33 protein-coding genes, 2 tRNA genes and 6 pseudogenes (1 of these 41 running past the window's edge) are annotated in these 57671 nt (G+C 64.2%); 26 read left to right on the forward strand and 15 right to left on the reverse strand.

Going from position 1 to position 57671, the window contains the following annotated elements; all coding sequences use genetic code 11:
• Positions 1-1110 precede the first annotated feature (1110 nt).
• Positions 1111-2175 (forward strand): type III polyketide synthase, encoded by a 1065-nt coding sequence (locus ACFWZH_RS30700; protein WP_384438495.1) that lies wholly within the window; start codon positions 1111-1113, stop codon positions 2173-2175.
• Between the two features lie 288 nt (positions 2176-2463).
• Here the strand turns inward: ACFWZH_RS30700 and ACFWZH_RS30705 are convergent, their stop codons facing one another.
• A complete protein-coding gene (locus ACFWZH_RS30705; RefSeq protein ID WP_384438498.1) occupies positions 2464-2898 on the reverse strand; it encodes an ImmA/IrrE family metallo-endopeptidase in 435 nt (144 codons plus the stop codon).
• 209 nt (positions 2899-3107) lie between these two features.
• Positions 3108-3611 carry a hypothetical protein gene (locus ACFWZH_RS30710; RefSeq protein WP_384438500.1) on the reverse strand — a complete coding sequence of 168 codons (504 nt, stop codon included), beginning with the start codon at positions 3609-3611 and terminating at the stop codon, positions 3108-3110.
• Positions 3612-3851: 240 nt separating this feature from the next.
• Between ACFWZH_RS30710 and ACFWZH_RS30715 the strand changes: the two genes are divergently transcribed.
• The 7 genes and pseudogenes from ACFWZH_RS30715 to ACFWZH_RS30745 all read left to right on the forward strand — a co-directional run bounded on the left by ACFWZH_RS30715 (position 3852) and on the right by ACFWZH_RS30745 (position 12220).
• Entirely contained in the window at positions 3852-4085 is a 234-nt protein-coding gene (locus ACFWZH_RS30715) for a hypothetical protein (protein ID WP_384438503.1), read from the forward strand.
• A gap of 1193 nt (positions 4086-5278) precedes the next feature.
• Positions 5279-5352, forward strand: a tRNA-Ile gene (locus tag ACFWZH_RS30720).
• 38 nt (positions 5353-5390) lie between these two features.
• Positions 5391-6353 carry an aldo/keto reductase gene (locus tag ACFWZH_RS30725; protein ID WP_384438506.1) on the forward strand — a complete coding sequence of 321 codons (963 nt, stop codon included), beginning with the start codon at positions 5391-5393 and terminating at the stop codon, positions 6351-6353.
• Between the two features lie 1077 nt (positions 6354-7430).
• Positions 7431-9863 carry a phosphoribosyltransferase gene (locus ACFWZH_RS30730; protein WP_384438606.1) on the forward strand — a complete coding sequence of 811 codons (2433 nt, stop codon included), beginning with the start codon at positions 7431-7433 and terminating at the stop codon, positions 9861-9863.
• A complete protein-coding gene (locus tag ACFWZH_RS30735) occupies positions 9863-10009 on the forward strand; it encodes a hypothetical protein (protein WP_384438509.1) in 147 nt (48 codons plus the stop codon). The genes ACFWZH_RS30730 and ACFWZH_RS30735 overlap by 1 nt, the downstream gene beginning before the upstream one ends.
• A gap of 232 nt (positions 10010-10241) precedes the next feature.
• Positions 10242-11387, forward strand: a pseudogene (locus ACFWZH_RS30740) (cysteine protease StiP family protein); the annotation flags it as partial.
• Positions 11387-12220: an HAD family hydrolase gene (locus tag ACFWZH_RS30745; protein WP_384438512.1), complete on the forward strand. Its 834-nt coding sequence runs from the start codon at positions 11387-11389 to the stop codon at positions 12218-12220. The pseudogene ACFWZH_RS30740 and the gene ACFWZH_RS30745, both read left to right, overlap by 1 nt.
• A gap of 789 nt (positions 12221-13009) precedes the next feature.
• Here the strand turns inward: ACFWZH_RS30745 and ACFWZH_RS30750 are convergent.
• Positions 13010-13342, reverse strand: a complete 333-nt coding sequence (locus tag ACFWZH_RS30750) for a helix-turn-helix domain-containing protein (protein WP_384438515.1) — start codon at positions 13340-13342, stop codon at positions 13010-13012.
• A 1364-nt stretch (positions 13343-14706) separates the two neighbouring features.
• Positions 14707-14792, reverse strand: a tRNA-Leu gene (locus tag ACFWZH_RS30755).
• Positions 14793-17523: 2731 nt separating this feature from the next.
• Here ACFWZH_RS30755 and ACFWZH_RS30760 point away from each other — a divergent pair.
• The 3 genes from ACFWZH_RS30760 to ACFWZH_RS30770 all read left to right on the forward strand — a co-directional run bounded on the left by ACFWZH_RS30760 (position 17524) and on the right by ACFWZH_RS30770 (position 21419).
• On the forward strand, positions 17524-17823 hold the full coding sequence (locus ACFWZH_RS30760) for an SSI family serine proteinase inhibitor (protein ID WP_384438609.1): 300 nt from the start codon (positions 17524-17526) through the stop codon (positions 17821-17823).
• Between the two features lie 1137 nt (positions 17824-18960).
• Positions 18961-20340, forward strand: a complete 1380-nt coding sequence (locus ACFWZH_RS30765; RefSeq protein WP_384438518.1) for an LCP family protein — start codon at positions 18961-18963, stop codon at positions 20338-20340.
• 656 nt (positions 20341-20996) lie between these two features.
• Entirely contained in the window at positions 20997-21419 is a 423-nt protein-coding gene (locus ACFWZH_RS30770; RefSeq protein WP_384438521.1) for a DoxX family protein, read from the forward strand.
• A gap of 913 nt (positions 21420-22332) precedes the next feature.
• Here the strand turns inward: ACFWZH_RS30770 and ACFWZH_RS30775 are convergent.
• Positions 22333-22761: a transposase family protein gene (locus ACFWZH_RS30775; RefSeq protein WP_384438524.1), complete on the reverse strand. Its 429-nt coding sequence runs from the start codon at positions 22759-22761 to the stop codon at positions 22333-22335.
• 1263 nt (positions 22762-24024) lie between these two features.
• Between ACFWZH_RS30775 and ACFWZH_RS30780 the strand changes: the two genes are divergently transcribed.
• Together ACFWZH_RS30780 and ACFWZH_RS30785 are read left to right on the forward strand one after the other, a co-directional pair.
• On the forward strand, positions 24025-24978 hold the full coding sequence (locus ACFWZH_RS30780) for a hypothetical protein (protein WP_384438527.1): 954 nt from the start codon (positions 24025-24027) through the stop codon (positions 24976-24978).
• 151 nt (positions 24979-25129) lie between these two features.
• Positions 25130-25252, forward strand: a complete 123-nt coding sequence (locus ACFWZH_RS30785) for a hypothetical protein (protein WP_384438530.1) — start codon at positions 25130-25132, stop codon at positions 25250-25252.
• Between the two features lie 751 nt (positions 25253-26003).
• Here ACFWZH_RS30785 and ACFWZH_RS30790 read toward each other — a convergent pair.
• Together ACFWZH_RS30790 and ACFWZH_RS30795 are read right to left on the reverse strand one after the other, a co-directional pair.
• Entirely contained in the window at positions 26004-26273 is a 270-nt protein-coding gene (locus ACFWZH_RS30790) for a WhiB family transcriptional regulator (RefSeq protein WP_384438612.1), read from the reverse strand.
• Between the two features lie 2184 nt (positions 26274-28457).
• Complete coding sequence (locus tag ACFWZH_RS30795) at positions 28458-28685, reverse strand: hypothetical protein (RefSeq protein WP_384438533.1); 228 nt, start codon at positions 28683-28685, stop codon at positions 28458-28460.
• A 435-nt stretch (positions 28686-29120) separates the two neighbouring features.
• Here ACFWZH_RS30795 and ACFWZH_RS30800 point away from each other — a divergent pair, with 435 nt between their 5' ends.
• The gene (locus tag ACFWZH_RS30800) at positions 29121-29555 is read left to right on the forward strand and encodes an ImmA/IrrE family metallo-endopeptidase (protein WP_384438537.1); all 435 of its coding nucleotides are present in this window, start codon (positions 29121-29123) and stop codon (positions 29553-29555) included.
• A gap of 674 nt (positions 29556-30229) precedes the next feature.
• Here ACFWZH_RS30800 and ACFWZH_RS30805 read toward each other — a convergent pair.
• A pseudogene (locus ACFWZH_RS30805) lies at positions 30230-30355 on the reverse strand (transposase); the annotation flags it as partial.
• On the opposite strand from ACFWZH_RS30805, the pseudogene ACFWZH_RS30810 reads away from it, so the two are divergent.
• Both ACFWZH_RS30810 and ACFWZH_RS30815 read left to right on the forward strand, forming a co-directional pair.
• Positions 30336-31046, forward strand: a pseudogene (locus ACFWZH_RS30810) (transposase family protein); the annotation flags it as partial. The pseudogenes ACFWZH_RS30805 and ACFWZH_RS30810 sit on opposite strands and share 20 nt — an antisense overlap.
• Before the next feature lie 352 nt (positions 31047-31398).
• Complete coding sequence (locus tag ACFWZH_RS30815; RefSeq protein WP_384438541.1) at positions 31399-32331, forward strand: hypothetical protein; 933 nt, start codon at positions 31399-31401, stop codon at positions 32329-32331.
• On the opposite strand, the pseudogene ACFWZH_RS30820 reads toward ACFWZH_RS30815, so the two are convergent.
• Positions 32248-33161, reverse strand: a pseudogene (locus tag ACFWZH_RS30820) (transposase). The gene ACFWZH_RS30815 and the pseudogene ACFWZH_RS30820 overlap by 84 nt on opposite strands.
• 179 nt (positions 33162-33340) lie before the next feature.
• Between ACFWZH_RS30820 and ACFWZH_RS30825 the strand changes: the two are divergent.
• Positions 33341-34570 carry a hypothetical protein gene (locus ACFWZH_RS30825; protein ID WP_384438544.1) on the forward strand — a complete coding sequence of 410 codons (1230 nt, stop codon included), beginning with the start codon at positions 33341-33343 and terminating at the stop codon, positions 34568-34570.
• A 1538-nt stretch (positions 34571-36108) separates the two neighbouring features.
• Here ACFWZH_RS30825 and ACFWZH_RS30830 read toward each other — a convergent pair.
• Entirely contained in the window at positions 36109-36582 is a 474-nt protein-coding gene (locus ACFWZH_RS30830) for a hypothetical protein (RefSeq protein ID WP_384438547.1), read from the reverse strand.
• Positions 36583-37301: 719 nt separating this feature from the next.
• Here ACFWZH_RS30830 and ACFWZH_RS30835 point away from each other — a divergent pair.
• Complete coding sequence (locus ACFWZH_RS30835; RefSeq protein ID WP_384438549.1) at positions 37302-37982, forward strand: transglycosylase family protein; 681 nt, start codon at positions 37302-37304, stop codon at positions 37980-37982.
• A 537-nt stretch (positions 37983-38519) separates the two neighbouring features.
• Here ACFWZH_RS30835 and ACFWZH_RS30840 read toward each other — a convergent pair.
• A complete protein-coding gene (locus tag ACFWZH_RS30840; RefSeq protein ID WP_384438552.1) occupies positions 38520-40559 on the reverse strand; it encodes an enterotoxin A family protein in 2040 nt (679 codons plus the stop codon).
• A gap of 966 nt (positions 40560-41525) precedes the next feature.
• Between ACFWZH_RS30840 and ACFWZH_RS30845 the strand changes: the two genes are divergently transcribed.
• Positions 41526-43079, forward strand: a complete 1554-nt coding sequence (locus ACFWZH_RS30845) for an AMP-binding protein (RefSeq protein WP_384438555.1) — start codon at positions 41526-41528, stop codon at positions 43077-43079.
• 540 nt (positions 43080-43619) lie between these two features.
• Here ACFWZH_RS30845 and ACFWZH_RS30850 read toward each other — a convergent pair.
• The 3 genes from ACFWZH_RS30850 to ACFWZH_RS30860 form a co-directional block, all read right to left on the reverse strand.
• On the reverse strand, positions 43620-44489 hold the full coding sequence (locus tag ACFWZH_RS30850) for a geranyl diphosphate 2-C-methyltransferase (protein WP_384438558.1): 870 nt from the start codon (positions 44487-44489) through the stop codon (positions 43620-43622).
• A gap of 16 nt (positions 44490-44505) precedes the next feature.
• Positions 44506-45528, reverse strand: coding sequence for a family 2 encapsulin nanocompartment cargo protein terpene cyclase (locus ACFWZH_RS30855; protein ID WP_384438615.1), 1023 nt, complete (start codon positions 45526-45528; stop codon positions 44506-44508).
• 252 nt (positions 45529-45780) lie between these two features.
• Positions 45781-47208, reverse strand: a complete 1428-nt coding sequence (locus ACFWZH_RS30860) for a family 2B encapsulin nanocompartment shell protein (RefSeq protein WP_384438561.1) — start codon at positions 47206-47208, stop codon at positions 45781-45783.
• 1218 nt (positions 47209-48426) lie between these two features.
• On the opposite strand from ACFWZH_RS30860, the gene ACFWZH_RS30865 reads away from it, so the two are divergent.
• From ACFWZH_RS30865 to ACFWZH_RS30890, 6 genes and pseudogenes are all read left to right on the forward strand, one after another.
• Positions 48427-49752, forward strand: coding sequence for an IS701 family transposase (locus ACFWZH_RS30865; protein ID WP_384438618.1), 1326 nt, complete (start codon positions 48427-48429; stop codon positions 49750-49752).
• A gap of 553 nt (positions 49753-50305) precedes the next feature.
• Positions 50306-52465: a telomere-associated protein Tap gene (tap, locus tag ACFWZH_RS30870; protein WP_384438564.1), complete on the forward strand. Its 2160-nt coding sequence runs from the start codon at positions 50306-50308 to the stop codon at positions 52463-52465.
• 9 nt (positions 52466-52474) lie between these two features.
• Entirely contained in the window at positions 52475-53035 is a 561-nt protein-coding gene (gene tpg / locus ACFWZH_RS30875; protein ID WP_384438567.1) for a telomere-protecting terminal protein Tpg, read from the forward strand.
• A gap of 163 nt (positions 53036-53198) precedes the next feature.
• Positions 53199-53423 (forward strand): annotated as a pseudogene (locus ACFWZH_RS30880) (IS630 family transposase); the annotation flags it as partial.
• A gap of 532 nt (positions 53424-53955) precedes the next feature.
• Positions 53956-54849 (forward strand): DUF3472 domain-containing protein, encoded by an 894-nt coding sequence (locus ACFWZH_RS30885; RefSeq protein ID WP_384438570.1) that lies wholly within the window; start codon positions 53956-53958, stop codon positions 54847-54849.
• Between the two features lie 579 nt (positions 54850-55428).
• Positions 55429-55974, forward strand: a complete 546-nt coding sequence (locus ACFWZH_RS30890) for a Mu transposase C-terminal domain-containing protein (RefSeq protein WP_384438621.1) — start codon at positions 55429-55431, stop codon at positions 55972-55974.
• Here ACFWZH_RS30890 and ACFWZH_RS30895 read toward each other — a convergent pair.
• Positions 55899-56073: pseudogene (locus tag ACFWZH_RS30895) on the reverse strand (alkaline phosphatase D family protein); the annotation flags it as partial. The gene ACFWZH_RS30890 and the pseudogene ACFWZH_RS30895 overlap by 76 nt on opposite strands.
• Before the next feature lie 345 nt (positions 56074-56418).
• On the opposite strand from ACFWZH_RS30895, the gene ACFWZH_RS30900 reads away from it, so the two are divergent.
• Positions 56419-57671, forward strand: the 5' portion of a protein-coding gene (locus ACFWZH_RS30900; protein WP_384438573.1) for an extracellular solute-binding protein. The gene runs 82 nt beyond the window's last position; the window shows 1253 of its 1335 coding nt (coding positions 1-1253); its start codon is at positions 56419-56421; its stop codon lies off the right edge, out of view.

The raw sequence follows: 57671 nt of genomic DNA on the forward strand, positions 1-57671 counted from the left end.
GAGCGGGTGGTGCGCCGGGTCTTCCTCGACCAGGGAACGCTCCCGGAGCCGCTGCCGCAGCAGGAGCGCACCGTCGCCCCGTCCCCGCGCGCCGCAGCAGCCATGATTCTGCCAGGTTGGCGCGGGGCCTGTGATGATCTCGGCTGGGATCGCCGTCGAAGGGTCCGTTCGTGGACGCTGTCTCAGCACCTCCGTACAAGGGCTACTGCTTCCACCTGAGACGATCGCGCACGCGGTGTGGCTCAGTCGCCGGTTCCTGCTTTCCGTTGCGAAGTGGAGAAGTTCCTGCTGGAGTGCGGCATCGTATGTGATGTACGAGGCCATCCGGGCCGGGTGCCCCGGCACAGTCGTCCCCAGGACCGTGCGCCCATGTCGGATTTAACGGCCATGATCCCATCCCTCGACGCGTGACGGCTCCTGAGCCATGCTCGATGGCCAGCCTTGCTGGCGCCTCCATGGAAGACGCCAGTGTGGAGATCTGTAGGTGTGTAAGTCTGGCGATTCAGTAAGTCGTACATGATCCCGTCGTTTCGCGGGTGCTAATTAGGCACTGTCCGTAATGGCTGGCACGTTGAGTCGGTCTTTCACTGTCCGATGTGTCTATGTCGTTCGAGGGGGCCTGGATATCCTTCGCAGCAGTGAGCGTCGTGCAGTTCGGCAAGTGAGCACCACCCTTGCGCTACGAGGGTGCCGACCGGTTTCGCCAGTCCTGGCCGGCCATGGAGTCTGCATTCGAGACTGAGCCCTGCTGGTCGCCGCGTACGGGTCGAACGGTGTTCATTTGACCTGCTGTCTGATATCTCCAGGTTCGGCTGTGGATCGCATCGTCGTTCATCTCGGGCTATAGCTCGCCCTGCGGTCGTTTCAAGCGACTGTGCCAGGATGCGACGCAGTGCTGTCGTGGACAGCATCCTTTGTCCCACGTGTGACTTCTAGGCCGCCGAGCAGTCGAAGAACGACCGCTACCCGACCCTTCACCAGGTCCCCGATCGACGCCTACACCAGCCTGATCGTGGTCGTCGACCGCCCAGCGCCCGGCAACCGCAACGACGGTAGGGCTTTTTGCTGCTTAAAACTGGGCGAACCATGGTCTGCAAGGAGTGGAATCCCATGGCAGTTCTGTGCAAACCAGCGATAGCCGTCCCCGAATACGTCATCACCCAGGAAGACACCCTCGAACTGGCCCGGCGGCTGCACAAGGACCATACGCAGCTGAAACTGGTGCTCCGACTGATCGAGCACACCGGCGTCCTCACCCGGCATCTGATCCAGCCGATCGACAAGGTCCTCAAGCACCTGGGTCTCGACGCCCGCAGCGAGGTCTACGAAGAGGAGTCCAAGGCCCGCGTCCCCGCCGTGGTGCGCCAGGCACTGGACCAGGCCGAGCTGGAGGCACGGCAGATCGACCTGATCGTCTACGTCTCCTGCACCGGCTTCATGATGCCGGCGCTGACCGCCTGGCTCATCAACACGCTGGGCTTCAGGTCGGAGACCCGCCAGATGCCGATCGCGCAGCTCGGCTGCGCGGCGGGCGGCGCGGCGATCAACCGGGCGCACGACTTCTGCACGGCGTACCCGGACGCCAACGTGCTCATCGTGGCCTGCGAGTTCTGCTCGCTGTGCTATCAGCCCACCGACCTGGGCGTGGGGTCGCTGCTGTCGAACGGCCTCTTCGGTGACGCGGTGGCCGCCACCGTGGTCCGCGGCAAGGGCGGCAAGGGCGTCCGCCTGGAGCGCAACGGCTCGTACCTCATCCCGCACACCGAGGACTGGATCTCCTACGCGGTGCGGTCCACCGGCTTCCACTTCCTGCTGGACAAGCGGGTGCCGGGCACCATGGAGCCGCTCGCCCCGGCCCTGCGCGCGGTCGCGAAGGAGCAGCAGTGGGACGCGGGCAACCTGGACTTCTACCTCGTCCACGCCGGCGGCCCGCGCATCCTGGACGACCTCAGTCGCTTCCTGGAGGTGCCGCCTGAGGCGTTCCGCTTCAGCCGGGCGACGTTGACCGAGTACGGCAACATCGCCAGCGCGGTGATCCTCGACGCGCTGGGCAGGATGTTCGACGAGGAGTCCTCCCGTGAGGGCCACCGCGGCCTGCTGGCCGGCTTCGGTCCCGGTATCACCGCGGAGATGTCGCTGGGCACCTGGACCTCGACTCCGGAAGCATCGGAGTGACCGTCACGGCCGGTCACCGCGCACACCGCGAAATCCGCCGTCGGCCGCGTGTCCAGATTCCGCAAACCAGGACATCTTGACACGCGGCACGGCGCGATCTATCCAGAGGGTGGAGGCGGCGCTCTCTCCATAAAGTGGCATCCGGCAAGGTGATCGGGTCACTGCACTGCTGGGGCCGCGCCGGCAAGGTGCCAAGGGGCTCCTTGGGCCCGAGGTGCTGGGCGCACGACGGCATTGCTGGCTTCGCGTCCCTCGCGGCCTGTCCTGTCACGATCTTGGTGGAGTTTTTCAGTGGAAGGTTTCCCGGGGGCTGAGCCAGCGTTGTTCGTCCTCTTCTTCGGCCAGGATGCGGGCGCGGAATATGCGGGGGGTGACGCCGAGTTCGCGGGCGAGGACGCTCTTGGGTAGGTCGGAGTCGTACGCGATGGCGAGTTGGACGACTGTGATCAGGCGGCGGGCGGCCCATAGTTCGGCGGCGCGTTCCTGGGCGAGAGTGGCGACGTTGGTGGCCCCGCCATAGGTGCAGCGGTGATGGCCAAGGGCGATGTGCGCGAGCTCGTGAGTGAGTGCGCAGCGCTTCTGGATGGGACCTAGGCCTTGGGTGCAGTAGACCTTGCGTCGTTCTGCGTCCCAGGCGGCAAGCATGTCGCGCAGGGGGAGGTAGTGGACAGGGACACCGAGGTCGTCAAGCTCGGTCTGGGGGTCGTAGGTGTAGGTGTTCAAGCAGGCGTCTTTCTCCCGGACAGCCTTTACGTGCCGTTGATCATGTGCTGGCAGAATTAGGGCACAAATGGCTGCGACCTGCGGGAGAGACGCGGCGGACCGTCCTGGCTTCAACCAATCTGCCTACTGATGAGCCCGTTCGTGGGAGCGTGGGCGGGGCCGGAGGCGTAGCGGCGTCGAGCGCGCTGAGGGCTGTGCCGGCGGGCTGGTCAGCGGTGGCGTTCCTGTTCGTGGCGGCGGATAGTCTCCAGGTCGGCGGCGGAGACGGCGCCACTACCATCGGAGGTATAGGCCACCAGGTCGAAGTGCTCCTGCGCGGGGGCGGGCGATGCGGAGCGGCGGGGCGTCGAGTGCGCCTTGCCCCGGTCGGCAGCGGTGAGGAGGGCGTCGACGACGCTGAGGACGACCTCGCGCTCACGCCGGGTGAGTCGGCTGGCGCGGGGGGGCAGAGTGAAGGGCTCGGCAGGCCGCTCCCGGTATAGACCAGCGGCGCGTTCGATGTGGGCGCGGGGCAGAGCCAGGGCCAGGGCGAGACCGTCGAGGGTCTGGTCTTCGAGGATGCCGGTGTGCTCGCCCCGAGCAAGGCGGCCAATGGTGCCATGGCTGATGAGGCCGTGGCTGCGGGCGGCTGCTGCCCGGTAGCTCATGGGGCGATGGGGGGCGCCGAGCTCTGTCAGCCGCGTCATGACAAGTTGCTGCAGGTCGTTGTCCATCTTGGTCTCTCCTGGCGGGGTGCGCGGCGGTCAGGGCACGGGATGCCACGCCTGCTGTCACCGTATCGAGGTCCTGGCACACGGGCGACCCATGTGCCGCGATCCGCTTGCCAGCCTATGTTCATCGACTTACGTTACATGTATCAGATATCGGCCTATATGTAGAGCAGGCTGTCGTGTCGCTTTGTAGAGGCTGCCCGCTTCTCTGTTCAGGCCCGCCCAGCACAAGAGAGGACCCCCGTGGCTGAGGTGACGCAATACATCAACGTAACGCCCGCTGCCCGGGTCCGGGTGCTCGAGACCGCCATCGAGCCTCCGGCCCTGGAAATCGGGAACGAGACGATCATCCTCCCTCCCGCGGACTCGGCTCAGGCGGCGGCTTTTTTCGAGGAACTGAAGAATGCTGCCGAAGAGGCTCAGCGGCGCGCACGGCGCCGGTTCATAGGGTCGATGGGATGGGAGGCTGTGCTGTGACGCCTGACCGTTCCACTGATTCCCCCCGCCGCGTGCCGCGGCGTCGGAGGCCTGTAGGCCGCTTTCTGAACGCAGCCCCCAAGCCTAGGTATGCCGTCGGTCTGTATCCTCCGGACCATACCCTCCACCCAGGTGCGCGCCAGGCATACATCGCCTGTTTGCGCCGAATACTGATGAGCCGCAGGGCGAGCCACTACCTGTCGTCCGGCTGTCCCGATACGTGGTCGCAGGAACAAGTCCAGGGCCGCCCCGAGTCCGTGACCTGGTACAACCTGGTAGGAGGGGGTCGGAGCGTCCCTCCCATACCCCAGCCAAGTCACGTCATATCTGTCGCCCGACGCCGCCATCCCAGCATCAACTCACCCTGCGTGCACACGGCGTATGTCCCCGACTTCCCCGGGCGGGAGCACTTCGGGCCCGGCCAGAGCAACGGCTGGATCCTCCTGCTCCGCCTACGGTTGATTGTCGGGGGGTGGGCTGGGGAGGCCCATCGAAGGGCGCTGCAATGGGATCCTGGCCTTGTGGTCGCCAGCGCTTGGGATGACACGCTCCGGCAAGCCTGCACCCGATTTCAGCTCGCCCAAGGGGGGCGCGGGGCCGCTGCGGACGGCTACCCGACCGAGGACACTTGGCCATTGCTATGGAGCGATTCCGCAGTCAGTGACGCCCCGTGGTGATGCCGTGCAACGGGCCGACGCGAGCGCGGCACGAACCGGCCCTCAGCCGGCGTTCATACGCCTTGCCCTGCAGCCCATACCGACGGGGATCCGACCGGTGAACCGGCACTGTCGCTGGCATGATGCCTGCCCCGGGGAAACGAGGACCTTGTTCTTAGCCATCCCCAACTCCGCCTGCCTTAACACCGCAGGCGCTTCTGCGGACATGTGGATCGATTCTCCGACCTCGCCCCACCTCCGGAAGGAGACGCATGACCCGCTTCCCGGACCAGACCGCGCAGCAGTCAGTACGGTCTACCGAACGGACACCTCCGGCACCGATTTACTGGCACGCCACCCTCCACACTGATGCGGTGTTGCCGCGGCGCCCCGTCTCACCGCAATGGCGGTTGTCGCTCGGGTCTATTGGCTCGCCCTGCCCCTAGCTGCAAGCGGACCTGGTCGCCGGCTTCATCAGTGCCCCGGCCATACGACTCGTACCGGCCTCACCGCCCTACACCCGACGTCACCCCGCCCAGGGCGTTAGCTCAGCCGGTCAGAGCAGGGGACTCATAATCCTCCGGTCGCGGGTTCAAGTCCCGCACGCCCTATCCCAACCTCCCCACACGCTTGGCATAGGAGACCGACCATGCATCCGCCCCCGTTTCCTCTTCCTGCGCTGGCTGACTTCGACAACGGTCAGTTGCCGCGACGCCGCAGCGGCCGCAGCGGGCTGCGCTTGCCTCTCCTCACCCTCGCACTCGGCCCCACCCGAGAACTCCCCGCTACCGAGCCCGGAGCCTTGCTCCACCATGCCATCGAGCAGGGCTACACCGCCTTCGACGTCACCCCCAGCTGCCCGATGCCCGGCAGCCTGTTGCACCCTGGGCCCGGCCGGCACCTTGGCAGGCTCCAGGCCCGCCACCCCCACTTGATCTTCACGGCTCGCATCGGCTTGGCTACCGGCCCCGGCTCGCTCGACGGCTTCGGCTCCCGTAAATACCTCCTTTCCACGCTCGACGCCCTACTGCGTCGAACTGGCCTGGACCACCTTGACGTCCTTTACGCCCACCGGCACGACGCCGCCACGCCCTTGGAAGAGACCGTGGGCGCCCTGATCGCGGCTGTCTACCAGGGAAAGGCTCTCTACACCGGCCTGTCTGGCTACGCTCCCGCCCCCACCCGCCACGCCGTGCAGCTCCTGGCCGAATCCGGTAACCCCGCAGCCGCCTGCCAGAGCGCCTACTCGCTGTCCAACCGATGGATCGAAGGCGGGCTCCTCGACGTCCTTGCCAACCACGGCATTGGTACCGTCGCCTGCGCACCCCTCCACCACGGCAACCTTGCCCTTCGCGCAGCTCACTCCGACTCTTCCCCCTCGCCCGCTACCCGGACCATCCTGGCCCGGACGGTTCTGTCTCGAATCGCCCGCGAGCGCGACCAGACCCCTGCCCAGCTCGCTCTCGCCTGGGTTCTCCGCGATCCCCGCATCACCTCCGCCCTCATAACTGCCACTCATCCCGTCCACCTCGCCGAGAATCTCCAGACTGTGCACAACCTGAACTTCGACCCCGTCCACCTCACCGCCCTTGACGCTGTCGGCGCTCTGTGACGTGGATTCGGTGGGCGGCTCTGCAGATGCTGAGGAGAGCGGGGCCTGGTTTCGGATGCTGACAGCTCACCGCGTACGCAGGTGACCGCAGGCCGGGCTCACGGCATCTCTTGAACGGCGCCCTGGGGCATTCACCTTGTCCGTGGTTGCGCGAAGCACTACGTCGCTGAGCGGCACTGCTGATGGGAGCCCTGAAATTGAGGTGCTGCGTCCCGGGATCGAGGTGCGGTTGGGGCGGATTGCGTTGACTGTGGACGCGTAGTGAGTCGGTCGCGGCACGCGGTTCGGCGGCTCCCTGGTTCGAGGTGCTGAGCAACACGTCGTATGTGAGGTCCGCCCCCCAACGCCCTCTTGCTAGGCGCAAGTTACAGGTCAGACGTTGGGTGTGGCGCATAACCTCCGTGCCTACTGGCGCGAACATCTAATCGGGCCACCCGATCCATCCGACATGCACCGGATGGATCGCTCGTTATCTGTTATCACGTAGATCCTCAGAGGTGGCGACCTAAGTGACCTTCCATCATGCCGGGCAACTTTCTCGCGGCTGCCTACCTGGTCTTCTGTCTGGCCCTTTCCGAGGGGGATCTAAAAGCGTGAAACGCAGGTCGTAGCGGGCGTAATTGGCTCGACGTGGTCATCCGAACCTCTGGTGAGCACCAGCCATCGGGATACATGCCATGGCAGACCCACGCAGACTAGCTCTACACCCCCACTCCCTGGCCCGCCTTCGACCGCGAAAGCTTCGAAATCATCCTTCAGTGGTGCTGCGGACGCGACAGGCGGCAAGGACTGTAGTCGATGCTTTGGGAGTGCATGCCCGAGCTGACGCTACGCCCCGCTAACCGGAATCCGACAAGCGGGCGGCAGGAGAATCCCTTTAACCACCCCCGCCATTCGGAGATGGCACCGCCAAGAATGACCGCTCTATTGAGATTGAGCTTCCCGTCATTTAATTCACCTTCGTGAAAAATACTTGCCAGCGAGCCTGCAGCTGGCATCAACGACAACGCCAACGATGGCAAAGCAACCAAATGATATTGCGATATGACCCATCAGGAGGACAGTGACATGGACGGCATGACGGAGGAGCCACGGCACGGGGTGTGGACGGGAGAGTGGGTCACTGGACGGCTTGGGATCGCGTTGAATGGCGGGGAGGAGCTGTCGGAATTGCTCGGGCTGGCGCTGCGGCGCAATCCCAAGCGTGCTCACCTGCTGGTCTCCAATGTGCTCGGCAAGCACGTACCACAGAGTCCGGACGTGGCCCATGGCGTCGGCGTCAGGCTGGGCCGTCGGGTGCGCACGATCCTTGGTGAGGACGACGCTGCCCGTGCGGTAGTCCTCGGCTACGCTGAGGACGGCACCGGGTTGGGGCACTCCGTCGCTGACGGGCTGGCATTAGCCCCGTATTTCCACTCCACCCGTCGATCAGTGCCAAGTGTGCCGCATGCGGCGGGCTTCGAGGAGGAGCACTGCCACGCCACCTCGCACTTCCTGCTTCCCGAGGACCCGACCCTGCTGGCAGGGGATGGCCCCCTGGTCCTTGTTGACGATGAGATTTCCACCGGGCGCACGGTCCTGAACACCATCCGGGTACTCCATGCTCGTTACTCGCGCGAGCGATATGTCATCGTCGCACTGGCTGACCTGCGCAACGAGGAAGACCGCACGCGGTTGGACGAGTTCGTTGCTGGCTTGGGCGCCCGGCTCGAGCTAATCACCCTTGCTGCTGGTGGTATCCACCTCCCCGACGACGTCCTGGACCGCGGCCAGCAACTGGTCGCGGTCCACGAGGAGCCGCCGACGGCCTCCGAAGGCGGCGGGGCGATACGTCCGGAGACGGAGCGTATTGACCTCGGCTGGCCCGCTGGGCTACCCGATGGCGGACGGCACGGTTTCACCCCTGCCCACCGCGCGCTTCTGGAGGAACACTTACCCGCCATGGCTGAGCGGATCGCCGTGCGCCTCAACGGTGCCCGCCGCACTCTCGTCCTCGGCAACGAGGAGCTGATGTACGTCCCGCTGCGCCTGGCCGGAGCCCTGCGCACGCACGTCGTCGGCACCGGCGCGACCGTCCACTTCTCGACCACCACCCGCTCGCCAGTGCTCGCCGTGGACGACCCGGGCTATGCCATCCGCACCCGGCTGGCGTTCCCCGCCCACGACCGTCCCACGGACGGCCCGGGGGAGCGCTATGCCTACAACGTTGCCCCCGGCAGCGACCTGAATCGTCGCTTCGACGCCATCGTCGCGGTCGTCGACTCCGCTGGCGACCGACCCGAACTGCACGCCCCTGGCGGCCTTCTGGACCGGCTTGCCGGCCACACCGACCGGCTGCTGCTAGCCGTCGTCCCCACTCACACCCCGCGTGGCGCGCTTCCCTGCCCGCTGCGCGGTCCCGCCTTCTCCTCCTACGCCCCCGACGAGGTCGGCTGGCTGCTCCAGGACCTGTCCGACATCACTCTGGAGGCATCCATCGAAGAGTTTGAGGAGGCTGTCCAGGGCGGCGCCCATGACGCGGAGTTGCTGCCGGTCGAGTACCAGCCCAACGAGGAGTACCAAGAGCTGGTCCACACCGCGCTACGCACCTCCGCCGGCCGGATCGCCCGCGCCGTCGGCACGGTCACCGAGACCGTCCTCGCCGAGCGGGGCCCCCGCCCCGTCCTGGTCTCCATCGCTCGAGCCGGCACCCCCGCCGGCATCCTGATGCGCCGCTGGGCCCAGCACGCCCACGGTCTGGACCTGCCGCACTACGCCGTCTCCATCGTCCACGACCGGGGCATCGACACCACCGCCCTACGCTGGCTCGCCGCCCACCACGACCCGGCGGATGTGGTCTTCGTCGACAATTGGACGGGCAAGGGTCTCATTGCCCGCGAACTCACCCGTGCCCTGGCCGACTACCCTGCATTCGATCCGCGGCTCGTGGTGCTCGCCGACCCCGGCGGCTGCGTTGACACCTACGGAACCCGCGACGAATTCCTCATCCCGACCGCCTGCCTCGACTCCACCATCTCCGGACTGGTCTCACGCACAGTCCTGCGCGCCGACCTGGTCGGGCCGAACGACTTCCACGGCGCCAAGTTCTATCGCGAACTGGTCGGCAGCGACCTGACCGCGGAGTTCCTGGACACCGTTACTGCCCGCTTCGACGAGGTCGCCGACGAGGTCGCCGCCGACGCGCGGGAACTGGCCACCGCCGACCGCACCCCGACCTGGGCGGGCTGGGCGGCCGTCGAGAGGATCCGCACGGAATACGGCATGCGGGACATCAACCTCGTCAAGCCCGGCGTCAACGAGACCACCCGCACCCTGCTCCGACGTGTCCCCTGGCGGATCCTTGTCCGGCGCGAGGCCGGCAGCGACCTCGACCACGTCCGCCTGCTGGCCGAACAGCGCGGCGTACCCTTCGAGGAGGTCGACGAACTCCCCTACACCTGTGTCGGATTGATCCACCCCCACTTCACCCGCAGCGCCTCCGGCGCGGACAGCAAGGCGCCGGCCCGCTGATGACCACGTCCGCAACACCGGTCGCCGGCGACCTCGACCACACCCTGGACTACTCCGCCGCCGAGCTCCGCCTCACCGACTCCGATGCCGCAGCCGCTCCCGGCTGCTGTGCGTCGAGATCTATGCGGGCCGGCCGCACTCGATGAACCATGTTGTTCCGGTCCAGTTGTCTGCTAATTCCGTGAGCGCCGTGTGGCACCCCCGGCGGGGATGGAAGGGATCCCGGGCCAAGACCCCACAGGTCCCGAGTCTGCCGCCGGCACGAACGATGACGGTCAACTATGGCAAGAACAATCAATGGGTAGCGGTATCAAATACCAGAAGGACATAGCCATGGATCGTACGGAAGAAGAAACTCGGCATCTGGCACGCGGCGCGCTTCCCAGCCCATTGCGCGGCCCCGCCTTCTCCTCCTACGCCTCCGACGAGGTCGGCTGGCTCTTTAAAGACCTGTCCGACGCCATGCCGGAGGTATCCATCGAGGAAAACGAGGAGGCGATCCGGCGCGGCGCTGACCACGCGGGGTTACTGCCAGTGGAGTACCTGCCCACTGGTGAGGAGTACATGCAGCTGGTCCATGACGCGCTGCGTGCTTCGGCCGACCGCGTCGCCAGGGCCGTCGGGACGGTCACCGAGATCATCCTTGCCGAGCGGGGACCTCGCCCGGTCCTGGTCTCCCTCGCCCAGGCTGGTATCCCCGTCGGCATCCTGATGCGTCGCTGGGCCGCGCATACCCGCGGCCTGGGCCTGCCACACTACGCCGTCTCCATCGTCCGCGGCCGGGGCGTCGACACCACCGCCTTGCGCTGGCTGACCGCCCACCACGAACCGGCGGACGTGGTCTTCGTCGACGGCTGGACGGGCAAGGGCGCCGCCACCTGCGAACTCGCCGGCACGCTGGCCGACTTCACGGAGTGCCGTGGCTTCGACCCTCGGATCGCGGTGCTCGCCGACCCCGGCGGTTGTGTGACGACCTACGGTACCCGGGACGACTTCCTCATCCCGTCCGCCTGCCTGAATTCCGCCGTCTCCGGCTTGGTCTCCCGTACAGTCCTGCGCGCCGACCTGGTCGGGCCGGACGACTTTCACGGCGCCAAGTTCTACCGCGAACTGGCCAACGACAACCTGTCGGCGGAGTTCCTGGACACCATCACTGCCCGCTTCGACGAGGTCTCCGACGCGGTCGCCGCCGACGTGCGGGAACTGGCCTCCGCCGACCGCACCCCGACCTGGGCCGGCTGGGCCGCCGCCGAGCAGATCTGCACGGAGTACGGGATCCACGACATCAACCTCGTCAAACCCGGCGTCAGCGAGACCACCCGGATTCTACTGCGCCGTGTCCCCTGGCGGATCCTTGTCCGGCGCGGCATCGGCAGAGACCTCGACCACGTCCGCCTGCTGGCTGAACAGCGCGGCGTGTCCGTCGAGGAGGTCGACGAACTCCCCTACACCTGCATCGGATTGGTCCACCCGAGGTACCCCCGCGGGGCCACCGGCGCGGACGGCAAGGAGGTGGCCTGCTGATGACCACGTCCGCACCGCTGGTCGCCAGCGACCTCGACCGCACCCTGATCTACTCGGCCGCCGCGCTGCACCTCACTGGGCCAGACGCGGAGGCCCCCCGGCTGCTGTGCGTCGAGATCTACAAGGGTCAGCCGCTGACCTACCTGACCGAGACGGCCGCCGTGCTGCTCGCCGAGCTGGCCGCCCGCACCACCTTCGTACCGGCCACCACCCGCAGCCGCGAGCAGTACCTACGCATCCAACTGCCCGGCCCACCAAAGGAGTTCGCGGTCTGCGCCAACGGTGGCCACCTGCTCGTCCGGGGCGAGTCCGACCCGGACTGGCAGCGCACCGTCGCCGCCCGGCTCGCCACCCAGTGCGTGCCGCTCGACGAGATCCGCGCACACCTCTTCCGCACCGCCGACCCGGCCTGGTTGCGCAGCGAGCACACCGCGGAGGACCTCTTTGTCTATCTCGTCGTAGAACGGTCCCTGTTGCCGGAGACCTGGGTGAAGGACCTGGCGGACTGGGCGGAGCCGCGAGGCTGGATGGTCTCCTTCCAGGGCAGCAAGATCTACGCCGTTCCACGGCCGCTCACCAAGAGCGCCGCGGTGGCCGAGGTGGCCCGCCGCACGGGCGCCACCAGGATCGTCGCGGCCGGTGACTCGCTGCTCGACACCGACCTGCTGCTGGCCGCGGACCGCGGGTGGCGGCCGGGCCACGGCGAACTGGCCGACACCGGCTGGCGGGCCGCGAACGTCACCGCGCTCCGGGAGCGGGGTGTGGCGGCCAGCGAGACTATTCTCCGCGCCCTTCTACACTCCCTTGAAATTACACCTTCGACGATCGATTGAGGTTCGTTTCGTTCACCCGCACGGGATTATTCCGGACGTGACGACGACTTCCCTGTCACGCTGTGCGGCGTAAGTCACGTGAGATGGGTGCAGATTAGACAGTGCGCGCGTGTTGACCTCGTACCCTACGCTGCCCCTCCCGGCGACCAATCGTGCACCGGGCACTTCTTCGCCGGCGAAGGGGGAGCGGGCTGACCATATCTTCGTGGCTGCTCTTTGGGGTCCACCGGTATCCGAGCTCCACCAGGTTCCTCATACTGCGACGTGTCTCCTCGGAGGAGAGTTCAACAGATCCCTGGTGAGTGATTGCCCTCTAGATTTGGGCCCGCACGCATCGAAGGCCCACGGCCAGATCACCCAAGCCCAAGCCTGCGGAGGTGTCGGCTCACGGCGGTCGCCAACCTCTACAACATCGCTACTATCCTGTGCACCAAGCTCAGCGAGGACGGCCTCGTGGCGATCACCGCGGGCCGCGCGCTCAGCGCCGAGTGCAATGGCGGGAATGAGTTGACGATCGCCGAAGTGCACGTTGCCGCGATGTCGACCAATGCGGCTCGCTCAGCGCCCCCTGGGCTTCGATGCGGCCAGATTGGCCGAAGGCATTGCAGATAGATCATTCGGTGCTGACCTGTGAAGCTCCACCGCGTAGGTCTCCCGAATTTGGGACAGGATTGTTGCACTGTTTCGCAAGAAACAGTGATCCTCGGCGAGTGCAGCGTTTCGTCCGCACTGCGAAGGAGGGCGGATCCCTGATCGGGTGTGCTGGATCATGCTGGGACCGTGCATGACTCACTCCGGCGGTGGCAACCAACCGTCCCAGTGCTTGGAGACCGCAGTTGCCGTGGGTGCCCCTGTGCGGATCGAGGCTCGCTCCGTCTGCTCCTCCTGGCGTAGGTGGAGGACCTTCTCCGGCTCGGGGGTCAGCAGGTCGCCGATCTGGCAATTGAGCGCAACGCAGATGACGTCGAGGTCATCCAGCTTGAGTGAGACTGGATTCCCTGACCATAGTCCAGACATCTTCCGGGAAGAGATCTCGAGGCCATGAATTGACAGGATCTGCTGCACCTCGGACGCTTTCCAGATGTCCCTTTTCGCGGCGACAAGCCGGAGGTTCCATTTCATTGAAGGGCTCCTTTAAGCTGTGCTAATGGTGAACTAGCGCCCTGTTGCGGATGTGGCCTGCAGTGTCGGATACCGGAGCATCCGCCGTCAGTAGTTGACCTGAGGGCATGGTCTTCGCTATTTGGATATGAAGTACCACGTCGGTACGTAGGAGCGAAGCGATGAGCGGCAGTGAGCCGAGTGTTGGATGTAGGAGAGGGACAGAAAAACCCCAAGAGTGGCTTCGGCAGTGATCAGCAGCCTATATTGCGGATCGCCGAAGTCGGTAGAATGGGGTGGGACTTTGTGCAGGTTGCCAGGCTGGATTGGAGTGGCTGGGCATGACTTTTCTGTAAGTGCGTCATTCCTAGAGTCGTGTTCCCCGGAAGACGCTGGCCGAACGAACTCGATGCGTGGTACTTGACATGTGGAAGGTTTCGGCATTCTGGCAGAGTCAGGTTGAAGGTGGGGATGACCAACTGGCGTGGCAGGAGCGACAAATGGTTGAGCCGTCAGGCAAGGCGGTGAGCGACCGCAGGTCGCAGGAAGGACAAGGGGCTGCAAGGTTCTGGGCAGGCTCCTCGCACCCCAAAAGCAGCAGAGCCCGGTGGTAGGCGACCCAGGTGTCGTTGGCGAGAGATCCGTCGTCTGAGGTTGCAACGGCACTGGGCAGTTCAGCGGCAAGCGACAGGCACAGATGCTGCAGTAGTTGTCCGCGACGCACAGGCCGAGCAGGCAGACATTGCGGCAGAGCGGCAGCCGCCCAGGCGTAGACCGTATCGACGCAGACGTCAGCGTGGGAGAGGAGGGATAGACGTAGAGGGGGTAGCGGACGGCGATACCTCCAGGCAACGCGCACCGGCTGAGTCTCCCATGGGCGCCGCGCGGGAAGCGAAGGGAGTTCGAGGTGGAGGCGGACGTAGAGAGAAGGAAGCGTGTTGAGAGCAAGCTGGAGCCGGGCCAGACACGCCGGACAGAGCCGTGCGGTGTTGCTGTCGCCGCAGACCAGGCATGAAGACGATTCCATGGTCAGGCCTTAAGGAGGTGTTCAGACCGGGGGAGACACAGACTCGTCCCGGTGCAGGAGAAAGAAGAACGCCGCTGGTGGCTCCGCCGCACGCACGGAACAGAGCCTGACCTCGGATCGTCGAGGTATCGCCCAAAGGTGCAGAAGGTGGATCAGACCTCTGGGGCAGCACTGAAAGCCACCGGCAGTTCGCCTGGACGCGTGCCTTCGCTGTCAGCCAGCCTCGGTATCTACCTGTCACTCTCTTCGGCGGCCCTCTCTGCGAGCAGCAGGGCAATCGGACTCTGGCAGGGCTCACCCGACGCCGGGCCCTCGGCCTGGCCGGCGTGCCGATGTATTGGACAGAGGACCTGCTGCGTAGGCAAGGTGGGAGTCGAACCCACACACCCCATGCGGGGTAGCGGATTTTAAGTCCGCTGCGTCTTCCGATTCCGCCACTTGCCCTTGCTGCCCTGCTCGTCTGGTGCACCACCGCGACACACCACTGCGGTGGGTGGTCACGGCTTCCGGCTTCTTCCATGCCAAATGCGCACGGGCGTCGGCTAGCACAGCCCTGTGCGTTGCCAACTACTCATGGTGTCCACGGTCGCGCTGGCCGTGGGCTCATCCCAGAACTGTGTGCCGGGGCCCGGCTGCGAGGTTCTGGGTACGGCTTCACTGGTGCTGGTACATCGCCCTGCCGGTGACCCCTCTGGTGCCTGGAGCGCAGGACCATGGCAAGTGCTAGGTGCTTGGTCCTTAACCAGACCGCGTGGGCGCTTCTGCATTGCTGACTCTTCGTTAACTGAGCCGACTAAGGAGGAGAGCCGCCTGCTCTCTGGCGGTGCGTAGGCGGCTTCCTGCATCCACGCTGTCTGCGCGCCGAGCTTGGTGAGACATACCGCGGCTGACCTGCCGGCGTGCGGACATGCCGACTGTCGGCCTCGAAGCCGGGTCGCAAGCAGCCTTTCGGGAAGATGTCCGGCCCCTAGCCAGAGGACATGTCTGCTGTACGCGGTCCCTGCGGCGCATTGGCCAGTCATTTTCACCGCAATCTTGCCCCGCTGACTGGCGGGAGGTAAGGGAGAACTGGGATTGAGCACAGAAACCACTCCTGTTAAATGTTGTGGGAACGAGGAGGGGAGTTGGCTGCGTCGGTTATCTCCGCGGGCCGGCAGTCAGTCATGCGAATGCACGATGAGCAGGATTCCCCAGTGGTCTTCATTCCGGCCTCGGAGATTTTGATGTTGCCTGGATCCATCCTGCACTCACCACAGCGGTGTGGCAACTGGAACGTGATCCATAATTCAGGGCTGGCGGTAGTCGGCCTTGCCGATCCCCGGCCGCATACCGGTTCTGCCAGTCGCTGACCTGGCCCTCTGGGAGTGGTCCTGTGTCTGTGTGGGCAGGCGCCGGTTCTTGCAGGAGTCGTCCGCCCTGACTCGGTCAGGGCGGTGCCCGAGCCGCCCGCGTTCTGTACCAGATCGCCTCCAGCACGGAGTCCAGCCACAGAGATCCACGCCGCTGGCCAGCCGTGATCACAGCGGTCGGAGGCTTCTCCCGTGCCCGACCGCGAGGAGCATCGTGGTGGGCAGGCCGTCCCGGGAGCGTCCGAAGCCATGGTTGGGTGGTCTTGACGAACTCACCAGCCGACGCCTTCTGGCTATCCCCTCTGCTGACTGACTGGTGCGGAAGCTGTGCCAGAAGGCGGCAGTGAGCCGGCAAGCGGGCGACGCCTACCAGCGAGGCTTTCGAAGGAGTGCCCGCCGTGATGTTCCAGGTCGAGCTGACCTAAGGGCGTCGTCGACTGACATCGAGCAGCGGGCGGACCTTCGTGAGTATCGGCGTAGTGCGCACAGAATCGGCACCCCTCACGTGGTGCCCGCTAGGAACAGCCACACCCCCACAGGAGCTGTGAGTGTGAGGGCAGTTGCCGTAGCTGGGCCAGCCTGCGAGGCCAGCCTCCTTCACCGCAGGTCGTGTGGTGACTGCCTTTGCTGAGACGTCGACTCCGAAGTTCAGCGCAGAGTTGCTCGACCTGTTCAGCGATGATTTCTTCGTCGCGAAGTGCAGCGCGCATGTAGGGGTCTCGCAACAAAATCGCGAAACTGCGCTGCAGTCAGCGCCTGATTCGTCATCCTGTCGGCGCGCATCTGTACGATGCGCTCTCTTGGTCGAGCCTTGCGCAGGCCTGCGGCGAATCGGCCATCCCTGAAGTGTGTAGCGCTCATCGTCCATGAGGGCGAAGCCTCTGTTGGATTTCCTGCGATGACTCATTGAGAACATGTGGCTCCGGACTGTGATGCCAGCCGGGTGGCCGACGCGTATCCCAGTCCACTCCCGCTCTCGCCGATCACTGCATAACTGCTCCCTAATCCGTTGCAATGGGAGCGTGCCCCGTCCACTTGCGATACCGGGGGGTTGACACCCGATAGGGCGTGTCGCACTCTTTACTCACTATGTTGTGGTGTGCCCGGGGTAAGTATGGCCACTCAGAGCGGAACTCCACCACGCCGTGGTGAGGGCATTTGACTGTCAGGCCATCAAGGCGACCTGGGGCGAGAAGATCCCTATTCCTGAATACGCTGAAGTGCTCTGCGTGAACACCCTTCCCTGGCCGGAGTAGAGGTGATCGACCGTTAGGTGGCGCATGGGGTGGCTGCGTAATCAAGAAGCAGGGGCACAGCACGCGAGCTGTCCGCTGTCGTGCTGTGGGCGTCACCCACGCCACCGCCAACCCGAATGGCCAGGTCTGAAGCAGGGGCAGGAGCGGCGGCAGCGGCTGATTGACGACCGCAGACGCAATATCTCCAACGCTGCATTGTCGTCGAACGCCGATGTGAGCGTGACTCTTGACCTGGCCTTTTGTCGTGGGTGACGTGGCGGCCGCAGAATGGCGGCTCGTCCTCAGAAGGGGTAACTGGTGGAAATCTATTCCATTGGAACACTGTCACCTTAGTGGTAAATCAGGTGTTGCCAGCTGCTATGCCCGCGAACGATGGTCAACTATCAACCCTCATTTTGTCGGTGATTTTCATCGGCGATTCAATGGAAATGGTGCGTCCATATGCGTGCATGTGCGTTCGCTGCCGCCTTTACTGCCGCGGTAGCTGTTGCCGTAATTCCTTCGTCCTTCGCTATGGCCGATGAGTCAACTGCTGAATTTGGGGTTCGTCACTCCACTTCTCTGGAATTGATGAAGAGTGTCTTCTCGGGTTTCAATCCCAATGCTCCTGTGGGTAAGAGTGTGCTGCTGGAATGCAACCCTCCTGGGGGTACGCATCCGCATGCGGGGAAAGCTTGTGCGACACTGAATCAAGTAAACGGGGACTTACGGAAACTACGGGCCAATTCGGGTTCGGTATGCCTTAAGATATATCAGCCGGTGACCGTGGTCGCCCAAGGGGAGTGGAAAGGTAGTAAAGTCTTGTATCGGAAAGACTTCGGTAATGAATGTGAACTGCAGAGGGCCACTGGGGCTGTCTTTGATTTTTGACACTGTTTCGTTGGATATTGCCTAGGGTGTGTCCATGCCCCAGTCCGCAGACGGTCGGCCGCTCGCTGGCCGTCTGCGACCATTGAGCCTGCTTGAGAAGGTTCGTCTAGCTCCGAATCGCCACATTTGCCGAGCGATGAAAGAGCTACCGATACCCGGCCAAGCACCATCTCGTCACCCGAGCCGACACCGCATGATTCTGGCTGTTGGCCGGCTGGTAATCCCTCATCGCCGCGAGCGCTGGTAGGTCCATCTCCAGCTGGTAACGAGGGCACCTACCTCCCTCGGTGAACGACGTCTGCGCCCGCGTCGAGTGCGCCTTCACTCGAATGAAGGCCGGGAAGCTCCTTGCGACCTGCAGCCCGACAGGCGGCCTCCCCCACGCGACTCGACGCCTTCGTAACCTCCCTGCTGGCTGACGACAGGTAAGCAGTTCGCCCAGCACACCAAAGCATCGACAGGACGAGTCCTGGTTGCCAGACCTCGCTGGACCTGCAGCACGCCTCGTCGCTCTACTCAATTGTCCGGTACGCGGTGCTGCCGCCGATGCCAGTGGCGGCGAGCCGCAAAGGCGCCCCTGAGACTCATGTGCCGCAATCCAGTTGCCGATAGGTGTATACCGACTTACGGTACGTGTGTCAGTCCAGTCGGTTGGCCAGTATTCGCCCGCGGCCAGTCATCAGCTCGCAACGGTGCACGGTCTGCGGTAAGGGCGATGGCCAGTCGGGCTGGCATAACGATCGCGGCAATTCCTGATGGTGCTGTGCGGTTGTCTTTTCGGCGATCACGCAGGCGTCGCAGGCGTCGGTTTGGCCAACCCCCAAATAGACGACGCCATACGGAAGTCTGTACGTAGCGAGCAATGCCAACAGTAGAGCTGACGAGTCGGACATGACCACCGCTCAGTAATGTCTTGCTCGCCCGCCCTCTAGCTCCGTGCAACGCGTCGCCAGCCCCAGCAAGGCCCCACCGTCGCCTCCATAAGCCGTGATCACACAAGGTACGCACAGCTCAATCAGCGGTCAGAGTGCCCCAGAGAATCGGGCTGCCACGTTTTGCGAGTCTCTACTGACTAGCACGTATCTAGCCACGCCCAGATTAGCGCTCTCGTGCCGCCTAACATCTTGTGGAGATCCCATGACGACAGCGCCCAAGGTGGGCACTTCAGCTGCAACAGGCCCGAGCATATTGAGCCGAATACTCGCTTGGATGGGAGGAACACTCGGCGTGCTGCTGCTCGCTACGACCGGCGTTGGGGCGTGGGTCTATCAGCACCTGGACGGCAACATCCACGGCGCGAACATCGGCGTGGACGGTGTCCGGCCAATCAAATTCAGCCCCGGTTCCAAGAACATCCTGATCGTCGGCTCCGACAGCCGCGCCGGCGCCAACGCCAAGTACGGTAAGCGCCTGACCACTATGCAGTCGGACACGCTGATCGTGCTGCACATCTCCGCCGACCGCGAGTGGGCCACCGCGCTGTCCTTCCCCCGCGACTCCTGGGTGCAGATCCCCTCCTGCACCCGCGGCAACGGCACGAAGTCGTCCCCGCACCACTTCAAGATCAACGAGGCGTTCTCGATTGGCGGCGACGGTGGCGACATCTCCAAGGCGGCGGCCTGCACCATCAAGACCGTCGAGCAGAACACCGGTCTGCGCATCGACCACTTCGCCTCGGTCGACTTTCGGGGCTTCAAGGGCATGGTCAACGCACTGGGCGGCATAAGGGTCTGCCCCAAGTACGCCATCCATGACAAGAAGGCGCACCTGCGCATGAAGGCGGGCTGCCAGAACGTTCGGGGTGAGAAGGCGCTCGGGTACGTGCGTACCCGCTACAGCGTCGGTGACGGCTCCGACCTGGGCCGCATCGGCCGCCAGCAGGAGTTCATGAAGACCCTGGCCGCCAAGGCCCAGTCCAAGCTCACCAACCCCGCCGTGCTATACGACTTCCTGGACTCGGCGACCAAGTCCATCACCACCGACAAGTTTCTGGCCGGCCTCAAGCCACTCTATGACCTGGCCTCGATCGTCAAGGACATCCCCACCGACCGGCTCACCTTCCTCACCGTCCCGAACTACTCGCGCGAGGCCGAGGTCCCCACCGACAAGGCCAATGTGGTCTGGCAGTATCCGCAGGCTAGCCAGGTGTTCAGCGACCTCGCCAACGACCGTGAGATCGGCGCCGCTGGCAAGAAGAAGCTCGCGGAGGCCGCCAAGCGTCCCATCACTACGCGCTCCATCCAGGTGCGCGTCCTCAATGGCGCTGGTGCAGCAGGGAAGAAGAGGCTCGCCGAGGCTGCCCAGCAGCTGCGGAAGCTCGGCTTCACGGTTATCGCGACCGGCGATGCGCCGGCTACCGACAAGACCGTCATCAGCTATTCAGCCGCCCTCAAACCAAAGGGCGAGGTGCTCGCCGCCCGCCTCTCAGGCATCAGGACGACCGAATCGGTCGCGGCGGGACTGGGTGCAGTGACACTGACGATCGGTCCGGACTTTGTGTCGGAGAACGCCGGTTGATGGGATTGAAGTTCGAACAGTAGGTGGAGCGACTCGAATCCTGGTGACTTTGGTGGAGGGCATGACGGGGTGCCCTCCTCTCGCGAAGCGCCCACGGCAACTCTCGGCGAGTCCAGGGACACGCCTGACCTCTGCGGTCGGTACCCGAACGCCTCGCACGATATTGACGGTGCATTCCGACCGCATGGCCAGCAATGTTTCAGCAGCATTCTGCTGTGCACAGTTTCTGCGGACGAGAGCTGCCGTGGGCTGGCAACGACTACCCAGCCGGGCTGCAGGTCTCCACTCCGTGTGAGGTGGGCCTGACGTCAGCGCAGTCGACCGACACTTGGCCAGGCGATGGCACCGGCAGAATCGGCGTTCGCCTGAGCGGACTCCCTACATCCGCTCACGTGCCGTCCATCTCCCACCAATGAAATCGTGTCCATCTTGGCGTGGAGGCGGAATCACCCAGGCACACCCCCGCCAGGCTGTCCAGGTCTTCTGGGCCTCCCCAGCTTCCTTCCCCAGGAAGGCGGATGTAGCAACGGCCAGGCGAACTCCCAGTCAGCATCCGGCAGTTCATGGCGGCGAGTGGCCCAACCGCGTCCACCACTCCAGATTTTCGAAGACACAACCTAATTCCACATCGGAATTACCCAACTCGGAGTCCCAAGATGTCCGCACGATTGAATACGTTCACCCAGAGAGCCACTCCGCACGCGCTCGCGCTATTCCGCATCGTGATCGGCCTGCTCTTTGCTTGCCACGGTGCATCCTCGCTCTTCGGCGTCCTCGGCGGCGCGATGGGCCAGGGAGATACAGTCCCCATCGGCTCCTGGCCGCACTGGTACGCCGCCATGATCCAGCTGTTCGGCGGCACCCTGGTGATGCTGGGCCTGGGCACCCGGACCGCAGCGCTGGTCAACTCCGGCTCGATGGCGTATGCGTACTTCTACGTCCACCAGGGCATCGCGCTGTGGCCGATCCAAAATGGCGGTGAGGCTTCCGTGATGTTCTGCTGGGCCTTCCTGCTGATCTTCTTCATCGGCCCAGGCGCTTGGGCTCTAAGCCATGCCCTTTTCTGCGCACGTAGATAGGAGGAAGCTCGGAGTGGTTCCGGATCACCGGCGACTTTCCAGGACCTTGAGCGCCGCGTCCTCGCGCTTGAGGGCGAACGGCGTGTTGGTGGAGTTACAGAGACCGTCGGAGTTCACGTGTTCGACTCATATTGTTCAAAGGTCAGACTCTGCGCTCCTGTGCGGCGAGCGAACGATGTCATGGAACAGGATGCATTGATGAAGAGTGAACTTAAGCTGCTTTCCGCTCTATTTTGTGCGTCGATGTTGAGTGCGGTCATTATCGGTAATAGGTCGATAGCGGCCTACCCAGGTGCTGTGAAGATTCCACGCTCCGTATTTGACGGACAGCGGAAGGGGCTTTGGAACTAGGCGCGATATGAATCCTGTCAGGTCAGACATGCCTGGATGGTGTCATCTTCCCGTGTGTCAGCAGGCCGCGGGAACAGTCCGGCAAGGTCGATGAGACTCTTGATACGTCCCATGGTGGCGGGGAAGTATCGAGCACCCCATGTGCTCGCTCGTTGGAGCGCCGGCCAGGAGCGCAGCTCACCCGTCACGATGGAAGCCGTTGGGAAGCAGGGCGTGTTGGTCTTCGTGAACCAGTCCGAACCAACGAGCTCGTGCATGTCCTCTGGTAGGTTGGATGGTTTGAGCTCGCCTGGTGTTCACTTCCGATCAGCGGTGGCAAGCATGGTGGCGAGCAAGAATCCCAGTTCCTCACATGAGCGATACCGTGCTTGTCGCGGATGCGTGGTGACAGGCCTGGAGTGCGCCTTGCACTGGTGTTCCCGCAATTCCCCGCACCAGGCGGGGTGCGTTGCTGGAACTTGTGGTGCGGCGGTGTCACCACGCATGAGCTGGTTCTGCTATGCCCAACGGATCGCCGGCCTCCGCGAATTTCCCCCGAGTGAGCGGACTGCCTAGCAGGAGCCTAACGAGCCCTCACATACGGGCCTTGGGTAATGTCGGCGCAGCCAGCAGGCGGATCCGGGCTCCAACGAAGGAGCCGCTCCGGGTCAACTCTGGATCTTACGGCGGTTCTATCTGCTCTTGCCCGAGATGAACGTGCCCTGCTCCGGGCATAGGTGGCCAGGCACCGGACGGCGGATGTGAATGCCGTCAATGATTCTGGTGTAGTCGCCTTGCCAACGTGATCGATGACGGAGTTCGACGGCAGGGTGCAGTCCTGCTGAGCCAGCAGCGATCGCATTTCACCGATTGCGCATCTGATAGTCGACTGGTCCACGCCGAACGGGCAGGCCACCATACCGTGAGTGGCGGCGTTCCGCAGGTGCACGAGTGCCACCAGGAGCCTGTCAATGCAGACCAGCCTGGCCTTCTGACGCCGTCCGCCAGCCAATGCGGATGCGATGGGAGCAGCGCCTATTAGTGTCGCTTAGGCCACAACGGCTCGTTTTCGCCCACGAGTTGAGTCATGACATCGGCTGCCGGCCCCTGGCATGCCGCATGCGAATGATCTCTCCACGTACCCAACCCCACCGCCCTCATCATGATTGGCGCTCAAGGTGCTGACGGGCTACCCAACCATGCACGATCTTGATGGGTATGGCAGAAATATGGGTGTGGGTAGGTTGGAAAGTTGACTTACCTGCGTTTCGCCTATACGTACAAGATTGTGCACGGTAACGACTGCCGAGTGGGCGTTTTGGAGGCGCCCACTTGTCTTGAGGCTCGACCCCGCGCCAAACGTCGGCGCAGTGTCAGCGAGTCACCAGTCGCCCAGAAATCTCGGAACTGTAGCTACAGACGGTCGCGGAGAAGCCGTCGCTCTCTGGGGCAACTGGCAAAGCGACCGATGCAAGCATTCCACGTTTGGAGTTGCTGATGTCCTCTTTCCGCCCGAAACGTCATTCTGATGAGCCGAAAAGGCGAGACGGCAACGGTGATCCGCGACGTCGCCTTCTCACAACGGGTGAGGCGGCGGCAGTCGCTCGTGTCACGCCGGCATGCATTCGGCAGTGGGTCAGCCGTGGCTACTTGATTCCTGTAGCAACCTATCGGCGTGGAAGATCAGTGCACCTATTCCTTGAATCTCACGTATTGGAAGTCGAAAGAGATCGTCGGAGTCGGCCAAGGAAGGGTTCGAAGGTCAGGAAATCTGCAAACCCAGGGAGGAAAGATACCTGCTAATTCTGCAACGCTCGGTAAGTCATTTCAAATCTTGGCGTGGGCGGGGGTGAAGCCGTTCGGAGCGCTTGGCGGAATTTTACGCCTTGATGTCGGCGGATAAAGCGTCAGTGCTGCCAGTCTCTCAGAATCACGCATTCGGTGAGTCTGTGTAATTCTTCACTGGCATGCGGAAGTGTGATTCCGTTAGACTTGTGGGTGATCCTGGCCGGAGCATTTAGATCGGCAGGAGCGGAAGCCGGCTAACTTAATTGGCGCCTCATCGGTAATGATGTTGCCGAGAGGGCCCTGATTGTTGGGTGAATCTCCAGGTACTGCGGGTCGGTTTCAGTGGCCTCGTGTAGGCGATGCTGCGGTCAGGCGAATGCTGAAGAAAGGCCGCCGCTGTGCCGGAATGGAATGTGCTATGCGTGAACTTCCAGAGAGGTTACCCAGCGATCGCGGCGAAGTTTCTAGATGTGCCGCAGGTGACAAAATGTCCTATGTCTATTCGGTGGACAAGGGGTCGCAGCGATCGGGCGAAAGAGAGGTGCAGTATAGGGTTAGGCTCCGCACCGTCTCTATAAAGAAGTTGAATCTGACTAGAATGAAAGAGCAGAAGAATATGGAGGTTGCGGACAAGAAGCCAGAAATACGCACACTTTCCTTCAAGGGGACGGGAAGTGCCATAGCTGCATTGGAGGCTGTGGAATTCGGAAACGCGGAATACGCGTGCCTTCTCGACGTGCCGAAAGGGATGCTCTCCCTGTTGCGGCTCAGCCCCGAATGTCTCCAGCAGGATGAATGCCCTGGGTCTTGCTGTCGCCATCATCCAAATGATCCGTGCTACGAGGTTAGTGAGATCGACTCTGGCCTCTCGCATCCCTGTGTGCTGGCTTACAACGAGCAACGGCAGATGATAGCTGTCATAGGCCTCCACTCTACCAATGTCGCATTCATCTCCACAGTCGGTGCAGTCGGCTCTTTCTCTCCTCAGGTATACGACTTGGGGTATCAGCCAGACCATGTTAGGTTTTCGCCGGACGGTGTGCTCTGCGCAGCGGCCGCTGCACGGGACAGGAAGCTCGTCCTCCTCTTGATGTCTGAGGGCAACTTCTCGCCGCAGCGCCTCGTGATCGACGTCTCCTTCCCGGACTGCGGGGGACCTCATTGGCTCGCCATCACCCAGACCGTCACGGAGACCGAGTGTCAGAGTTCGGCACCAGAAATGCGGCAGTATATCGTCACCGGAATATGCCCCAAAGGTGAAACAATGGAGCAGGGGGTAATTGCGCAAGCGGTAGTGACACAGCGGCTATTTAGAGAGCGAAATGTAAAGATTGCTAAGGTTGGGAGTATAAAAGCAAAGCTTTCCGCCTTCATCCCGACTGCTGCCACCGCTTACAACATAGAACTCCACCAGCGGGAGGTGGGGCAGTTCCATGGCTGATCCGTCCGTTGCGTTGCTGAAGAGCTGTTCCATGGATGATCATGGCGGGTGAACTGCTCGTCCGTCCGTTGCCTGGTGGGGTAGGACTGTGGAGGAGCCGACTATGGCGCGGTGGACGTCGGCGCCTCTAATGAATGCGAAGATCCGCGCCGTGGGCGAGTGGGCTGTGCCCGCGCTCAAGGGCTGGCATCTGCTGGGCGAGCTGTGCTGCGGCACCACCTGGATCACCGGCATGGTCAAGGACGCCCTCACCCTCCACCTCGTGCCACCGTGAGGTGGTAACGGCTCCTCAATTACCGTGCGGGACGGACAGCTGGCACCGCATCTGATCGACTTGGAAGCGGCCGTAGCACGGCCATCCCCCCACGAGTCCGACCTTCCCGGCGAAGTCGAACCGGTCCGCCTCCACACACAACCCCACATCGGCGGGTGAGCACCGAGGCGTCGCCCGCCGCGCAGGTCGTCCGCGGCCGGGGAGGTTCAAGCACGATGCAGATAGGGGCCGCGGTCAGGACATTCCCCGGCCAGGACCCGGTCCAGGCCAGATCCTCAGCGGTACGGCCGTCCTCGCCGGTGACCACGAACGTCACCGCGTCGGCGCCGGCATCTGCCAGAGCCTGCTCGGTAGTGTCGGCCACGACGAAACTGGCGCACAGTGCCAACTATCAACGATCCTGTCCGCCCGCGGTGGAAAGCCCAGACGGTGGTCGTGATTGCCCCCGCATCACGTCGATCACAACGGAAGCCTGCTCGGTGCCGTCCACCTCGGGTATTCCGACTAGTGGCTGTCCACGCCGGGTTGGTCTCAGCCCACTGAAGCGGTCCGCAAGACACCTTGACGATCTTGCGGTGACTCACGAGCACGCGCTCGAATGCCCGGCGGGCCACAGGGGAGTCCAGCGGCTCGTCGTCTGTGGCCAGACCTAGGCTTTCAGCAAGTTGGCAAGGACTCACTGAGTTTGCTGACTCTGCTGCTTCTTCTCAGCGCCTCTGCGCACCGGGGATGGCTACATGCTCAAGCTGCTTTACTCGGCCTCGGGCTGCTGATGGCGGTGCACCACACGTGCCTTAACCAGCAGGGCATACCACGACGTCACATCTGGGCGACGTGTCAGCAGCCGCTTGCGCCATAGTGCGGTCGCGCCCCCGAACACCCCGTGCTGTGTGCGTTCGTCCAAGGCTTTAGCCAGGCACTCAGTCCGGACTGGGCACGGCGCACATATCTCTAGCGCTTGCTTCTCTCGACGGGAGTCGAAGAAGAGATCAACTCCTAGGCGTTTGCACCGAGCCCGCATCCACCATCTAGAGTCCAGCACTTCGGCTCCGCCAACGGGCTGGGACGTCGATTGGCTGCTTTCCCATGCTGACGTCACGTCCACAGCAACCTCCAGGTGTGATCCGTTGGGTATCCAGTAGCTTCAATTCCCCGGAGTCCCTGGTCCAGCTGGAAAAGAGTGCAGCACAACCGCACATCCTCATCCCAGGTACGGGAGGCCCGCAGACCCGGGTCCGTCATCAGACGCATCTTCTGCTCCTCTGTGTATCCACGAGCCACCAGTCGCAACCTCAGCATCAACACCCAGATATTTGATTTTCCTGGTCCGAAGTATTCTTCCCCGGGAAAATCCGGAGGTCGCCTCGTAGTACCGTGCGCGCTGTCTGTTTTCCCGCACGAAGCAAGGGAGGATACCTCAGGACCGCTTTCCATGCCCAAGCCCTCGCCTGCAGTGTCCTTTAGTCTTGTGGCCGCGTGCCGCTCATACGCATCGGACTGGAATGGTGAAAGTTCAGCGCGGACGGCGAATGCGAAGGTTCGTCGGCATATGTGTTCCGGATTCTCCGGATTTGTTTCCTGGAACCAGCCCAACGGGCCTAAGGAGCGTGGTACGGGGAGTTTCGGCCGGTCGATCCGATGGCGGAACCGGCTGGAAAGATTGAAACGTGGAGGGGTGCCGGGATGGGAGGGCGCCCCCGCGGACGTTTCCTGCGGCGTGCTTCGGACAGCGGTCGCATGGTGGTTGCGGGCGCTGATGGCGAGGCGCCAGGTGGGAGCGCAGCGTCGGAGGCGGGGCCAATTGTCGCGCTGTTGGTGTTGGGTGTTAGGGAGGGAGGCCCCGGCCGGCAGGAGCCAGCCCCCCATACGGCTAGGGAGTCCGAGGAAGACGATGGGGTGGGAGAACCTCTCATGGGCAAAAGCCATGAGAGGACCGGACGCTACTGCTGGCCTGGTTGAGCATCGTGCGGAGGAGAGCCGAAGTAGCCTGCGGAGCAGAAGGCCCGAGGCGAAGTGAGAGGAACCGCGATTCATCGAGCGCATCTCCTGTGTCTGCTGCTTTGTTACCTATCCAGACGGGACGTGCGAGCAGGTTGTGGTGGCCCTGTTGCTCGGTGTTGTATCGAGCCGGCCGCATGCCCTGCCCAGGGGCCGACGGCCTGTCCGCGTGCGACTGTTCCTCCGCTCTGAGTCTGTGCGGAGTCGGAGTGACTGCAGTGCCAACTCCGGGAAGACCAGCGGAAGGCACTGAGTGCGACAGTGAAACCCGCGGTGCAGCTCATGGGGTCGGTTGAGGGGACGTTCATCGCTTGGCGGAGTGAAACAGTGGGAGGGACATCGGGGGGGAACTCTAAGCGTGCCCAGAGCTGATGTTCTGACGGGAATGTCTGGAGGCACTGGCTAAGGAAGCGGACGAGTGTTCTCGCACAGTGTTGGCGGGACCCACTGGTGCGGAGGACCGCCTTGCGGCGGAAGTGATGGAGTGACACGGCGACGACAGTGCCTATGAGCTCGCCCAGCCTTTCGGCGTCGGATAGTTGCTCCGGGGTAAGGCGCAAGCGCTTTCGGGACAGGCGATGTACCCGCATGTGGATGCTCCCATCACGGCACCAACGCCACAGTGTGGCCATGCCGCAGTAGGCGAGTCTGTCCTCCGCCGATGACCAGCGCAGGGCGGCTTCGTCCCAGGCAGCCAGCAAGTCGGAGAGACGAGGGTCGAGATCCTCGCGCCCGTAGGACGGCCGCGGCCCGGAAGAACGACGGTGGGCAGGAGAGGGAGACGACACAGAAACCTCCAGCGAGATCAGTTGTACGGCGTGCGGTACTGCCGACCGGGCACTCAACCGAACGGTGTGGATCCGCAGACCGCTTTGTGCCGAGCGCTGCGCTCGTATCAGTGCTGCGCTGCACAGTGGTTCTGGGGTGGGCGAACCGTGCAGCGGGCGCTCGAACCGGGGTGAGCGTGCCAGTGGCTCGTATGCTCTGCGCGCCACGTTGACCTCCGGCACTTTTCTGTGACAGCGGGACATCTGGTGGCACGCCCACTCATGACGTGTTGCGGTCGACGTGACGTCGCGCGGCCTGCACTGACGTGGCGACGGCGACAAGCCTCGGCGCTGAGCAGTTTTGTCATGGCGTCATCCTCCTGCGATGTGAGGCTGACGCGGACCCCTCCTCAGTGGGTTTGGCCTCGCAATGTGGGGCTTTAGCCAGTGTCATCCTGCGTCAGGGCCGTCAGCTTGGCAACTGGAACGCAATCCAGTATCCAATACTGATCGGAAACTTTCACTTTGCGAAGTCGAGGGAGACGAGCAGCGAGGACGGTCTGGAACGACTCGCCGTGGTGCGACGGATCGAGTTTATCTTCGTCGGCAACCCTGATCTCCGGGTTGGACGGCGCGCAGTCGAAGGCTCGTCGGTCATAGAACGACACGGCGGCTCCCGGACAGCGAACCGGGACAGAGGAGGGCTGCAACCCTTGATGGACTCACCCTGAGCCGCGAGGTACCACGCACCGACATCGACTGGTTGTCGGCGCCTTCCGTGGACGACGCCGAGCTGTTCACCCGCGCCGGCTACCTATCACGCAGCGAACACGAAGTTGTTCTCGCGCTGCGACGTGGAACCGAGGCCGGCATCGCTGATCGGGGCCGGTCCCAGCCACGCAGGCACCTTTAGCCGGTTGCGCACGACGGGCGTGGAGCGTCCTGAGATCTCATGAAACCTGAATTTTCGATTGGTCAATCCAAGTGAAATAGCATGGAATGTCCGCGAGTCCTCCATGCCCCATCGGGCTGAGGGCTTTTGCTCGGTCCGGAGCGCTCTTGACCGTAGAAGGAGCCACCCTGACGGAGAATGGGAGTCAAGTGTGTCCAAGTTCGACCCCGAGGTGGAGCTTGAGAAGCTGAGCATCCCCATCCAGTACCTCCCCCTCCATGATGTCCTTGCGGCCTGGGATGCCGAGCACGGCAAGGTGTACTGCAGCATCGGTCTGAACCCCGTCCAAAAACGCTGCGCACTCACACATGAGCTGGCCCACATCACCTTGAAGCACCAGCGTTGTGCGTATGCAGATGACAGCGTGACAACCATTGCCACTATTTCCCAGGAGCGCGCAGCAGAACTGTGGGCTGCACGCAAACTTATCAGTGCCTTGCAACTGGCCGCCGCTCGCGAATCCGGGCTCCCGCCAGAGACCATCGCACGCGAACTGGAAACCACCCCACGCATCTACCGCGCGCGTCTGCTGGCCGAGCAATATGATGAACAACGCTGGCTGGGAACCAAATTTGTCGGCTTCTGACCCGCCCGCACAACCTGGGCCCCTCACACTCGATGGCTTGGCGGCCGCGCGAAGTAGCGGTGCTAGTCGGAAGCCTGGCGCTCTCAATTTGGGCGGTGTGATCTCTGGAGTGGGTCCATCGCGTTGGCATGCAATATTTCAATTGCGGTGGACTGACCGTGAAGCAGCGGGGGTGCAGGGGCAATCGGCGCAGGTAGCGCGGCAAATATGAGTCTCCCGTGAGTCCGCGTGCGCTCGGCACGCCGACTGGCGGGATGGCGGCGCCGAAGACAACAACGCTCTAGGTCAATACAGCCAGGGCGTGAAGAAGGGCTTCTGGGAGAGGACTTCGTTCGCCTACTGGAGGCGGGCCACCCCACTTTGCGGATCCGTTCCGGCTGGGGTGGGAAACTCCCCTCATCATGTCGACGCCGCCATGCATAAGTTGATCGCGGCCACAGTCGGCGAGTGTCCGCGGCGTCCGTCGTACACGCCTGACGTCAACCACTCCAAGGGCCTGTGGGCACGCCCTGCAAATAGTCCGGGATGTCCGCACCTGCCACCGAGCGGGTCGTACTGGTCACTGATGAGTTCCTCCGGGGTGCGAGTGTCGGTCCCGCGCCAGCTGAGGTAGACGCGGGTGCGGGCTGTGTAGCCCTTGTCCGTGACAACGCGGTCGGGTCGGGGCTCTTCCCGGTGTCATCGGCGGCCCAGCGGGCGAAGCCTCCGTGGACGGTCTGCCGGGGGCTGAACCGTGCGGGCAGGTCTCTCCAGGGCAGGCCGGTGCGGAACTTGAACACGATGCCCTCGAGTATGCGGCGGGTTGCGGGGTTGCTGAAGGTGGTGCGGAAGAGGGGCGGGAACGGTCCTGGGGGTGGCCGGCCGGGGTGCCTGCCGCTGGCGGATCGGTACTGCTGGTGGCCGTCCACTACCGCACGGACCTCACGATGCGGCAGCTCGCTCTGCTGTTTCGGGGTCTCGCCGGCGACGGTGTGTCGGGTCATCCAGCGGCTGCAGCCGCTGCTCGCCCCCGGCGGGCCGCTCGACCTGCCAACGCTGCAGACCGGTTGTGGATCGTGGACGGCACCTCGACCCTGATGCGGACCGGACCGTCGGAGCCCGGTCGCGCGACTATCGTCTCTCGGTAACCGCGCAGGTTGTCATCGATGCGGACACCAGGCTGGTCGTTGCCACCGCTCACCGGCCTGCGCACAAGGCCGACGCGCATGTCTGGCGCAGCTCGGGCCTGCCCGCCCAGTGTCTCGATGCCACCGCCCTGAGGGATGGCGCTTACGTCAACACCGGACTTGTCGTCCCGCACCGCAAATGCTCAAGGCGGCCGCTACTGTCGGGCGACGAGGCGGACAATGCCGAGCGTCGCAAGATCCGCGCCCGCGTGGAACACGCCTTCGCCCGCATGACGAATTACAAGATCCTTCGTGACTGCCGGAAGCGTGGCGAGGCCGTCACCACGCCGTCCGGGCCGTCGTCCACACAGGGCACCTCCATCTCTGGGCGGCGCGCGTGGTCAACGCGCCCTGGCTGATGCCCCGATCCTCGGCAACCTGCGTGATCTCCCTGGCGTCACGGATGACACCGACTTCATCAGCTCGGGACCGGCGCCCCACGCGACTTTGACTCTGTATGGGTGATAAGTACGCCTGAATGAAGTAGTGGCTCTTGGCTGCGGAAGCCTCTTCGCGGTGACCTACAGGCGTCCAGCTGTTCCTTCCGAGAAGTATGAAGAGAGCGAGGACCTGTGCTTTCGCAGTTCGCTAAGTCCTTCTGTTCGCCTGGCTTTTTACCACGCACTACTTTGGCTGGCGCTGTCGCTATCGCCATAGCAGCAGCGAGTACGATAGCCATGGCTGCCCCCCTGCAGCCCCTCGACACTATTTCAGCTGGCAAGATGAAAAATGAGTCCTCCATCGTCGCAGGAAAGACGTCGCTAGCGCTGAGCGAGGGCCTCGATCTCAGCGGCCTGGTGTCGCTGAAGATCGACGGAGGGAAGATAGCCCATGTTGAGCGCAAATTAATCGGTGGAGAAGTGCAACTGGGTGGCAATGTTGCACTTGATGTCGGTTCTACGAAGGCGATGATCACCGACCTCCACGTCAACATCGAAACGGGAGATGTCAAGGCCAAGATCAACGGCAAGTCGTTGGTACTGGGCAGCTTCGATAACGGTTCGATGCACCTGCACAAGGAGGCTGGCAGTAAGATTCTCTACGTCGAGATCGGCGGTGGAAGCGAAAACTACATCGATCTTAGTGCGACCGCCGCGGCAGAGCTCAATCGCATCCTGGACGAGGGCGATGACCGGGTCGAAGAGGGTGAAGAACTCCTTACTGGAGTATTCAAGGTAGGCGTGCAGGTTGACGCATCACTGGCCACTGATTTCAAAGTTGCCTACGATGGACTGATATCCGCTGCCATAAATGCCGATACCTCTCTAGGCCTGAAAGTAAATCTTGTACAGCACCTCCCGGTGTTGAGATGTACGGCAGGAGGGAGTTTTTACGCACATTCAGGCAAGAACCACCAAGGGAAGTCTCGATACGGTGAGGCCGGTACCGTCCGTGACACCGGGAGCCCGATCGCGGAGGTTGCCCAGTACCGGGACAACAGGGAGGGCGTGTTGACCACATGGGGCTCCCAAGAGAAGGAGGCGACCAGGTCTGACGAGCGGGCACAACTGCAGCGGATGCGCAAGTTAAATCATAAGCTGCGAATGGAGCGTGATGCCCTCAAGAAGTCGCTGATGCTGTGGGTTCAGGAGGCGGCGAAGAGGCAGTAGAAGGAAGCCGCTTTCGGTCAGAGGAGCGGAATCTCTGCGTGCAGTTCGCTTTCGCCTGTTAGGAACCCGATATCTCCGCGCCCTGATGCTGGGGAGTTCATGAAGATCTCGGCCCTGGCCCCACCGCGACGAGCGGAGGGGCCAGACGCCCAAGGCGACAGGCTCTGGCTGGCCCTCCAGGCCGATGTGGTGGGTGATGCCGCTTGCGTAACCATCGCAGCAGGTGAGAGTAGCTGTAGCCCTGGTCGCCGGGCACCTTTGTCCGGTCTGCATCGACGGGGTCCTTGGTGGGACGGGCTCGGCGGTATGCCTTTGACCAGGGATCAGGGCCTGGCTGTCGCACGGGTTCACTCCCGGGATCCCGACGAGTAGAGGCAGTCCAGTCCGCTCGGTGATCGAACCGATCTTCGAGTCGTATTTGCCTCGGCCGACAGGAGTCGGACCGCTTACGCTCCTTTGACAGGGCCCGCAGGTCTATCGATTCGATCGCACACCGGGATCAGTCCAACTCGCCGCGGGCGCCGAGCTCGTCGAGGACAGGCTGTGGAGCTTGGCCCAGGTCTTGGCTCTCGTCCACTCGGAGAAACGCCGGTGGGCCGTCGCCCCGATAGCCCGAACGATGCCGCCGGCAACTGCTGCCACGCGCAGCCTGACACGGCCACGAACGCGATCGCAGCCAGCACCTCCTGGTCACCATGCCGGGCCGGGCCACCACCCGGAGGCCGCGAGGCGACCTCAGGCACCACCCGCTGGAACAATTCCCACAAATTGTCCGGCACAAGCCGCTCAACGATGCCACCACGACCGACACCCTGCCGGGTCTGGCGAATGAGATGACCTCCAAATAGCGGTACGTCAGCGTCTTCGCGATTGGCCAGATACACAGGTGGGATTGCCTTTGGTTACGGGGCAAATCGGTTTGAGAGGAGGCACGCTGGCCTCGCTGCAGCCTCGAGTCGGCTTGCCGAGGACCAGTAAGGAACGGGGCATAAATGTGAAGGGGAATTCGATGGCATTCGCCAGCTGGCAGTCGACGGCCGAGTTTGGACGCTTGGGGTCTTGCGGGACGAACCTAGTGGGAATTTCGGCACGTAACGATGTCTCTACGATTGCCGGGGTCGCCGAAGCTGCAGATAAAGGTCTGCTTGAGGCCTTTCCGGCAGGCAACAACGTGGTCATGCTGGCGGATAACGGTAGTGTGGACGGTACGGTTGAACGATTTGCCGCGACAAGGCTACAGGCCGAGAAGTTGACGGTGTGCTCCGACAGTGCTGGCAATGGGAAGGGTACCAACATTCTTGCTCTTGCTGGAAGGGCTCTCCAGCTCGGCGCACGCCAGCTGGTGATAATGGGGGGAAACTTATGCAATCCCAAACCCGAGTGGATTCGGCTGCTGGCCTCGGCGGTGTCCTGCAACAGACCGGCTATAGCTCTGCCTGCTTATGTTTGCGGCAGGTATGAGGCGAGCATCACGAACCAGCTGATGCGTCCGCTTATCGCTGCCGTCTTTGGGGCGCACCTTGCGCAGCCGATCGGTGGCGAATTCGCCTTCAATCACGCACTTCTGCAGCAGATGAGTGCTTGGGAAGCCACGGACAGCGTGCGCCTCCATGGTATCGATGTCTGGCTGACGGCGAATGCCTTGCGGGCGGGGCTGAGAGTTGCCGAAGTGCCGCTGGGGCGTAAGGAGGACAACTGGAACCCCGTGAAGTCGCTGTCCCGAACTCAACAGCTCTTGGATGCCCTGTTCCACGTGATGACCTGGCTCGACAAGCCCCGCCCGGTCGCGCGGACAGCCGCGGCACACCGCCAAGTAGTTGATGAAGCAGTACCCCGCGGCAGCCCACCGCAGTACACGCCTGCCTTGCGAGCTTGCCTCAGCCGCTATGTTGCTCGGCACCGCGAGGATTTGTGCAGACTGTTCCCCTCAGCGAGGAACCTGCAGTGCGCACCGTGGGGCATGCGGGTGCCGGCCGAGACTTGGCCCGAGCTGCTTGCGGATGCTGTGGAGGGCCTGGCGGCAGGGGAGTTCCTGAGGTCTCGTGACCACCTGATAGCTCTGCTGGTCAGCCGGACCGCAACATTCTGGGAAGAGGTCCAAGACTTGGAAGCGCACCGTATCGACAGCCTGCTGGCCCGCCAGGTGCGTGATACTGCCGCAGCAGTCCGAAGGCGGAATATTGCCTTCCGTGGTTCGTTCCCAGCTAGCTTCAGCTCGGGCTTGTGGGAGGGGCTGTGAAGTGCTGACTCGTCAGGTCTGGTGCGATCGGCGTCGTCTGAACCCTGACTGTGACCCGCCTCCTGCTCTTCCACCTTCGCGGGGCGGATGCCTGGTCGCGGCGGTAGATGAGCCGGTCGGTGCCCATGCAGGTAGATCGGCACCGTGAGGGATGCGAAACCTGCGGGTGGCGAGCCAAACTGCTTGGGAATCCGTCCCGCGCAAGGACTCTGAGCTTGCGCGCTGAGGGTAAGGGACGACGGCGATCTGTGCGGGCGCCATGATGGGGCGAGCTCAACGAGCACCGGATGGGCAGGTGGCCGACGAGCTACGCATGGCACGAGCGGAGATGTCAGACGTCACGCACGAGTGCCGGCAACTCGTCTGCGCGTCACCTGGGGCGCGAGATCCTCAATCGATAGGTAGACGGCACTGGACTACGTTGCCGAGAGGTCTGGCTTCCGTAGGCCGTACGGTGGCCATTGAAGGAGCAGACCGCCAGGCGGTTGACCAGGGGAGATGGTGCTTGGAGGGTGCCGCCCCTCCGGCATGTGGAGGAGCGGACCCGGTGATGTCAAAAGCCCATCAAAAGGTAAATTTGAGTATTTCAGCGAAGATCTCCAACAGGCTTGTGAGGAGGTTGCTGCTCATTTGATTTCTCCTAGAAAGTGGCAATGTGGGACCAGCTCTCCGGGGCGAGTAAGGGCTCTTGCCCGGAGGTGCTGTAACGGCCTGCAGTCCGTCGTTTGCGCCCCTTCAGCATCACTTGTCGCTGTGCTCGCGCGGAAGCTGCGCCAGCATCCATCACCCGTTTGGGGCAGCATCTAATCCGGCGATAACTTGTTTCCAAGAGAGGTTGGCAAAGGTGCAGTCGTAAGAGCCCTGCGCGCATGGGATGGTGGTACCGGCCTTGGGTGCTGGCATGGGGAAGTAACGACTATGTGAGCTCGTGCATCATGTGATCGCCAGGACGGCGTGCCAGCGCTGTCACCATGGTTAGACGATGCACACGGGCATGATTTCCCTGTTCTGTGGCGCCGGATTGAGCTGCGCACATCATCTGTCGACCTGGCACCCCGGTCATGTAACAGTGCAGGAAGAACTCCCATGGCCGGCAACTCGCAAGCCGCCGCGTCCACCTCGCCCACGAGAATTTACCCATCGACTTCTGAGCAGGCAGCAGCCCTTCAAGGACGAGGCAGAGGTCGGCGTGGGGAGGTTCGGCAGCTTCTGGTCGCATGGGGCGATGAACTCCCGCCGGCGAGCAACGATCGTGTGCCTGTCGTCGAACCGATCCGTGTTTGGGAGCTCGGTCGTGCGGAAGTCGAGGTCGCTGCCGACCGGTGCCACCTCCACGACGCGGCCATTGCGGGCGGCCCATTCATGGGTCTCGGTCGGAGAGCATGAGACTGAGGGCGTGTTGAGGTAGCTGTGGTCGAACGCCGGGGAGGCTTCGAGTGTGTCTCCCAGACCACGGTGTAGATGAAGGTTGGGCCAGGCACGCACATAGCGTGTTGGAGAAGTGGTCTTGCAGGTACCGATTCAGCGTCGCTGCGTCGTCAGCGGGGCCAACTCTCCGGGGTGCTGCTGGTGACTACGTTGCAGACGGCGGGCTTCCCGGGGCCAGGGGACTTTGCCGAGGCGACGACGCGGACGCCATCCAGCAGGATTCGGCAGGAGGCGAGGCCGTCCCCGGTCGGGGTCACTGCCACGCGGGCCTCTTTGCCGGTGTTGACAACCACCTTGGTGCTCCAGGGCAGCTTGGTCCGGGCCAGCCGTTCGTTCTTGTAGTCCGGCTTGAAGCTGTCAGGGTTGTACTGGTAGCTGACGGTGGCAGCCTGGGCTTCGCTGCGGACAGAGGCGGCCTCGTACGTGAGGTACCAGGCGTTCCCGCCCCGCCATTTCTTGATCTCGGTGGCGTTATTCTTGGCCCACAGCATCCCGCCGAGGATGAGGGCTGCGACCGTCGCGAAGGCGACCACAAGGAAGACGTCGCCGCGGAAGCGGCGGGACGGCTGGTTCGGGGATTTCACGGGGACCTCGTCTGTTTCTGCGCCTATCCGCGCTGCGGGGTACTGATGGCAGTGACGCGCGGCTTTCTTGCTCTTCGTGCCATCGTATTCATGGTGAACACGGCGAGTAGTCGACCAATAGGCCGATTTATTCCTCCGTCTGCGGTCGTACCTCTCAGCTCGGCGGGCGGCCTGAAGGATGACTGGCCCGGGATCTGGGGAAAGTCAAGTACGGATGGCCGCGGCAGGCCCGCCGGGATGACGAGATCACAGTCTTCAAGAGTACGGCGCTTGGCCGGACCGATCAGTGGCGGTCCCGGGGAGATACGGTAGCCGCGTGTAGGTCCCACATTACCTTTACCAGTCCAGGAATACGCAGGGTGCTGGAATGCCACGGATTCAGCGTCGCCGTGATGTGCTCGGTGCAACATCCTCAAGCCAATCGGTTTGGCGATGTGCCGTGGTTGGTAAGCGCAGACACGAGATTACCTGTTCGTTTGATTTGTGCGCCATGGAGGATTCCCGCCTCCTTCGAAAGCTAGGAGGAAGGTGCCCCGTGAGGGCGCTACCGCGCACCTTTCCCGTGGTTGACTCCTGCTCGCCAAATTCGAAGATCCATAATCTTGCAATTTTCTATAAAATCGCCTACCGTCCCGACTCGGGCCGCTAGTTTCAGAGGCGACCGAAAGGTCGGTATCGGCGAAGTGGTGGTACGGATGGAAATCGATGGGAGCATGCGCATGGAAGCTCCGCAGTTACGAAAATCGAAGGAGTTGCTGAAAATGCAAACATCCTTGGAGGAGGAAGGGCAGAAAATAGCGGATCGGGCGCCCTGGAGTAAGGTGCTGAGCGCCCGGGCCACCCGGGGCGTCACCGCGGTCGCTGTCGTGCTCGCGATGGGCTCCCTGAACATGGTGTCCGAGCAATCGGCCGAGGCCGTGAGCAGCGCCACTTGGGACCGCCTGGCTCGGTGTGAAAGCGGTGGCGACTGGGGGGCCGAAGCCGGCAACGGGCTGTCCGGCGGGCTGCAGTTTGCTTGGCAGACCTGGCAGCAGATCCAGGTCGCCGCACGGGTACTGGGTCGCCAAGGCTGGGGTGCATGGCCCGCCTGCGCGGCCTCGCTGGGACTGCGCGGCATCCCGCGTGCTGGCGCACGCGCTTGGCCGGACCCGACGGCGACCCCGCTCAATCGGCACCCTGTCCTTTACGCATGGCCTGACGAAATTCAGCGGCAGTCAGCTTCCAGTGGCCTGGCGGTGGTCAATTCGGGGGATTCGCTGATCGGAATCGCCTACGTCTGTAACAAGCCCTGGCAGGAACTCTTTCGAGAGAACCGCCAGGCTGCTGCAGGAGCAAATTCGAACGTCAGCTATCCAGGCGCCCTGCTGCGGACGAATGTGACTGCTCCGGGAGTGAGGTGAGGTGACTGAACCGCAGGGTCCCCCGCGGGGGTAATATGTGCATCCGGAGTGGCGCTACCCAGAAGGGAAACTTGGAAACTGGTAAGGGAGCCGCCCAAATTGCTTTTCGATTCAGCGGCACAGTCCCCGAATTGTCTCGGACCGTTCACCGATGTATGTGATGATTTCGGGATCAAGCTCCAGGAGCATTCCGCTCCCGGCGAGCAAGGTGCGGGCAGTATGGATGTGTGAACGCGTTCGTCGGGAGCGCGTCCGGACGGGTTCCAATGCACGTGGGCAGGCCAGGGGTCCGAGCCCGGACGGCTTCCTCACTGCACTGCCCGACCTGGTCCAGTCCGTACTTGCCGCACCACCCGCATCCACACGGTTCCGCCATGTTCCAGCACCTGTGTCGGCACATGGCGGAAGGGCGCGGCTTCCCAGCTGCGGCAGCACTCGAAGGGAAGCCGGCTGGGCATGGGCTTGGAGGCTCCGGGGCGCTAAGCCTCCAAGCCCATGCCCAGCCGGACGTTCAGTGCCTCTGGGGCTTGGTGTCTGTCATGGTTTGAGCCTCGGGGTGTTGAGGTGGAGTCCCAGGTTTATCTCGACGGCAGGCAGTGTCAGCCGACCTTCTTGAGACAGAACTTGCCGCACTTCTGCCAATTTCTGCTGCGTCATTTGCTTCCAGCGCGCCTGGCGCCTGGCCAGCTCGGCCTGACTCCACGCCCGGGCGCCACTGGCCTTGAACTCTTCTTGAGAGATTCGGCTGAGGAGCTTTTCGAGGTATGGCTTAGCGGTCTTGTCGATGAAACGTTCGTTAAAGGCGTCGAAGGCGCTCTGGTGGCCGTCTACAGGCCTCAGTGCCGAGTCCAGGACGTGCTGGGCGGTTTGCTGTGCGTGCTTCCGGTACACCTCGGCACGGCGTGTGCGTGCGTCGAGCACCTCCTGGGCGAGGTGTTGCCGAAGTGTGCGTTCCCGGGCTGTGACTTGATTCTTCTCGGCCTGGGATGCGGCTGCTGCGCGTGCCTTGCCCGCCACGGCGGTGAGTGCCTTGCTCTGGGCAGCGGCCCATTGGTCAAGCGTTGCCTTGTCGGCGGCGAACGCAGCGCCCAGCTTCTTGTCGATGCTGGGGATGACGATGCTCTTGGCGACTTCGACCAGGTGGTTGCGCCATAGCGGGTCGCGGGCGGCACGCAGGTCCTGGGGCGCCTTGTCCCATACTCCGCGGTCGTGGTTGAGTCGGGCAACTTCGGCGGCTCGGCCGGCCAGCTCGTTGTACACGTACTGCGCCAGTTGTTCAGTGAGCAGTATCGGTTCGGTGATGACGACGAGTTCGGGTTGGGCTGCGGTGGCGACCTGCAGTCCCTCGGCGATGCTGTCGAAGCCGAGGTTGACGTAGTCTCCGGCCTTGGCGTCCTCGGAGATCGCATAGCCGCTTGCGGCGATGCCCACGTACGGGACGAGCTTCATACCGACCTCGCCAGCTCTTCCGGCCTGTCTGCCAAACCGGGCCAGCAGGCTCGTGTCGGTGCTCAAGCGCTCAACGGCCTTCAGGTCGCGGCTGAGGGCCGTGCTGACCCGGGCCGAGAACCCTTCGAATTCCTGTGCGCTGAGTCTCTTGCCGAGTACGTCGGCGACGACGTCGTTGGTCTCGCGCAAGGGGGACAGCAGGGCCTTGGGGTTGCTCTCCAGTTCTTTGAGGGAGTAGGCATACTCGATGTCCGAGCCGTTACTCGCCAGGCGTTCGCGGTGCGTCTGCGCCAGCTCCTCCTCTTGCACGTTGTGGCCCGTGGGTCTGGCCGCGGGTTCGCAGAGCTCAGCGGAGCGCCGTACCCGTCCGGTCCCCGGGGTGCACGGCGGGAGCCCGGCTGCTGGCGGTGTCGCCTCTGTCGAACGGGTGATCTTGTAGGGGGTGGAGGAGGCTTGCGTGTCGGTTCCCGGGCGGTAGTTCTCGTTGGAGACCAGCCGGTTCCAATCCGGCTCCGGGAGCTTGTTGACCATCTTGACGGGTACCGCGTATTGCACGAGCTCGGGGCGAATGGGACCGAGTGCGGCCCACTCCTCCTGCGAGCCGAAGTATTTGATCGTGTCTTTGGCGGCCTGGGCGACACCGGGCTGAGTGTTGTTGACTGCTCGCTCCAGACTCGCGCGGACGTTGTAGAAGTTGCGATCGGGCTGGATGACGTAGACCCAGCCCTCACTTCCACCGGCCCTGAGCCGGCCCGCATAGTTCATGGCGTATTCCACAGAAGTGGAAGTAGAGACGAAGTTGGTCGTACCCTTCAGCCCGCTGGATGACTGCAGGGTGCTGCGGCCGTTGACGTGGTCGAGCAGATTGCTGTTTGTACCAGGCCCTGGCACGGAGAAGCCCTTGGCGAAGATCTCCTCAGGTGGACGGGTATCGACCCGGTATACGCACGTTGGTGACGTCCCGGCGAGGGAGCAGGTTCTGGGAGCGGTTTTTACACTCTCCCGCTCGCCGGCGGCGTAGGCCTCGCCGATTTCGGGTGTCAGCATCCCCATGGCTGCGGTGAAGACAACGGCGGGACGGCTCCATCGGACCCGTGGGACATAGGTCCGGCTGCGGACGGTGGACATACCTGATCGCATACGGTGTTGCGGCTTTCTACTGGGCTGGGCGTCGCCTGAGGAACGCGAGGGGCTGTACCCGGGAAGGTGGTGAGAAGGTGCCGTCACGGCAACAGACCTGAAAGGTCGTCTTTCGGGCCGGACAAGGGTTAGCCGACCGAAGGCACTCCACGCGGCAGACACGGAGGATCGCTCCGGCCTGGTCGGTATGGCCCGTACGTCCCACCAGCCTCCGGGAAATACGACAGTGCGCGGCGCGCTGAAGGGCCTTGGCTTACTGGTCTTTCGACCTGCGTCGTGCAGGACCTTAGCCACGAATATGGACATTCAGTGCGTTGTTCTCTATATGAGACTAGAGTCATTGTCGAGGCCCTGTCGGCGTGGGTGTCCGTCGTCCGCTTCGGCCGTAGTCGCGATGTGGCCGCCGATCAGGAGGTACTGGCAGGAGGTACGGATCCGAATTGGCCCGCGCTGCCCCAACAGGCCGGTCGAGGCCGCTACCGCCCCTACGGATCACCGTTCAGATCTCCCAGACCTGGGAGGGCCTGCCTTGGCCGGCTCCGCTTGTACCGCGCGCCCTGCGGCAACAGCGACGGCACCCTGTGCGGCCCGCTGCAACGGCATCAGCTGGAGCATCGGCACCAGGACCCCGACGACTACAGTGCCCAAGGCTCCGCGATGGTCACCCACAAGGGCCAGAAGGCCGGCTCTTCTGCGTCCACCGCGGTTCATACGCCACTACGGTTCGTGGCTGACACGCGCAGGTGCCAGGCGTGGACCAGCGGACCGTCCGCCCGTCGGCAAGCCGCACCCTGCCGGGCGTCCACGATCGAACCAGGCGAAGAAACGCTCCGACGCGTATACGACCTGTCGCCCCGGCAGTAGGCCGTCGTGATCGATTGGTGATCCGTTCCACATTGGGCAGAGGGTCGCAACGGGAGCGTGCGGGGCCGCCACTCATCGAAGGGTCTGGGTGTGACCAATCCTCTGATCAAGGCGTTGCTGGCCCGCGGCCAAGGGGAGCTGATGCTCATTGCTGCCGCAGAGAAGCGGCGTGTCCTGGTGGGCGGTTTCCTCGACGGTGTCAAGCGCTGTGCGGGCGCGCTTCGTCTGTGTGGTGTCGGCCCGGGTGACCGGGTGGCTGTCACGATGCGGGCGGACGCCAGGTTCATGACCGTGGTGTATGCGTGTCTGTTCCTGGGAGCGGTGCCCGCGTTATTCGATCCTGGGCTGCCGTCTGACGTGGTCGGCCGCGGCATGGGGCGGTTGCGGGTCAGATTGTGGCTGACCGAGAACGCCGACGAGGCCGGCTCCGTTGCGGCCACTGAGCTGCTCGACGGCCCACCACTGCCGGCGCCGGCAGTGGTCGAACCAAGCCATCCATGCCTGATCATCCATACCAGCGGGACCACGGGAGCTCCCAAGCCGGTGGTGTGGAGCTGCGCTCTCGTCGCCTCCTACCTCGACCAGCAGCGCATTCTGTACGGCGCACATAGGTTGGTGACGGAGTTCGTGGTGCTGCCGTTCCTCGGTCTGATGGATGCGGCACTGGGCCGGGCCCTGATCCTGCCGCAGATGGGTGATGCGCAACCCGGACGGGCTGATATCGCGGCCGCCCACCGGCAGATGACCGACCTGGGCTGCGACTACACCTTCGCCTCCCTCACCTTCTGGCGCCGCATGGTGGATTACTGCGCCGAGCACCGGCTGGCCATGCCGGCGGTAGGCATCGCCACGACGTCCGGTGCGCCTTCCAGCGCGCGAGTCGTCGAGAACCTTGTCCAGGCCCTGCCCACGGCTCACATCGATGTGCACTACGCCAGTACTGAGGCACCGATCCCGCTGGCGGTGATGGAGGCCCGGGACCTTGCCACGCGGGCTGGCGTTGCTGCCCGGCATGGTCTGGGTGTCCCGGTTGGCATGGCACAGGACGCCCGCATTGCTGTGCTGCCTCTCCACACCAACGCGCCAGGGGAGTTCGATGACGCGGACCTGCTGCCCCCGGGACAGATCGGAGAGATCATCGTGACCGGACCGCGGGTCTCGAGCGAGTACGCCGAACTACCCGAAGTGACCTCACAGGCCAAACTCCGTGACCCCGGCGGCTCGCTGTGGCACCGCATGGGTGACATCGGCTACCTCGATGACGACGGCATGCTGTGGTTCCTGTGCCGCCGCAAGCACCTGATCTCGACAGCCCAGGGCACGCTCTACCCTGACCAGCAGGAGTTCACCTACAACCACCAGTTCGGCCTGTCGCAGTGCGCCCTGATCTGTCCACCGGGAGGGGGCGAGCTCTACCTCGTCGTCCCCGACGCTGAGTACCAGCGAGCACCCGCTGACCAGATCCACGCACTTGCACGCCACCTGGCTTGGCCCACCCCGCAGCCAGTCGCCTTTCCCGGATGGCTCCCTGTCGACAGACGGCACAGCGTCAAGATCGACCGCCCGGCCCTGGCCGTCTGGCTCACCCAGAGAGTCATCACCGTGCCTGAGGTGCCGGGCTCTAAAACTGACGGACATTGTTGACAGGTGGGTCTCTGGTTTCCAGGAGACCTGCATGATGACCGAGCGCGACCCATCGAGGCATGCGAGGCACCGGCTGGCGGTGCTACGCCACGATCCATATGACGGCAGGATCGACTCCCTCCGCATTGGTTCCCTTTCACCGCCTCCAGTCGGGACGCCGGAACCCGGCGCGGCGCGACGGTAGTGCCCCTGCCTCCGCACCGAGCACCCGATGCCGGGCGACGGGCGATCGCCTGGGAGCTTCTGCCGTGTGCGCGTGCGCTTCTCCTGTGGACCCGCCCGGCACCGGATCCAGCCGTATGTCCCCGGACAGCACCGTCGGTCGCAGTTCGGATGCGTCGATTGTGCTGTCCGGGGCGGAGGCTGGATCGCAGGACTTCGTGACGGAGAGGTTGCGCTATCTCTTTGTGGAGCAGGTCTGGAAACCACTCCCTTGGCGTGGAATCACTCAGCGGGTCGCCCCGTCTGTCTGGACCTATTAGCGGAGTACGGGATCTATATCGGTGTATCCGAGGTCTTTCCCGCAAGCAATCGGCGGGGTCAGATCCGGTCGGCGGCGATCAGCAGGTACTGGAAGCTGCCGTTCTTGTATGCGGTCAGGAACGTGTCCTCGATACCGGTGGCCAGGGAGGACTTGGCACGCAGTTCCCAGTACGGGATGGTCGCCGCAGTGAGGTCCACCACGTTGATCGGCGCGAGCCGGTTTTTCGCCATCTCCTTGAAATAGGCGGAGCGGGGGTGGATGTCACATATGTAGTGGGCGTTGATTGTCGAGACCTCGCGGGAGGGCAGTCCGTAGGTGTCGTTGTAGCAGCCAGTGATGGTGACGTAACGGCCACCGCATGTGAGGAGGCGGGCGTATTCGGCGAACAGTGTCGACAGGTCGACGTACATCGTGGACTCGTTGTTCCAGATGCCGCGGAACCGGCCGGTCTCGAAGCCGGTTTCGAGCATGTCCTTGAGATGGAAGCGCACCTTGTCGTTCACGCCGCGCTTCTTGGCCTGCGAGGCGGCGAAGGCCACCTGGGTCTCGGAGATGGAGACCCCGTCGACGTGGCAGTTGAACCGCTTGTTGGCGACCAGGCTGCCGCCGCCGCGGCCGCAGCCGGAGTCCAGGAGACGGTCGTCGGGGGCGATGGTGCCGAGGTGGTCTGTGAGGAAGTCGGCCTGGGCGCACTCCAGGCGATGCAGTTCGGCGATGATGCGCTTGTCGCGGGTGTCCTCGGGGCCATGCAAAACCGACCAGTCGACATCGCCGATGCCGAAGTGGTGATGGTACAAGCCGTCGACGTCGCCCAGCCGAAGATTGACAGGGTTCATCTCGTGGTTCCAGTAGTCAGCCACTGACTCCTGGTAGGGGTTGCTGGCGGGGGCTAATGCCGTGCGGACGCGGTGGGTTGTGGTGCTCATGCGGTTTCCTTCTCTCTCACCAGTAGTTGGGCAGGAAGTAGCGGTAGGTGTTGGTGTGATGCCATTCGTGGTTACCGGCGACCCAGGCGGCGAGCCCGGTGGCGTAACGGGCCAGGACCGGGTCCTCGGCGGCGAGGGCGGCCGATTCGTCCTCGAATGCGTGCATGATCTCGTTGTGGATGTCGACGGCCTTCAGGTAGGCGTACTTGAGGCCGCTGCGCTCCTCCGCGGCGATCACCACGGGGAGGTTCAGGTGGTACTCGTCGTTGGCCATTTCCTTGGTGAAGGAGTACAGGTCGTTGACGAGGGTGGTGGCGTTGCAGGCCAGCGCGGTGATGCGCTGGACTTCGGGGCGGGAGTAGAGCGGCTCGGGCAGTTCGTAGCCGTCCACGGCGTCCACGAGGGACAGACAGGGGCGGAAGCTGTTGAACTGCCGCATCACCAGGTATTGCCACGCCGGCGGGGTGGTGCGGGTCTGTGCCCAGGCGCCCTCGGCGAGGTACCCCAGGTGCAGGCGCGCCATGTCGTGGATGAACCGGGTGGCCTGACTGGGTGTGGCGACGTCCCGGAAGGCTCGCATCGCCTCGGCGTAGGAGCGCAGCGGAGCGTCCGCTCCCAGTCCCTGGTGCCACTGCTGTTGGTAGCCGTTCGCAGTGTGCAGGGGGTCCAAGGCGCTCTGCGCGATGGCGAGCCGACTGCCCAGCCCGATGGGGGACCCGCCGTAGTCCTCGCAGTAGCAGTCGTCGACGACGTTCTCCGCGACCAGCAGTTTGCCCGCGACGACGAGGCGCTCCAGGTTGGCCGCCGTCGGGTGTTGCAGGACGACCGCACGGCCGACCTGGAATCCGGCGAAGTCCTCCGCCCATTCAGGGGGGAACAGAGTGAGCTCACGGACCCAGGCTTCGAGTCGCCGGTCCACCTCGGCGACCTTGGCCGGGTCGGCCGGTACGGCTGGCGGGCAGTACAGACCCGGAATCGGGTCGCCAGCGCGGGGCGGGGCCGCGGGTGCGGGCTGACTGTGGCCTTCGGGCGGCTGAATGAGGGCCCTTGCCGCTGCTGTACCCAAGCCGGTCGGGCCAGCGGGAAGCCACGCCACTTCCTGCGCCGACGATGCGGGCCACTCGGCCGACGGCTCCGCCGACGCGGTGAACGGATCTCGTTTCCCGGCATGTGCCGGATCGGAGAGTAAGGCGCCCAGCAGGTCCGCCACCTCATGGGCGGCTGGGGCGGCGAACTCCAAGGACAGTAACGACACGGTCTTGGCCCTTCTTCACTCGCCGGACCCGGGTGCTCAGTCACGCGGGCGTACTTCGACGTTCTCAAGCAGGCCGATCGCGTCCGGGACGAGCACGGCAGCGGAGTAGTAGGCGCTGACGAGGTAGGAGATCATGGCCTTCTCGTCGATTCCCATGAACCGCGCGTTGAGTCCGGGCTCGACCTCGTCGGGCAGACCTGTCTGGTGCAGGCCGATGACGCCCTCGTTGTCCTCGCCGGTGCGCATAGCGATGATCGACGAGGTGTGGTGTTCAGAGATCGGGATCTTGCCGCATGGCAGGATCGGCACACCCCGCCAGGCGGGAATGTGGTGGCCGTCGACGTCGACGCTGCCAAAGTAGATGCCCCGCTTGTTGCACTCCTTGCCGAAGGCGGCGATGGTGCGTGGGTGGGCGAACATGTACTTGGTTCCGCGGCGCATGCTGATCAGGTCGTCGAGGTCGTCTGGGGTGGGCGGGCCGGAGTGAGCCGGGATGCGCTGGTTGAAGTCGGTGTTGTGGAGCAGCCCAAAGTCTGGATTGGTTAGCAATTCCATCTCCTGACGCTCACGCAATGCCTCGATGGTCAGCCGCAACTGCTGTTGCGTCTGGTTCATCGGTTGGTTGTAGAGGTCGGCGACCCGGGTATGCACCTTCAGAACGGTCTGCGCTACGCTCAACTCGTATTCGCGCGGGTTGAGCTCGTAGTCCACGAAGGCGGTCGGCAGGGTCGGTTCACCGTCGTGGCTGGAGAGGAACTCGATCTCGGCCTCACCGGCCTTGTTCGTCTGCTTCTGAGTGTTGGCGCTGAGCTGCTGCACGTGCGACCGTAGAGCCTCGTACTGGTCAGCGACCGCCCTATACGCTCTTTGCGGCAGCACCAGTACCGTCGTCGCGGTCACCGCACGGGCCGTGAATTCCCACTTGTCGTTTGCCCCCGCGAGCACGTTGCCACCGAAGCTGTCGCCGTCGGACAGCCGGCCCACTATGACCTCGCCTTCGTACTTCGCGGGTTTGACCTGTTCCACCTTGCCGTGCGCGACCAGGAAGACGTGATCGGCTTTCCGGCCCTGCTGCACGATGATTTCACCGGGGTCGTATTCCTTCTGGACGAACTTGTCGGCCAGCGCACCCAGCGCCGTGGGGTCGCCGAACCCGCGCAGCAAAGGCAGTTCGGCAAGCTCCGCGGGGATGACGCGAACCTTGGACCCGCTCTTGTCGAAGGTCACTTTTCCGTCCCCGACCGTGAACGACAGACGTCGGTTCACCCGATACGCACCGCCAGGGACGTTGACCCACGGCAGCTTCCGCAGCAGCCACCGAGAGCTGATTCCTTGCATTTGAGGTTCGGACTTGGTGGTGGTCGCAAGGTTCCGTGCCGCAGCTGTGCTGAGACTGAGCTGCTCCTTTCCCTGTGCTTGTTCCTTTGCCTTCACGGCCTTTGACGGGCAGGTCTCGACAGTCATCGACTACCTCTCTGAAATACAGTGAGACGATCGGCCCGGCTGTAACATGGCAGGCTTCAGCCAAGAGGCCAGGCGTGATCACTTTCCGTACGCGTAGCTAAGGCGTAGCGACGTGTAGGTGCGACAGGCGCCCTGCCACTCAAACCGCACACACCGAACGCACCCTGTCCCATAGCCCGGCGCCACGCTTAGGGCGCGATGGCCTGCACCGACAGTCTTCAGAGAAGCCAAGCCGCGCTGATCTATCAGCACTCTGATGACGGGCGGGAGCAGAAGGTTCACGGAGGGCATTGACGCGACGACGTGAGCCGTTCGGAAGAAGACAGCGAAGTGGCAACAGGCCGCAAGGGAAGCTCGACCGCTAGATGCGAGACGACACTGCGTCCTCCCGCACTGGTCGTTCCTTGGCTTGTCTGGTCGCAGCGAGAGCCCGAAGGCTGCGCTGCAGTGTGTCTATTCGATCTCGATGACGCTGGAGGTCGCTACCCCGGGCGCTGGTCGGTCGCGAGTCGTGCGTGGACCTCGATGTCGTAGCGCATGCGTCGTGAGCGAGTGGTTGCTGTTGGAGCCTTGTGGCGGCGAAGCTTCGGCTAGGGCTACCCCCGAGCACCCTGGCCTGAAGATGAGTAGGCGAGAATAATCGCAACAGTTCTCAATACCGTTGCAACACGGCGGTCGATAGGATTAAAAAGTCATTCCGTGGTAGTTGTGCCCCAGGGCCACGGGGCCATCGAAAAAATACATTTTATTAATTCAGTAGAAAATCTAGCGCACATCTGTCTCCTTCTAGATGGTTTCAAATGTGAGAAGGTCGCGCCGACTCAATGCAAGGTGTCGGCGTTGACCGGAGAATCTGTAAGTAACGGCCTGTAGCCGTTTCTGGCACCCTCCAATCATCACCCATCGCCGGGATCACGCGAAAGCTCTTCTTCGATCGATAACCCGTTTGGATCAACATGTAATCGAGGAGGCAGAGACGGCGGGGCTGTCCTCCGCTGAGCATTTCGCGACAAGGAAGGTGAACACCGGCCCCGCTGGGACGCAATCCACGCCGAACCAGCCCAGGGAGGCCAGGGTCGGCTAGTACTCCAGTTGCACTTTGCTATTGCCGCTGGTCAAAGGCTTGTTTTCGAGTGTAGTGAGCTGACTGGTCGTCATGTTGCGGGAGTTCGTGACCGGCGGCATGTGATCGCTGTTGTGCTGATCGCGCAAGATGATGTGCGGCCCGATGTCTGGGCTTCGGAGCTGGAGGAGGTGCTGCTGCGGATCGGTCACCGGTTCGGCCGGGTCGATCTGCGGCGGCGGATGCGGGACTACGTGCGTGGGCTGCTCGGTCCTGTCGGCCGGAAGAATGGCTGGCAGCTGGCTGAGTACGTCGGCCATGACGTGCCGGCCGGTCTGCAGCACCTACTGAACCGGGCCCGGTGGGATCCGGACGAGGTCCGTGACGACCTGCAGGAATATGTGGCCGAACGACTCGGGGAGCCCGACGGTGTCCTGATCGTCGACGAGACAGGCTTCCTCAAGAAGGGCACCACTTCGGCCGGCGTGCAGCGGCAGTACTCGGGCACGGCGGGACGTACGGAGAACTGCCAGGTCGCTGTGTTCGCGGCCTATGCCTCGAGGCGGGGCCGGACCCTGGTCGACCGGCAGCTGTACCTGCCGAAGTCCTGGACGTCCGACCGGCAACGGTGCCGGGCGGCAGGGGTGCCCGACGGCCTGGCGTTCGCCACCAAGCCCGAGCTCGCCCGACGCCTGGTCACCCGGGCACTGGCCTCACCGCTGCCCATCGCGTGGGTGACCGCGGATGCGCTCTACGGCCAGGACTGGCATTTCCGCCGAATGCTCGAGGAAGCCGGAGTCGGCTACGTCGTCGCCGTGCCGAAGTCGCAGCAGGTCAAGTCCCTGGCCGGGTGCTGGCGCATCGACCAGCTCATCTCCGACGCACCTGACGACTCCTGGGAACGGCTCTCCTGCGGCGACGGCGCCAAGGGCCCACGCGTCTACGACTGGACGGCCGCGATGCTGCCGGCCGTCACGTCCTTCGAGGGTGACGGGCCCTCGCACCGCAGGTGGGTACTGGCCCGCCGCAGCATCGCCTGCCCGGACGAGATCGCCTACTACCTGGCATACGCGGTCACGGGGACCACCGTGAACCAACTGGTCACCGTCGCCGGCAGCCGCTGGGCAATCGAGTGCAGCTTCCAGAGCGCGAAGAACGAATGCGGCCTCGACCAGTGCGAAGTCCGGCGCTACCCGGGCTGGTACCGGCACATCACCCTCGCGATGCTCGCCCACGCCTTCCTCGCCGCCATGGCCGCCGCCAGCACTGCTGAAAGGGGGGCCGCAGAAACGGATCTTTCCCCGTCCCGCTCAGCCTGGCGGAGATCCGCAAGCTCATGGCAGCTTGCCGCCATGGAACAGGTCACCGCCACGCACACAGCACGCCCTGAGATGGTCCCGCTTCCGGCGCAGCCACCAGGCCACCGCCAAACGCTGTCACTACCAACGCCGTACCCGGCATCACGAACTCCCGCAACATGACGACCAGTCAGCTCACTACACTCGAAAACAAGCCTTTGACCAGCGGCAATAGCAAAGTGCAACTGGAGTACTAGGGGGAGTTGACGTCGTCTGTCTGCTCCCGCGACGGGAGCTCACCCGCGCGGTTCGGGCAGGTCCACCGCTGCAAGGCGTCCTGTGCGGCGCTGAAGGGAGGGACGGGCGTGACCGGTTCGGTCAGGTGGAGCACGATTCGCTTGGGCTGATCACGGCTGCGGACGGTGAGGGAAGCTCCCGGTCGGCGGCGGAGAGATGGACCGCCGCGGTGCGCAACGCGCCGGCACCCGGCTGGCCTCCGACAATGACGACGACTGGCCGGGCCTGGCGCACAGCGCTTTCGGTGGCTCGCCGGAAGGATCACCTGGTGCAACACGTCGCGGCTCTCCTGTTCGGGCAGCACGACTGAGCCGACGTCCAGCTTGGTCACCACACCTCCCCTCCTTCTGATCACAGCAACGCGATCATAAAACTCAACTGCAAACTCATGGGCAAATTCATGGGTAAGTTGCGGTAGTGTTTGGGATGGAGGTGAGGCGTGCCGACCGAAGATGAGCTGTTCGCGGCGGTGGACGCACTGCTGGAGGGTGAGCCGGAGATGCCGCCCCCGGCAGAGCGGACGCGGCTGCGCGAAGCGGCCCGTGTCTCTCAGGCCCGGCTCGCAGAGGCGCTGCGGACGTCGACGCAGACGGTGAAGAACTGGGAGGCCGGCCGCTCGGAGCCGCGGCCGCCGCGCCGCCAGGCGTACCAACGGCTGCTGGACGGGTGGGCGGAGAAGTATCCCAAGCCCGCCGACGCCGATGCTGCGCAGCTGCCGGACTCTGGCGCGCCCGCCCGAGCAGAGGCGCGAACTCCGTCCCTCTCAGTGCGCGAGGCAGCGGCCGTGACCGCAGAAAGGAACGCTGAGCCGAGCGCCGCCCCGGCGGCCGCATCGCGTCCGGCGCGTGCCGCCAAGCCGTCGTCGACGTCGCGGCGGCCGGCCGTGCGGAAGGCGGCGACGAAGCCGACCGGCCCGGCCGGCACCGACGCGCGGTTCGAGAACGGCCCGCTGGCGGTCGTGGACTACGAGGACGGGCAGGTGTCGGCATACTGCGTCGGCGGCCTGGTCCTGGACTGCCCGGCCAAGACCCTTCCGGCGCTCGTGGACTGGACGCTGTCCGAGGCGAAGCTAGGCGCGCCCCGCCTGCACCGCAGCGGTAAGGACTCCGACCCGCTGATCGTGCTGACCACGGCGGCAGCCGAACGGCTCGGCTTGCCAGCGGACTTGGAGGACCGGCGGGGCCTGCGGCTGGCGGAGGACCACAAGGTCATCAAGCAGCTCACCCGCACGAAGTGGCAGCTGACTCGTCGCGGCTTTGGTCCTTGGGCGCGTATCTACCGCCCGGCCGAAGGAGGCCGGCGCCGGTGCGTGCAGCTCGCGGTGTTGCCCTGGGGTGCGCTCGACAACCGATCCTGGGGGAGCGCCGACCAGCTGCCGCCGGCCGAACTCGCCCAGGTTCTGGGCTCGTACGCGACCCGGGTCATCACCCCGCGCGGCTCGACCGCCGTGTGCGGGCTGGAGCTGATGACCGCGCTGCGCCCGCCGACCCGCGCGGTCAAGGACGAGGCCACCGGCGCCTGGGTGTCCGGGCCGGTGCCAGGCTCGCTGACCGAGGCGGTGGACCCGGCGCCGCCGGAGGCACCAATGGAACACCCGGTGGCAGCCGCCCTCTACCCCCGCTTTCACGAGCGCACCCCGGCCGAGGTCCTGGACGAAGAGGCGTACGACTGGTTCCGGCCCCTGACCGATCAGGAGTGCACCCAGGGCTACACCCACGCGGTCGGCATCGACGTCAACATGGCGTTCGCCGCGGCCGCCAACCGCCTCAACGTCGGCACCGGCCCCGCCACCCACGTCCAACATCCGGCCTTCGACCCGAAGCTTCCCGGCTCCTGGCTGGTCGACCTCTCCCACCTCGACCTCGACCCACGGCTGCCCTCCCCGTTCACACCGAAGGGCACCCGCCCCACCGGGCCCGCCTGGTATTCGACCTCGACCGTCGCCTACGCCGTCGAACTCGGCGCCCAGGCCCGCCCGACCGAGGCCTACGTCCGCCGCGAGCACGGCGCCTACCTCGACCCCTGGTACACCCACCTGCGCGACGCCTACATGGCGACCATGGCTGATCTCGGCGTCATCACCGGCATGACCGACGAAGACTTCCTCGCCGCGATGGCCGGCCATAAGGACGTCGACCCGGGCCAGGCCGCGGTGTTGTCGGCCATCAAGTCCACCGTCAAGGGCGGCATCGGCAAGCTGCGCGAACGCCCCCAGAGCGTCAAGCACAAGTTCGGTGAGCGCTGGCCGGCGCTGGAGCGGCCGACGTGGAGCCCCCACATCCGCGCCGAGCTGATCGGCAAGGCCCGCACCAACATGCACCGCAAGATGACCAAGCTCGCCGCCGCAGGCCACTTCCCCGTCGCGATCCTGTCCGACTGTGCCGTCTACCTGTCCCATGGCCCGTCGCCGCTCGACTTCCTGCCCCGCACCCCCGAGGGCAAGCCCCTGCCCGGCGGGTTCCGGCTCGGCGTCTCGCCCGGCATGGTCAAGCACGAAGGTACCCAGGACTTCCTGTGGCTCGCCTCGATGATCGAGGACCAGCAGATCAACCCCGCCCGGCACATCAAGGGCACCGACGCCATGCTCGACGGAGAGTAGGGGACCGACGTGGGCATCATCGGCGACAGCCTGGAAAAGGCTGCGGAGGCCACCGCCACCCGCCCGATCCCCAAGAGCGCAGGCGCGCAGATGCGCTACCTGGTCAAGCAGCTCAAGGGCTCCACCAGGGCAGTGGCGCAACTGCTGGGTGTCTCTCAGCGCACGGTGGAGCGGTATGTCAAAGACCAGATCCGCCGACCCCGCCGCGAACTCGCCGCCCGCATAGAGCGTGAAGTTCGCAAGCGGTGGCAGCCAAGGGTGCGGCAACAGGCCCAGCAGCGCGCGGCCCAGCGCACCGGGATCACCATCGAGACCAGGGCGCGCTTCGGTTTCACCGCTGCTCCCGGCACCACCGATGACGGGCGGATTCGGCTGATCACCCAGCACCTGCCCCCGCCGTACGCCGCGCGGCTCTTCGACGCCCAATCCGCGGGCGCCACCGAGCAGCAGCTGCAGGACATCGCCGCCGAAGGTCTGCAGGAGATCTACTTCAAGGACCGCGGCCGCCGGGCTGACGGGCTGACGGTGGAGTTCACCGACATCGATTACGCGGAGTTCGACTTTGGCTAGTGCTTTTTGAGTGTCTGTGACGTCTGCCGAAGCGGGTGGCTGAGTCCACGTGTGCGGGCCGTACAGCGTCACGAGGACGTCGGCGCTGCGCCGTCACCGTAGTGGCTTACCACGGCGCCGGGTCAGGGGCAGCCGTGCCGGCGGAAGCGCCAGCACCTCCCGAACCAGCAGCTCCTGGCTCAACCAGGTCGAGCGTGGTTCGCCCTGCTGACCGACAAACATATAAGGCGAGGGGTTCACAAGAACGTCCAGGCTCTGGAGAAGGACATCCGCAACTGGATCAAGACCTGGAACGAAGACCCCAAGCTCTTCACCTGGACTAACCGCAGACGAGGTCCTCGAAGGCCTCGCCGGATATCTGAACCGAATTCCCGACTCAGGACACTAGGAGGATGATGCACGAGCCGCGCCACCTTGTCGACGGCCTGGTGGGCGCTGGACATAGAGCGGAAGAAAGTGTGTCAAAGGGTGTGCTCTATGTCGCTATCAATGATGTCGAGTTCAATTAATCCCAGGATGCCTGGTTCCCAATATGGAATTGCTTCGATGCAGGGTTGTCCGGGGGACCTGTAAATGCAAAGATAAGGCTAATGTGCTGGGTGTGTGCATCGATCAAGTCATCGCATAAGCCGCGCAAAGATCCGCCAAACCTTTGGTGGAACGGCTGGTTGGGCGGGGGTGGTGATACGGCAGGGGGGCTACCACGTGGTTACCGGCCGCTATCTCGGTCTTGCGGGCACGGCCAGGCAGCCGAGGAACAGGTCGGCGCCGTACGAATACTAGGGGCCTGGGTCACCCAATTTACCCGGGTCGGGATCACCCTCGTCGCCACGGAGTGCTACCTCCGATTACGTATCGGATCTGTTTACTTGACAGAGCATCCGTCGATTGGGCCTTTTCGTCGAAATGGAGAAATGGTCATGATTTTATGCAAGGGTAAAAGTCTGAGATTTGTTACTCGTGCGGCAGTTGGGGTATTGGCTGTCGGTGGTTTGTTGTTCGGCGGTCTGTCGATGTCGCCTTCTGTGATAGCGGCTGGAAGGGTTTCAGTGGAGAGAGGGGCGACGGGAGAAGGGCGGAGCGCGCAAATTCCTGCAGGGTTACGTAGCGCGATAGTGGCGGGCGGCATGGCGATCATTTATCGGGAGTGGCCGGAATCGGCGGAGGGCTACAATGATTTTGAAATGTCCACCACCGTCACAAAGGATCCCGGCTACAATGGGCACACCTACTGGGCGCACGAGTGGAGCTATTCCAATGGAGGGGATGGCGGCTACGTCGGACTGCAGCGAAAGAGTGCTGATGAAAAGGCTCTCAATTTCTCCATCTGGGAGGCATCGGGATGGCGTGATGCTGCTCCCGAAGCGAATTGTTCTAATTTCAGCCATGAAGGTAGCGGGGTGCAGTGCTGGATCGACTATCCTTGGAAGGAGGGGGTGAAGTACAATATTAAAGTGGCTAAGGTTGACTCCAAGGGATGGCGGGCGTCGATAACCGACACCGAAAGTGGGGAGACGTCTAGTGTGGCTACCATCGAACTCCCGCAAGACTTTGGAGGACTTAATACCCTTTCGGAGTGGGTGGAGAACTTTGCTCAAGGGGACGAGCAGCCGGAGAACTGCGAGGATGTGCCATCGGCTGTCGCGGTCTACGATCAGCCGACTGCGAATGATGGTGCCGTCAAACCGCTTAAAAGCTCTCCAAGTACCTACGGTGAATGTAAGTCTATAGCCGAGGCCGTCTGCACCCCGGAACAGAGCTGCACTCTCACCGTGAACAAGAACGCACAACAGGCTCGCCGCCCATCACCGTGACCACATCAATCGCCGCGACCAGGGCTGGGTTACCCCAATTCCGCTACCGCTCGCGCGGCCAGGGGGGGGAGGGGTGCCTCCTCCGTCGCTGACGATGCTGCACCGGGCGGTCCAGCGGGATTTGTCGCCGGGGGAGCGGGCCGGGCTCGCCGGTGGTGAGGGGGCGGCTCGTAAGCATGATGTGTTTCTGGCCCGGCCGCGGGGCTGGCGCAGTCAGGTGTGGGAGACCGATCACGTCCAGGCGCCGGTGCTGGTCGAGGTCGATGGCAAGCCCCGCAGGCCGTGGGTCACCTGGTTCACCGATGCGCGACAAACGCGATCACCGGTGTCGCGGTGACGCCGGTGCGTCCGTCGCGGGAGTCGGTACTGGCCGCGCTGCGCTCCGCGGTCTTGCGCGAGGACCCTTACGGCCCGTTCGGCGGCCTGCCCGAGAAGGTGCGTGTCGACCGCGGCAAGGACTTCCTGTCCCGGACGGTGACCGCCGCGTTCGATCTGCTGGACGTGATGGTGGAGGACCTGCCCGCCTACACCCCTCACCTCAAGGGCACCGTGGAGGGCCTGAACCGGGCGGTGGAGAGCATGTTCCTGGCCGCGCTGCCCGGCTACGCCCGCCAGCCGCGCCCCGGCAAACGCCCCTCCCGGCCGAAGGACGAGGTGCTGCTCGGCGTCGAGGACTTCACCGCCCGCCTGCTGGCCTGGACGCTGTGGTGGAACACCGAGCACCGCCCCGCGCCGTTGCGGGGCCGGACTCCGCTTGAGGCATGGCAGGCCGACCCGACTCCCGTCACGGACGTCCCCGCCGCCGACCTGTGGACGTTCACCCTTGAGGACGATGGCCGCCCGCGGAAGCTGACCAGCCACGGCGTGCGGTGGCGCGGGCGCACTACATCGCCCCCATGGATGACCGGCCAGGCTGGCGGTAGCGTCACAGTGCGCTATATGCCGCACCACGATCACGAGATCGACATCTGTGACGCGAGCGGCAAGTATCTCGGGCCTGCGCACCTTGCGGACGCGGCCACCCCCGAACAACTCGGGGCCCTGCGCACAGCCCGTGCGGAGCGGTACTGGCGGGTGTCGAGGATGTCGAACTGGGCGAGCTGGCCGAACTGCAGGCGCCGGTAGAGCCGGGCGTCGGGTCCGTTGGGCCGCGCGGCGCAGCGGCTGGTTCTCCCAGTACGCGCGGTAGGCGGCGGCCCGGCGGACGAGGATCTCGGCGGGCGGGAGGTTGGAAGACCACGTCGAGGTCCTCCTGCGCCAAGTGCCGGTAGGCCGTGAAGTAGCCGTCGTGGGTCGCTGGCAATGACCGGCGCCGGGCCGACTCCTCCCGTCGCATGCGCTGGCGAAGGCGCTGGCTATGGGGGCGGGAGCGTGGTCGCCCCCGCTTCCTCGGCGGCAGACCGCCGTCGGCGCAAGTACTCCCCGAACCCGTCGGCATCGACAACCCTGTGGGACCGGCGACTCCCGCAGTCGTCAACAACTGCTGTCACGGGTTGTCGGTGAAGCCAACCGACCAACGGATCTGTGACGGAGTGGACCTTTTGCAGTGCTGGAGTGAGAGGAGAGGCGATGAAGCGGCGTACGGTCACGGCCGGGGCAGCGGGCGCGCTCGGCGCCGCTGTGCTGGCCGCCGCGGGATGCACGCCGCCTGGCGACCGCTCGGGCGGGCAGGTGATGTTGACCATGTTGACGCACTACACGGGCGAGCCCGTTAAGTCGGCGCTGCAGGCCTCCGTCGATGCTTGGAACGCCACCCATCGGCGTGTCCAGGTGCGCACTGCTGCCGTGCCCTTCGCCTATCTGCTGACGACGTTCATGGTGCGGCAGGCCGCGGGCCAGCTCGCCGACATCATCCACCCGTATGGCCTGTGGACTGGGCAGCTGGTGCGGGCCGGTGTGCTGCGTCCGGCGCCGCGGGAGGCTGCGCGGCTGATCCGCCGGGACTTCTCTCCCGCTGCGGTGGCGGCGGCATCGGCCGACGGCACGGTCTACGGCTATCCGACGGAGGTGCAGACCTACGCCCTCTACTACAACCGGCGGCTGCTGCGGGAAGCCGGCATCGATCAGCCGCCGCGCACCTGGCGGGAGCTGGAGGACGCGGCGTACCGCACCGCGAGGCAGGACCGGTATGGCAACCCGCTGGTGCAGGGGTTGGGGCTGTCGTGGGGCAGCCAATTGGCGGCAGCGGATCAGGCGCTGGCGCTGCTGGCGGCGCGCGGCGGCGCTTTCCTCAGCCCTGACGGCCGACGGTCCGCCATCGGCTCGGTGGCCGGACGGGACGTGCTCGGCCTGCAGCGTCGGCTCATCGTCCGCGGCGCCGCGACCGCCAGTACCTCGCTGACGAGGGCGTTTCCGGCCGGGCAGGTGGCGATGGTGATCTATGCAGGCTGGTGGAGGGCGAGGCTGAAGGACGAGATGGGCGCGGACTACCGCGACGTCGGGGTGGCGCCCATACCTGGCCGGGTCCGCGATGACCGCGGCACGCTCCTCAACGGATTCCTGCTGGGCGTGAACGCGCGCAGCAGACATCCGCGTGAGGCCTGGGAGTTCCTGCGCTGGCTAAACGCGGAGCCGGTTTTGACGGCTGGGGCAAGAGGCGGTGCGGAGCGGCGGGTGGCGGTGTCCAGGATGAGCGCATTGCAGATGGAGGCCGGTTCGATGACCAGCCGGGCCGCGGATGTGCGGGCGCTGTTGGGGCGCGAAGGCCTGAGCGCCGACCCGAACCTCCTGCCGTTCCTGGACGCGCTGCGCTACGCAGTCCCCGAGTCGAACGGCCCGCACGCCCAGCGCGCCAAGACGATGTTGCGCAAGGCCATCGAAGA

It is taken from the genome of Streptomyces sp. NPDC059008, assembly GCF_042749045.1.
Taxonomy (GTDB): domain Bacteria; phylum Actinomycetota; class Actinomycetes; order Streptomycetales; family Streptomycetaceae; genus Streptomyces.

Coding starts and splice junctions, on each gene's coding strand:
- ACFWZH_RS30840 (WP_384438552.1), bottom strand. CDS start 40,559: ATGTCCACCGTCCGCAGCCGGACCTATGTCCCACGGGTCCGATGGAGC.
- ACFWZH_RS30735 (WP_384438509.1), top strand. CDS start 9,863: ATGACCACGTCCGCAACACCGGTCGCCGGCGACCTCGACCACACCCTG.
- ACFWZH_RS30700 (WP_384438495.1), top strand. CDS start 1,111: ATGGCAGTTCTGTGCAAACCAGCGATAGCCGTCCCCGAATACGTCATC.
- ACFWZH_RS30725 (WP_384438506.1), top strand. CDS start 5,391: ATGCATCCGCCCCCGTTTCCTCTTCCTGCGCTGGCTGACTTCGACAAC.
- ACFWZH_RS30850 (WP_384438558.1), bottom strand. CDS start 44,489: ATGAGCACCACAACCCACCGCGTCCGCACGGCATTAGCCCCCGCCAGC.
- ACFWZH_RS30885 (WP_384438570.1), top strand. CDS start 53,956: ATGATTTTATGCAAGGGTAAAAGTCTGAGATTTGTTACTCGTGCGGCA.
- ACFWZH_RS30835 (WP_384438549.1), top strand. CDS start 37,302: ATGGAAGCTCCGCAGTTACGAAAATCGAAGGAGTTGCTGAAAATGCAA.
- ACFWZH_RS30780 (WP_384438527.1), top strand. CDS start 24,025: ATGTCCTATGTCTATTCGGTGGACAAGGGGTCGCAGCGATCGGGCGAA.
- ACFWZH_RS30745 (WP_384438512.1), top strand. CDS start 11,387: ATGACCACGTCCGCACCGCTGGTCGCCAGCGACCTCGACCGCACCCTG.
- ACFWZH_RS30765 (WP_384438518.1), top strand. CDS start 18,961: ATGACGACAGCGCCCAAGGTGGGCACTTCAGCTGCAACAGGCCCGAGC.
- ACFWZH_RS30710 (WP_384438500.1), bottom strand. CDS start 3,611: ATGGACAACGACCTGCAGCAACTTGTCATGACGCGGCTGACAGAGCTC.
- ACFWZH_RS30730 (WP_384438606.1), top strand. CDS start 7,431: ATGACGGAGGAGCCACGGCACGGGGTGTGGACGGGAGAGTGGGTCACT.
- ACFWZH_RS30760 (WP_384438609.1), top strand. CDS start 17,524: ATGAAGAGTGTCTTCTCGGGTTTCAATCCCAATGCTCCTGTGGGTAAG.
- ACFWZH_RS30750 (WP_384438515.1), bottom strand. CDS start 13,342: ATGAAATGGAACCTCCGGCTTGTCGCCGCGAAAAGGGACATCTGGAAA.
- ACFWZH_RS30860 (WP_384438561.1), bottom strand. CDS start 47,208: ATGACTGTCGAGACCTGCCCGTCAAAGGCCGTGAAGGCAAAGGAACAA.
- ACFWZH_RS30825 (WP_384438544.1), top strand. CDS start 33,341: ATGGCATTCGCCAGCTGGCAGTCGACGGCCGAGTTTGGACGCTTGGGG.
- ACFWZH_RS30770 (WP_384438521.1), top strand. CDS start 20,997: ATGTCCGCACGATTGAATACGTTCACCCAGAGAGCCACTCCGCACGCG.
- ACFWZH_RS30890 (WP_384438621.1), top strand. CDS start 55,429: ATGTTCCTGGCCGCGCTGCCCGGCTACGCCCGCCAGCCGCGCCCCGGC.
- ACFWZH_RS30815 (WP_384438541.1), top strand. CDS start 31,399: ATGGCTGCCCCCCTGCAGCCCCTCGACACTATTTCAGCTGGCAAGATG.
- ACFWZH_RS30790 (WP_384438612.1), bottom strand. CDS start 26,273: ATGCGGGCTCGGTGCAAACGCCTAGGAGTTGATCTCTTCTTCGACTCC.